Raw genomic sequence first — 57,671 nt, forward strand, 5'->3', positions numbered from 1 at the left:
CGGCTCCAGCGCCGGGTGGTAGCAGACATGGGGTAAGGTCCTGTTGCAGGCATCGAGAAAATCGATCAGGGGGATGTCCGCCGGGCCAACAAGGGCCTGGCCGTCGTAAATTACGGTACATTTTTGCAGGCTCATTTTGCTTCCTCAGACCCATCCTCTACGCCCGTTCCCGTCTGCGGGGAAATGTTCACCTTCCGCGTGTGTACGCAGCGAGTTTTTTTACATGACGTATCGATGATGTTTAAAAATAGCCGCTACAACATGGCGGCCAAAATGTCAGGCGGTCATCGCCTTATCCAGAGATATTTAGGTATTTTCTTATGCCGTTAAAAAAGGCCACGCGTGTGGCCCTGTTCATGATTATTTTTTTGGCGGAACGGGTTTTTTATCGCCGGATTCCGGTGCTTCATGGGGATCGTCTTTTTCAACCTGTAACATTGTTACCTCCTCATTATTTACGCAGATTTTTCACTATAGCCAGGTACGGGAAAAAACAGCCAGGCGGCAGCAGGCAGATTATATTTCCCGCTGCGCTTGTTTTATTTCAGTATGCGCTCTTCAGCATTTAGTCCGATTCAGCTAATAAGCGAATTAATCGACCGAGGGCATAATTAGTGGCCTCTTTGATATTCGCTTCGCTGTCGCCGGTAAACTGTTTCACCCGGGTATGCACGCTGTTGTCGGCTAGCTGCCAGGCAAACCAGATCGTGCCCGCTGGCGTGCCATCTTCGCCACCGTCCGGCCCGGCGTAGCCGCTGACCGCAATGCCGATATGCGCCTGCGACTGGCGCACTGCGCCCGCCGCCATCTCGATAACGGCCTGTTCGCTTACCGCCGTGTGCGCGGTAAGGGTTTCGCGACTGACGCCAAGCATGATCATCTTGGCTTCGTCGGTAAAGGTCACAAACCCGCTGCCATAGAACGACGGGGTATTCTCCGCTGCGCACAACGACGAGGCGATCATCCCGCCGGTGCAGGACTCCGCCGTCGCCAGTTGCAGCTTCTTTTCCGTTAACAACCGCCCCAGTTCATTGGCAATAGATAACGAAGGTGTGGTCATCAAATCGCTCTCCAGAGTAAAGGCACAGACGCCGCAGCGCCTGCGCCTGGATCAGACGGTGGCTTTTTCCGCATTCATGCCGGGCACGAGGATCACTTTGCGGCACTCTTCCTGGCGTTTTTCGAAGATTTCATACCCGCGCGCCGCCTCTTCCAGTGGCATGTGGTGGGTAATAATCTCCTCCGGCTTCAGGTGTCCCTGTTCGACAAGCGCCAGCAATTCCGGCAGCCAGGCATGAACATGTGTCTGCCCCATTTTGAAGGTCAGCCCTTTATCGAAAGCGTCGCCGAACATAAAGCCGTGGATAAACCCGGCGTAGACGCCCGGCACACTGACGATGCCGCCACGCCGCACCGCGGCGATACATTGCCGTAGCGCTTTCCCGCTGCTGCCCTCAATTTTGAGCGTACTCAGCACGGTTTCCGTGATGCTGCCTTTCGCTTCAAAGCCCACAGCATCTATCACCGCATCAACGCCCCGGTTACCCGGCGTATTTTCGATAATCCACGCTGCGGGATCGTCGTTTTTATCGAAATTAATCGGGATCGCGCCATAGCGTTGCCGGGCAAACTCCAGCCGGTAATCGTTGTGATCGACGATAAAAATCTGCTCAGCGCCTTTAAAGCGCGCGCAGGCCGCCGTCAGCAACCCCACCGGCCCGGCACCGTAAATGGCCACCCGCGAGCCCGGTTTCACTTCAGCATTGATCACCGCCTGCCAGGCCGTCGGCAGAATATCGGAGAGGAACAGCACCTTCTCATCCGGCAGAATGTCCGGGACTTTAAAAGGCCCGGTGTTGGCTTTCGGCACGCGGACATACTCCGCCTGCCCGCCCGGAACACCGCCGTACAGGCTGCTGTAGCCAAACAGCGCGGCGGGCGGCGTGATACTCTTGCGATTCAGCGCCGCGCCCTGCCCGCTGTTGGTGCTTTCACAGGCCGAATATTGCTGCAACCGACAGAAAAAACAGTCGCCGCAGGCGATCACAAACGGGATCACCACGCGATCGCCCTTGCTGACGTTTTTCACTTCCGGCCCGGCTTCGACAACCTCGCCCATAAATTCGTGGCCGAAGATATCGCCATGATGCGTACCCGGAATTTTGCCGCGGTACAGATGCAAATCGGAGCCACAAATCGCCGTCGCGGTCACGCGCAGAATGATGTCGTCCGGGGCGGCTAACCCCGGATCGTCGACGTTCTCGACTTTGACGCTATGAGGTCCGTGATACGTTAATGCTTTCACAGGCGATTCTCCTGACGTTGATAAAAGAGAGCTGCGCGTTACACGGTTCCTGTACCACCGTCAGAACACCAGACCTGGCCTGACGCATAGCTGTTTTCAGACGAAGCCAGAGTGACATACAGCGGTGCAATCTCTGCTGGCTGGCCTGGACGGCCGAGCGGCGCGGAGGCACCAAATTGCTCGATTTTTTCCTGCGGCTGCCCGCCGCAACACTGCAGCACCGTCCAGTATGGGCCTGGCGCAACGGCGTTCACGCGGATCCCTTTCGGCCCCAGCTGTTTGGCGAGGGATTTGGTAAACGTCGCAATAGCCGCTTTGGTCTGGGCGTAATCAAGCAGTATTTCGCTCGGTTCGTACGCCTGAACGGAGGTGGTATTAATAATTGCCGCCCCGCGCGACATCTTTTTCAGCGCGGCTTTCGTTATCCAGAACATGGCGTAGACGTTGGTTTTGAACGTGGCGTCAAACGCTTCAGTGGTGAGATCTTCTATCGATTCACAGAACTGCTGACGCCCGGCGTTATTCACCAGCAGATCCAGCCCACCTAACGCTTCGCTGGCCTGCTCCACTAATTGCTGGCAGAACGTTTCGTCGCGGATATCGCCAGGGATCGCCACCGCCTTGCGCCCGGCTTCTTTGATCAGGGCAATCACTTCCCGCGCATCGTCCTCTTCCGCTGGCAGATAGTTGATAGCCACATCGGCCCCTTCGCGGGCAAAGGCAATGGCAACAGCGCGACCAATACCGGAATCCCCGCCGGTGATCAGCGCCTTACGGCCATTCAGCCGACCGCTGCCCTGGTAACTTTTTTCACCGTGATCGGGACGCGGCTCCATTTTCCCGGCCAGGCCAGGGAACGGCTGTTTTTGATGTGGAAATGGCGGAACCGGGTAGTTTTCGGTATTAGTCTGATTTGTGGTGTGCTTCGGGTTATTTATGCTATCCATTCGCTTACCTCTCAATGTTTAATTACCACGAACATAAAGGGTAGAACAAAAATAGCGATGAATGAAAATAACGAAGCTGAAAATAATATCTCACCGCTTACGGCACCTAATTTACCGCCTCGCTTTGCAATATTGTGGAATATAGTCTCTGCAGCGTCTATACCCTTTTAAATAGCTAAACGATACAGTGGAGAGATATGGGATATTTGGCGTGGACGGCAGCAACCGGCTGTTTATTATTATTGATGTCACTCTCTTATGGCTGGATAAACCGTGCACCGGTGTCGGTTTTTGGCCTTTATCTTTTGGTGGGTATTGCCTGCGGCCCCTGGGTATTTAATATTCTCAATATTGATATTGCCGCGCACGCCACGCTGACCAGCCGGGTTACGGAAATCGCCATGGCGGCTTCGCTGTTTATTACCGGGCTAAAAATTCGCCTGCCGCTGACGTCACCTTACTGGAAGATGGGGATCAAACTGGCGCTGCCCGGCATGTTGCTCACTATCGGCGGAATGATGCTGGTCGCCCATTTCATGGCCGATCTCTCCTGGCCACTGTCGCTGGCGCTTGCCGCGATCCTCGCCCCGACCGATCCGGTGCTGGCAAGCCTGGTCTCCATCAACGATGCCAGAGATGGCGACCAGCTCCGAATCGCCCTTTCCAGCGAAGCCGGGCTGAATGACGGCACCGCTCTGCCATTTTTGATGCTGGCGCTGATCTGGCATCGGGCAGGCGGCAGTATCAGCACCAATGAGTGGCTTAGCTGGCTGAGCATCGATCTGCTCTGGGCACTGGTGGGCGGGCTGGCTATCGGTTTTTTGCTGGGACGCAGCATCGGGCTTATCGCCACCCGCTCGCGGCATGCTCAGGGCGAAGTGGCACCCAGCGATTTTGTCGCGCTATCGCTGATCTGTCTCAGTTTTTCCCTTGCCATGGCCGTCAGCGCCTCCGGTTTTCTTGCCGCGTTTGCCGCCGGGGTTGGGCTGCGCAGCGCCGAAGTTAGCGTGCAAAAAAAGCATCCGGATCAGAAAGAGGTTGAGCACGACTTACCGGCAGAAATGCAGGTCAATCCCCACGCGCGTCACGCGCTGGCAGAACATAACCCGATCAAATCGGTGGGGCTGGTGATTGGCGATGCGCTCTCCTTTGGCGATACGGTTGAGCGGATATTTGCGGCGGTGCTGGTGATTATTCTGGGCGTCACGCTGGCACAGCACTGGGATATGCCCGCCCTGGTGCTGGCTTTCATGCTGTTCGTCATTATTCGACCGCTGTCGGTGCTGCTGCTGACCTGGCGTTCGGGAGAGTCGCTGTTTCACCGTCTGAGCCTCGGATGGCTGGGGATCCGCGGCATCGGCAGCCTGAATTATATTGCGTATGCGTATATGCACGGGCTGGACAGCGCCCGCGCGGGCGAACTGGCCGATATCGCCATTACGATAGTGACCTTCAGCGTACTGATCCATGGCATATCGGTCACCCCGTTACTGACGCTGCGCCGCAAACGGGAGCAGGATTAAGATATGAACCCGATGCATCTTACATAAGAGAAACTGTATTAAAAACGTCTCGTTAAAACGCAAAAAAGGAGGACAGAATATTATTTTCTGGTGATGTTTTTGATATTAATTGGGATTTATCTGAATTGAAATTACTATCGAATTCCCGGAACCTGCACATACTAAAGAGTTACTTTATGTTCTTTCGCATAATATCAGGAACGACACTCGCCATTCTGTTAGCTTTATCACCTTTATCTCACGCAGTAAATTCAGCACCCACTGTTCAGGAAGGCGACTGGGTCGCCAACGAATTTACCTTTAATAGCGGTGAAAAACTCAACGATCTGCGTATTCATTACTACACGCTCGGCGATCGCAGCAAACCTGCGGTATTACTCCTGCACGGAACGAACCAGCCGATTAAAGCGTTGCTGGCGCCAGGATTTGCCGGTGAGTTATTTGCCCCCGGCGCAGCGCTCGATAGCAGTAAATATTTCATCATCATCCCGGAAAGTATTGGCTCGGGGAAATCCTCCAAACCGTCAGATGGTTTGCGCATGAACTTTCCGCACTACGATTATGACGATATGGTGACCGCACAATATCGCTTAATTAAAGAAGGCCTCGGTATTTCGCATTTGCGCCTGGTGATGGGTTATTCAATGGGCGGTATGCAGACCTGGCTGTGGGGAGAAAAATACCCGACGATGATGGATGCGCTGGTGCCGATGGCCTCGCAGCCTAACGAGCTTTCTGGCCGTAACTGGATGATGCGGCGCATGTTAATTGAGTCGATCAAAGCCGATCCGGCCTGGGCGCAGGGCAATTACCAGCAGCAACCGCCTGCGCTGAAGACCGCCAATATTATGTTCAGTATTGCCACCACCGGCGGCACGCTGAATTACCAGCATAAAGCGCCAACCCGCGCCCTGGCCGATAAACTGGTGGATGAGCGTCTGGCCGCACCGGTCACTGCGGATGCCAACGACTTTATTTATATCTGGGGCTCCTCGGCGAACTATAACGCTTTACCAGCGTTAAACCGTATTACCGCGCCGATGCTGATCATTAACTCCGCCGATGACGAGCGTAATCCGGTAGAAACCGGGATCCTCAGTGGCGAACTCCACAAAATAAAACAGGCTGAGCTTTTTCTTATTCCGGCCAGCGTGGAAACCAGCGGCCACGGCACCATGATGTCGGCAAAATTTTACCGCGACAAACTGCGCGCTTTTTTGGCCGCCACACCTCAACGGCAGGATAAAAAGTAATTTCTTTACCCAGGCAGTGACGCACGTTGCTTCCTGATTTTTCGCATAACAACGTTATTTTCACCCCTCTTTTCTTTTTTCATTCATCGGTAACAGGGAAAACGCTATGTTTCGTCGAATAAAGATCCGTACTGCTCTTAGCATGATGATATTTTCACTGACGGCCTTATTACTGTTCGTGGGTATTCTGGGATTGGTGGCGGTACAGTCCGGGAATAAATCCTTTGCCCGCGTCGATACGGAAGTCTTACCCGGTCTGGTTGCCTTAAATGAAAGTTCCGAGCTATTACTGCGTGGTCGTCTGGATTTACGCTTGTATGAATCGCTGGTCGGTAACGGCGAAACCGAGAAAGCCAACGTGGCGCTGGAGCGCGCACGCGGCAAAATTGATAGCGCCAGCGGCAAATGGCAGGAGTACCTGAAATATCCGCAATCGGCTGAAGAGCAAGTTATCGCCAATGAAATGGCCACCACCCGCGCCGCGCTGATGAATGAATTTATCGATCCGGCCTTTGCGGCGCTGAAAGCGGGCAAACTTGACGAATATCGCCAGCGCGCCGGGAAATCAACCGCGCTGTATGCGGCATTTGATAAGGCCTCCAAATCGCTGGTCGCGTTTAAAATTAAAAGCATTGACCACGCCTATGATGACTCCAACAACCGCGTTAAACGCATGGAGTTTGTTCTCTACTTCTCTATTGCCTGTGCGCTGGTACTGGCGGGCCTGGCCTGGTCGGTGATGACCAACCTGATTGTCAAACCGCTCAATAACGTGATAACCGTGTTTGACCGTATTGCCGAGGGCGATTTGCGCGCGCGCATTGATGTTGCCGGGAAAAACGAAATCGCCCAACTCTTCGCCGCCGTACGGCGTATGCGTGATGGTCTGGAGAATATGGTACGCATGGTGCGTAACGGTACGGATGCCATCGGCTCCGGCGTGGAAGAGATTACTTCCGGCAATATCGATCTCTCCAGCCGTACCGAGCAACAGGCCGCCTCGCTGGATGAAACCGCCTCCAGCATGGAGCAGATTATGGCGACGGTAAAAAATAACGAAGACAACACGCGTAAAGCGAACGAACTGTCGCAAAAAGCCTCGAACACCGCTTCGCGTGGCGCAACCGTGGTTTCGGAAGTGGTTTCTACCATGAATGCTATCGAAAAAAGCTCTGCGCAAATTGGCGATATTGTCGGAGTGATTGATGGAATTGCCTTCCAGACCAACCTGCTGGCGCTGAACGCCGCCGTTGAAGCAGCCCGTGCCGGGGAAGCCGGACGCGGCTTCGCGGTGGTGGCATCGGAAGTGCGCGTGCTGGCGCAGCGCAGCGCCACGGCAGCAAAAGAGATTGGCACGATGATCAGTGATTCACTTAGCCGCATCGAACAGGGGTCCGGGCTGGTGAAAGAAGCTGGCGCGACAATGAACGAAGTGATGGTCGATGTGAAAAAAGTGGTCGAGATCATGGATGACGTGATGCTGGCTTCCGGCGAGCAGACGCGCGGTATTTCACAGATGAATATCGCCATTCATCAGATGGACGGCGTTACTCAGCAGAACGCCTCGCTGGTTTCCGAAGTCGCGACCGCGGCCAGTTCCCTGCAACAGCAGGTGGTGAATTTGCAGCAGTCTGTCACACGCTTCCTGGTCGATGACGCATCGCAGCAGTCAGGAAATGGCCGCCACGCCGGACCGCAGGGAATGGCGCTGGCTAACGCCAATTAAGGAAGTTTGCACGACAACATCCACGCTACGGCGTGGATGTTTTTCTCCCCGTCACCGCCCCCGCGCAAAAAACACAGCCCTCTTCCGCCAACAATCAGCGCGCCGCCGGACCGCTTTTTGCTTGACCTTGCCCCGGTGCCTGCCCGTACTATCAGCGCCATATATCATCAAAATTAATGGTTGGCGTACACATGGAACAGGTTGAACACGGTGATAATGCGTTGCTGCTAAGCGAGTGGCAGGATTTGCTGAACCAGACTTCGCCGCAGGTTCACGGCATTTTGACTGCACTCAGTGATGAGGAAATCCGTCATCTGGTGACCGCTTTTTATGACTACATGCTTTCACATCCTGAAAGTGAACTGTTTTTAAATACCGATCAGGTCAGCTCGCGGCTCAGCCACAGTATGTTCCACTGGTTGCGCAGCGTGCTCGGCAGCGCCAGTGAAGATCTGCCGCAACTGTTAGAGAATCAGCGGGCAATTGGCATTGTACATGCGCGCATTGGCTTACCGCTGGATCTGGTGGCGCGCGGCGCGCGCAAGCTCAAGAATGAGCTTTATCATCTGCTTCAGGCCAAAGCGACCATTCCCGCCTCGCTGCTCAGCGATACCCTCTGTTTCAGTAGCCTGGCGATGGATACAGCCATCGAAGCGATGACGGTCTCCTGGTCGCCGGGCTATCAAAACTCCATGCAGGCGCAGGAGCAGTATCGCCTGTTATCCATTTATGACGACGTGAACGTTGAGCGCGAACGACAGATTAACGCGCTGACCAGCTGGGAAAATCAGTTTATCTACAATATCGCTACTGGCTTACCGGCGGCGGACATTATCACCTTGTCGGCGTCGGAATTCGGTATGTGGCTGGCGCATAAGGGCCGTTATTTGCTGGGTAATCAGGAGATGCTGGCCAGCATTGATGAGCTGATTAAACAGGCGGACGATCGGCTGGTACGGATGCGGGCCAGCGAAGAGGTACTGACTGCGGAGTCGCGCCTGAGCCTGTTACAGGCCATCCGGCAGCTTACCGGGCAGATCCATCGTCTCCTTGCGGCGATGTTTGACGCACTGGTGGAGCTGGAGAACGGCAAAGATCCGCTGACGCAACTGTTTAACCGCCGCTTTATTCCGACCATTATGCGGCGGGAAATTTCGCTGGCGCTAAATGTGCGTAAACCGTTTGTGCTGGCGATGATCGACATTGATTATTTCAAGAAAATCAATGACAGCTTTGGCCACAATGCGGGCGATATTACGCTGAAAAGCGTGGCGACGGTGATTTTTGACCACTTCCGCAGCAGCGATTATGTGTTCCGCTATGGCGGCGAGGAGTTTATGGTGCTGCTGGTGGAATCGGATCTGTCGCAGGCGCGCATTATGCTGGAAACCTTACGCGCAAAAATCGCCGGGCTGGCGATTGAAGTCGCACCCGGTAAACCCATTTCCGTCACCGTCAGCATCGGCCTTGCGGAATTTGATTATCATCCGGATTACAAACGGTTAATTGAGAAAGCGGACCGCGCGCTGTACGCGGCTAAAAGCCACGGGCGCAACCGGCTGGAAACGAGCCGGAACTGAGTATCACCCGTTCCGGCTCTTTGACTTAACGGTAAACAATACCGCCATCAATCAGAATTGACTGCCCGGTGACATAATCGGAATCCGGGCCAGCCAGATAAGAGACCAGGCTTGCGACATCATCCGGTGTTTCGGCGCGGCCAAGCGCGATACCGCCAACGTATTTGTTCCAGGTTTCGCCAATCGCGGCACCGGTGATTTCTGAGAAGCGTTTATCGATTTCTGTCCACATGCCCGTGCCGACAATCCCCGGGCAATAAGCATTTACCGTGATCCCACGGCTGGCGTACTCTTTCGCCGCCGTTTGCGTCAGCGCACGCACAGCAAATTTCGTTGCGGAGTAGATGCCGAGCAGGGCAAAGCCATCATGCCCGGCAATAGAACAGGCATTGATAATTTTCCCTTTCTGTTTGCGGTCGATAAATTTTTTCGCCGCCGCCTGGATGCCCCACAGCGTTCCCTGCACGTTGATCCGCATAATGCGATCGACCTCTTCCGGCGTCACATCGGCCAGTGCCTGCACCTGCGCGATACCGGCGTTGTTGACGATAATATCGAAGCCGCCAAGCTGGCTTTCCGCCTGGTTGACGGCCTCATACACCTGCTCGCGATCGGCGATATCAGCCACGAAAGTGGCAACCTGACGTCCCAGTGCTTTTACCTCTGCGGCAACCGCGTCCAGCCCTTCGCGTTTAACATCAACCAGCATCAGCGACGCTCCATCCTTTGCCAGACGCAAAGCAATACCCCGGCCAATTCCCTGACCCGCGCCGGTGACCAGAGCAACTTTATTTTCGATAGCCATAATCTCTACTTACCTCATCCTGATTAACAGTTATTCTGCCCGCTGGCGCACAGTCTTTTGGGCAAAACAGCCTGACTATGCACCGACGGTGGATGGTGATTTACTCTATAGACACGAACAGAGATGGCCTACCCCCTCTGATGGGGGGGAAAGCACAGGGCGAGAGAGTGGCGACATGGCGTTTTTATCCTCAATCAGGGATGTACCCGCAGTGCAGACGCACGATGAACCGTTCCGTTTCGCCCGCGCGTTACCGCTGATCCTCACCAAGCTCACGCCGCCGCGCTCGCCGGGCGCGTTAGTACACCGTGACCGGCTGTTACAGCAGCTTGACGGCGCCGCATCCCGTAACCTGACGCTGGTGTGCGCCGCCGCCGGGTTTGGCAAAACGACGCTGCTGGCGCAGTGGTATCATCACCGCCAACAACAGGGCGACAGCATCGCCTGGCTGAGCCTTGAAGAGGATGACAACTCGCCGCTGCTGTTTATGCGTTACTTGCAGGAGGCGTTACGCCCGCTCAGCCAGCAGGAAAAAAATCCATCATCGGCATTGTCCAGCGGCGAACTTGCGGGTGATTTTGCTCTCTTCTGCGCCACGCTGATTAACCTGTTGCACACGCACCCGCGCCCGCTGTACCTCATTCTTGATGATTACCAGAATATTCAACACCCGGAGATCCATGCCGGGATAAGCTGGCTGTTGGCGCATGCGCCCGCCTGCCTGCATCTGGTTTTAGGCAGCCGGAGTCCGCCGCCATGGGCGCTCAGCCGCCTGCAAATCGAGGATCAACTGCTGGAGATCGATGATGACGCGCTGCGCTTCACCCACGATGAAGCCCACAGCTGGTTTTCCGCGACCACCGCGGCACCGGTAAAAAAAGAGAGGCTTCACCGGTTAATTTCGGTCACTGAAGGCTGGATTGCGGGCATGAAAATGGCCGCCCTTGCCCCGCACGGTCGCACCGATAACGAGGGGAGCCTGCGGGCCAGTTCCCGATCGGTTTCGCGCTATCTGGATGAGGTCGTCTTCGCCCCGCTACCGGCTGATGTGTTTGATTTTCTGCTGCGAACGTCCCTGCTCAATCGTCTCCATCCGGCATTGTGCGATGCCGTAACTGGTCTGCATAACGGCGAGGAGATGCTCGCCTGGATAGCCGGGCGCAACCTGTTTCTCTCCACGCTCGACGACGAAGGATTCTGGTTTCGTTACCACCCGCTGATGCGCGATGCATTATTAACGCGTTTACAGCGTCATGGGCAGGAAGCCGTGAGTTTGCTGCATGAACGAGCCAGCACCTGGTTTGCCGCCCAACAGCTGTGGGCTGAAGCCATCCGCCATACGCTCGCCGCCGGTAAACCGATGACCAGCCATGCCGTTGCCGGGGCGCAATCGCTGGCTGAAGAGGGCGATATCGATACCATGGTGCGCTGGATGCGCTATCTGCCTGCGGACGTGACGCCCGCGCGTATCGAACTGCAAATCAACCTCGCATGGGCGCTGGCGCACTATTTCCGGTTTGACGATGCGCGTCAACTGCTGGATGAGCTCGACGCGCTGGCGGCAAAAAACCCGGAACTGGCCCGCCCTGCCCGCATCAAACTACGCGTGGTGCGGGCGATTTGCGAAGCCTTCGCCGAAAATATTGCTGCCAGTCTCGCCATTGTGGAGCCGCTGTTGCAGGCGGTGCCCTGCGGCGATATCTGGGTAGATGGCCTGGTGTGCAATATTCTCAGCTACGGCTACCTTGTCGCCTCACGCCCGCAGCAGGCGCTGGCTGTTCATCAGCGTATCGCCATTGCGCAAGCGCCGCTGCGCAACCTGTTTGTGGAGGTTTATCGCGCTTTCGTGATGGCGCAAGCCTGCCTGCGCCAGGGGGATTTAACACAGGCTGAACAGCTGGCTTCCCGCGCGCTGAGTCATGCGGAACAGCATACCGGCGCAAATTCCAGCAGCAGCGCAACGCTGGCACCGGTGCTGGCAGAAATCGCCTGGGAACAGGGAAGCGATGAGCGTATCGAAGCGCTGTTGACCCTGCGGCTGCAAACCATTGATGACGTCTGCCCGCCGGACGGTCTGAGCAGTTGCTACCGTGTACTGGCACATCAAGCGCAGCAAAACAATCAGCCCCACGAAGCGCAGGCGCTGTTACAGCATGCTGAACAGCTGGCTGAGCGACGCGGCTGGTTGCGCATCCGCGCTTTTTTGCTCGCTGAGCGGCTGGCGCTTTACCTGTTGGCGGGTCAACACGATGCCGCCGACAGTGCGCTGGCGCAGTTGCTGCAGATTCGCGCGGCGGATCCTCATCAACAAACGCTTATCGACAGGTACAGCGCCATCAGCCAGTGCCGGATGCAGATGGCGCGCGGCGAACCGCTGATAGCAGCAAGGTTACTGCACGCGCAGGTAGATGCGCTTGAGGAGTGCGGCGAATGGCTTAGCGCTGTGCGCTTGCGCTTGCTGGAAGCCATTGCCCTGTTCCGCGGCGGAGAAATCGCGCAGGCGGCTACGGTGGGCTTACCGGCACTGCAAAGCGCGGTGGGGAAAAATCTGCGTCGCAGCCTGCAAGACCTCGGCCCGGATCTTGCGCTGTGGCTGGCTCACTTGAATAAGCAGCCCGCGCGGGATGTTGTCATCCATACGCTGCTTAGCCAGTTGAGCGCGATGCTGCCCGCCTCCGCAACCGCAAGCCTGCGGTTAACGGAGCGCGAACAGCAAACGTTGTGCTTAATTGCCGACGGCCATTCCAACAAACAGATCGCCCGCTCGCTGGGGATTTCTGTGGAAACCGTCAAATGGCACCTGAAACAACTATATGAAAAGTTGCAGGTGAAGGGGCGCATTCAGGCGGTCAATCAGGCGCGTAAACAACAACTGTTACGCTGACTACTGGCGAAGGGCTTCCAGCAACGCCTGATTAAAACGCGTCGGTTCTTCCATCTGCGGCGCGTGGCCCAGCCCGGCAAACTCAATCAGCTTCGCGCCGGGAATCGCTTTCGCCGCTGCTTTACCGAGCTGTGCATAGTGGCCCAGCTTCGCTTTCACCGCCGGTGGCGCAATGTCGCTGCCAATTGCCGTGGTATCTGCCGTGCCGATCATTAATGTGGTTGGCGTTTGCAGATCCTTAAACTCGTAGAACACCGGCTGGGTAAAGATCATGTCGTAGATCAGCGCCGAGTTCCATGCCACCCGCTCATGCCCCGGCCCTTTATTCAGCCCTGCCAGCATCGTTACCCAGCGCTCGTATTCCGCTTTCCAGCGCCCGACGTAGTAAGTTTTCAGTTCATATTCGCGGATACTCGCCGCCGAGAGTTTCAGCTCCCGCTGGTACCATTGGTCCACCGTGCGATACGGCACGCCGAGCGCTTTCCAGTCTTCCAGACCGATCGGGTTCACCAGCACCAGTTGTTCAACGGCTTGCGGATACATCAGCGCATAGCGCGTCGCCAGCATTCCCCCGGTAGAATGGCCAACGATCACCGCACGGGAAATACCCAGTCTTTGCAGTAAAGCGTGGGTATTGTCGGCTAATTGCTGAAAAGTGTACTGATAATGCGCGGGTTTGCTGGAGGTGCAAAAGCCGATCTGATCCGGCGCGATAACCCGGTAACCCTGCTGGCTCAACGCCGCAATCGTGCTCTCCCAGGTAGCGCCGCAGAAATTTTTGCCATGCAGCAGCACCACCGCCCTGCCGTTGCTTTTGCCGACCGGCGCAACTTCCATATAGCCCATTTGCAGGTTCTCGCCCTGTGAGGTAAAAGCGAACGTTTGCTTAGGATACGGATAGGCAAAACCTTCCAGTTGCGCGCCGTACGACGGCGTGTCGTCCGCGCTGGCATACCCGGTATACAGCGCCGCGAGCAGCATCAGCGGCAGACATTTTTTCATTCCAGATGGCATGAGGGTTCCTCCTTGAATAGAGCGCAAAAAGAAAGCATAGCCTGCTTTCGCCCGGCGTGGGCAAATGCGCCCGGCTACGCTGCGTTGCTCTCCAGCCGCTGACGATGCCGCAGGCCGGGGAACATCTTCATCCATAGCGCCACCACCAACAGCGTGCCGATACCGCCCAACGCCGCAGCGGGCACCGCGCCGAGCCACGCGGCGAGCATCCCGGATTCAAATTCGCCAAGCTGGTTCGAGGTGTTGATAAAGATCGAGTTAACCGCATTGACCCGCCCGCGCATCTCATCCGGGGTATCCAGTTGCACCAGCGAACCGCGGATCACCATACTCACCATATCGCAGCCGCCGAGGGCGAACAGCGCCAGCAGCGACAGCCACATCAGGTTTGAAAACGCAAACACCAGCGTCGCCACGCCAAACCCGGCGACGCTCAAAAACATGATCATGCCGATGTTGCGCGTAAGCGTTCGGTGGCTGAGCCAGAAGCCCACCAGCAGCGCCCCGACCGCAGGCGCACTGCGCAGCAAACCCAGCCCCAGCGGCCCGGTATGCAGGACATCGTGAGCGAAAATGGGCAGCAGCGCCGTCGCCCCGCCCAATAACACGGCAAACAGATCGAGGGAGATCACGCCCAGCACATCCGGGCGGTTGCGGATAAAATTCACCCCGGCGAACAGCGATGAAAGCGTGGCCGGGGTACGTTTCGGCTGCGCCTGTTCATAGCGCAGCGTGCTCACCAAAAGAAGCGACACCAGATATAGCCCCGCCGTGGCGGTATACACCACATCCGCGCCTGCCGCATAGAGAAAGCCGCCCAGCGCCGGGCCGACAATCTGCGCGGCCTGGCCGGAAACCGCATTGGCGGCGGTGGCGCGGGGTAAAATCGAGGCCGGAACCAGCGCCGGTAGCATCGAAATCATCGACGGTGATTCGACGGTTTTGGCGCAGGAGATAATAAAAATCAGCAGCAGGATCACCCAGACGCTGGCGTCGCCTTGCCACGTCAGCCAGGCCAGCGCCGCAATCGCCAGCCATTCGCAAATCTGCCCGATCAGCACCACGCGGCGCCGGTCAAACTGATCGGCGATATGCCCGGCAGGCAGCGCCAGCGTAACCGAAGGAACAAACTGCACCAGGCCAATCATCCCCAGCCAGAAGGCGCTTTGCGTCTGGGAATAGATCTGCCAGCCGACAATGATGGACAACATCTGGAAACCAAAGCTGGAACTGGTTCGCGCCAGCCAGAACGCCACAAACGAACGGTGCTGCAATAAACGACCATCACTGCCGGGTAATACGGGTGCCATAGTTTATCTCATCTTATCCCCGCCATATTTCAAGTTGCATGTGCGTTGGCTTTCCTGTTCGGTGCATCCCTGAGCCTCCTCCCTTTTGGGGCCAGCGCTAGCGCTGTTCAATACGAAAAGCGTTTTGTCCTGCAACTCGAATTATTTTGGGTACTGTATTAATGCCCTGCCGCGGGTGGCGCGCCAGACGCGCCGGAACGCACAAACGGCGGGCGGGCAAACCAAATTAACACCATCAGCACCATGAACCCCCAGCCCAGTAGCCAGAAATAGTCGATGGTTGACATCATATAGGCCTGCTGCTCAATGGTGTTATCCACGGCCGCCAGGTGCTGCTGCGTCACACCGCCCATCTTATTCAGATAGTCCATTGCCGCCGGGTTATAGGTGGTGACACTCTCGGTGAGGTTAGCATGGTGATAAACCTCACGCCGCGACCAAATCCAGGTGGTGAGCGACGAGGCGAAGGAACCGCCGAGCACGCGGAAAAAGGTCGCCAGCCCGGAGCCTTCCGCCACTTCAACGCCGCTCAAATTCGACAGCACAATGGTGGTGATTGGCATAAAGAAAAAGGCCACGCCGATGCCCATAAACATCTGCACTTCGGCAATGGTGCGAAAATCGACGCTGGTATTGAACTGTGCGCGAAGCAAACACGATATGCCCATCGTCAGGAATGACAGTGTGGCGAGGAATCGCAGATCCACTTTGTGCGCATAGCGGCCGATAAATGGCGTCAGCAACAACGGTAAAAAACCCATTGGCGCTGCGGCCAGCCCGGCCCAGATGGCGGTATAGCCCATCTGGGTTTGCAGCCACTGCGGCAGAATAATGTTGATGGCAAAAAACGCCGCATAGCCAAGCGTCAGCGTTGCCGTACCGATGGCGAAGTTACGATCCTTAAACAGCCGCAGGTTCACAATCGGGTGGCTTTCCCCCAGTTCCCAAATCACAAACGAGACCAGCGCAATCGCGGAGATAACCGACATGACGATGATTTCCGGCGCGTTGAACCAGTCAAGATCGTTGCCTTTGTCGAGCACCACCTGCAACAGCCCAACGCCGAGAACCAGCAACGCAATGCCAATGTAATCAATCGGCGCGGCGGTGGTGTTCTCTTCCCTCGTGCGGAGCTGGCTCCAGACGGTAATAGCGGCGAAAATGCCGATCGGCACGTTGATGTAAAAAATCCACGGCCACGAGTAGTTATCGGTTATCCAGCCACCGGTGATCGGGCCGACAATCGGTGCCACGACGGTCACCATCGACAGCAGCGCCAGCGCCATACTGCGTTTGCTGGTCGGGAAAATGACCAGCAATAGCGTCTGACACATCGGGAACATCGGCCCGGCGAAAAAGCCCTGCAGGGCGCGGAAAATAATCAGCTCGGTCATGCTGTGGGCAAAGCCGCAGAGGAACGAGGTCAAAGTAAAGAGCGCCACCGAACCGACAAACAGCTTAAGCTGGCCGAAGCGTCGGGTGAACCACCCGGTCAGCGGCAGCGCAATCGCGTTGCACACCGCAAACGAGGTGATCACCCAGGTGCCCTGATCCGAACTGACGCCGAGGTTACCGGCGATGGTCGGCAGCGCCACGTTGGCGATGGTGGTATCCAGCACTTGCATAAACGTTGCCAGCGACAGCGCAATCGTCGCCAGCAGCAGGCTGGGAGGCGTAAACGCCGACTTATCTTGCATAACGTCTCTCTTAGCGGGCGCTGGATGCTACCGCCTGGCTGTTGTCATGAAGAATTTTCGCCACCAGTTGATCGGCATTTTGCAGCGCGTTCTGGTACACGTCGGTGGTAAAGCGCGGCACGGCAACGGTTTGCTGTGGCAACAGATGACCATCCGTATCACGGATATCCACGCGGGCAAACATCGACAGCCCCACGCGCAGCGGGTGTTTCTGCATATCGTGCGGATCGAGCGTGATGCGCACCGGCAGACGCTGGACAATTTTGATCCAGTTACCGCTGGCGTTCTGCGCGGGCAACAGCGAGAAGGCGCTGCCAGTCCCAATGCCAAGGCTCTCAATCACACCGTGGTATTCAACGTTATCGCCATAGAGATCGGCGGTCAGCGTCACTTTCTGCCCCAGCCGCATCGTCTCCATCTGGCTCTCTTTAAAGTTGGCATCCACCCAGACCTGATCCAGCGGCACAATCGACATCAACGTGGTGCCGGAATCAACCCGCATGCCAAGCTGCACCGCGCGTTTGGCAACAAAACCGCTCACCGGCGCGACAATGGTGCTACGGGCATTATCGAGGTAGCGCTGGCGCAGCGTGGCGACCGCACTTTTGATTTCCGGGTGGCTGTCGACCACCGTGTCATCGACCATCGCCAGATTGGTGGTTAACGCCTGTTGCGCTGCCGCCAAATCGCTTTTCGCGGTGGTCACCGCATCGCGATAATGCGCCAGATCTTCAGCGGCAACCGCTCCGCTGGCGAAGATCTTTTGCCGACGCGCATAGTCATTTTGCGCGGTTTGCAGCGCCACCTGTTTCGCTTCGACCTGTGCGCGATAGTTATCGGCGGTGCTGTAAAGCCCGCGCACCTGGCGCACGGTGCTGGCAAGGTTGGCTTCCGCCTGTTGCAGGGCGATTTCCGTATCGCTCGGATCGAGCAGCACCAGCGGTTGCCCTTTTTCTACGTAATCGCCTTCATCAACGGCAACTTGCGTGACGGTACCGGCGATTTGTGGCGTCAGCGTCACCAGGTTGGCGTTGACATAGGCATCGTCGGTCGTTTCGTAATAGCGGGCATACAAAAAGTACCAGGCCAGACATCCTGCGGCGATCGCCAGCAGAATGAGAAACAAAATAGCGAAGTTGCGCTTACGTTTGCCCGGCGCGCGTTCGGCTTGTGCAGATGAAGTTTGCATCGTAAATACCTTGTTGGACAGCTTAGCGATGTGGGCGAGTTGCCTCGTCCGGCAACATTTTTATCAGTAAATCGACCAGCAACCGGGACTCTTCGGCTGTCAGGCGGCAGGTCAGCGAACGGAGAATCGAAGCCAGCGCCTCATTCTGGAAACGTTCGCAGATCTGCTGCCCTTTTTCGGTCAGGGCCAGGATCACCTGGCGTTTATCCTCCGGATTAGTGTTGCGCACGATCAGATCGCGTTTCACCATTCGTTCCAGCATGCGGCTCATTGCCCCGGCATCCATCAGCAAGTTTTTGCTCACTTCAACCGGGCTGTTAAAACCTTTGTAGATACTGATCAGCACCTTGAACTGAGCGGCAGTGATATCTGTCGACGAAAAATACTGACTAATGAGCTGGTCTTTAAACTGGTTCGCCAGATGAATCAGTAAAGCAAGATGCAGTTTGGGAATGGGGGTCTCAGTCGTGTTCGTCATGATATTTGCCTGGTCAGTAATTACAAATGAAACTACTGACCAGGCAACTAACTGTCAATGGATTGTCAAGATAAGCGCACATTTTGTCAGTCCGTCGGCGACGGACAACCTGCTGTGCCTAGGTTTTCACACTCATACCTCTGACATCGGCCAGGCAGTATCAAGCGTAATAACGGTTCAATTGCCAGGATGATTATTTCAACCTGTAATTGGAACGTTTATTTAAAGTTTTTCGCTGAATTACATATATTATGTTTCTCCATAAGCGAAATTAAAAACACTGCCAATCGCTCAATTTGTGATAATGTAATCCGCATGCTACAAACAATAATAAGCTTCCGTCTCGCTGCATAAAAACATCTCAAATATTATTCAGGAAATGTATTTCTTGAATATTCCCATTCACTCTTAATTAAGAGCATAAATATAGCGGCAAACTACAACCTGAAGTAACTTATAAACGTATGTTTGAGCACAGCACCAGTGACAGCTTAATTGCATGGCCAATTAAGTTATACGTCATTATTTGGAGGACAACATGAGCAACACTCAACACAAATTAGATAAAGCCCGTCCACCACGGGTACAAATAACCTATGATGTCGAGATTGGTGATGCCCAGACGGCAAAAGAATTACCTTTAGTTCTTGGCGTTATGGGGGATTTTACCAATACCGAAACTGAACTGCGCGATCGTAAATTCCTGCACGTTGATAAAGATAATTTCAATGAAATCATGTCATCGATGAAACCGGTCGCTGAATTTTTAGTCGATAGCGCATTGCCCGATCAGGAAGGGAAAATGGCCGTATCATTAACCTTCCAGAATATGGATGACTTTTCGCCAGATAATATTGTTCAACAAGTAGAACCGCTGCGCAAATTGATGGAACTGCGTGAACAATTATCAGACTTACGCAATCGCGCCGCCAGTAATGAACGTTTAAAAACACAGCTGGCAGAAATAGCAATGCAGCAGAACAAACAAACAGAGCAGACAGATAACCCGGCAGAGGAATAAAAATGGATAGTGAACTGGCTGTAGGCACTGTTGCTGAAACATCATTCAGTGATGATTTTCTCAATCAGGTAATCGATAATACAAAAGCAATTCGTCGTGAATCAGATCGCGACCGGATGAAAACACAGCTTAATAATTTTCTCGCCGAAGTAACGGCAGGAACAGTAATTGTCTCAAGCGATCTGATTGGCAGTATCGAACAGCGTATTTCAGCCATTGATGAACTGCTTTCCAGTCAGGTAAGTTTAATTATTCATGCCCCTGAATTTCAGAAAAAAGAGTCTTCATGGCGCGGCCTGCATAAACTGGTGCAGACCAGCGTAACGGAAAATACGCAAGTCCGGGTTCTGCAATGTACTAAACAAGAATTGATAAAAGATTTTAAATCAGCCAGCGATTTCGATCAGTCAATGTTGTTTAAATGCGTCTATGAAAGCGAATACGGTACTTTTGGCGGTACGCCATTTTCGTCCTTTATTGGCGATTTCGAATTTGATAACACGCCACAAGATATTAATTTGCTGGAACAGATTTCCCACGTCGCGGCAGCAGCCCACGCCCCTTTCCTGAGCGCTATTGCGCCGGGCATGCTGTCGATGCAGGATTTTTCCGAGCTGCCTCGCCCACGGGATATGGCGAAATTGTTTGAGACCACGGATTATGCGCGCTGGCGTTCATTCCGCCAGAACGATGATAGCCGTTATATTGGCCTCACCTTACCCCGCGTGCTGGGTCGCATGCCCTACGGCAGTAAAACCATCCCGGCGGAAACCTTTTGCTTCGAAGAACAGATCAATGAAAACGAAAGCGGCAGCGATTATCTGTGGATGAATTCCGCCTGGGAGCTGGCAGGCAAGATCGTTGAATCCTTTGAAGAGTATGGCTGGTGCGCCTCCATTCGCGGCGTCGAAGGGGGTGGACTGGTGCAATCATTGCCGGCGTATAACTACACCTCAATCAGCGGTGAAAGGACCATGCAATGCCCTACGCAGGTCGCTATTTCAGATCGCCGGGAAAAAGAGCTTTCCGATCTCGGTTTTATTCCGCTGGTGCATTGCAAAGGAACCGACTACGCGGCGTTTTTCGCCGTTCAGTCAGCCAACAAACCGCGTTTATATAACTCCGACCAGGCGAATGCGAATGCGCGCCTGTCGAGCCAGTTGCCCTATATTCTGGCCACGTCGCGGTTTGCTCATTATTTGAAATCCATCGTTCGCGATAAGGTCGGCAGCTTTATGTCGCGCAGCGAGTGCGAAGAGTATTTACAGAAGTGGATTATGCAATATGTCGTGGCCTCCGATAACGCAGGCCCGGAAACGAAAGCACGCTATCCCCTCCGCGAAGCCCAAATAGACGTTGTTGAAGTTCCTGGTTTCCCCGGGACTTATCGCGCAATTGCATGGTTAAAACCTCATTTTCAACTTGAGGGTTTGAGTATGTCTTTACGCCTTGTAGCCGATTTACCGTCTGCTGCCGGTGCGTAAATTTATTTTTTCATCGTTTCATTATTAATAAAGGATTAGATATGGCTAAACTCCAGGACTGTCAATTCATCGAAATTAAAATTGACAACAAACCCGTTAAAGGCGCATCGACGGAAGCGGCTTATAAAGACTGGATCGAAGGGTATGCTCCGATGGGTATCATCACGTATTCCGGCCCTGACGGTACCTATTTTGATTCAACTCACGTTTCCTTATTAGTGACGAAGGAAAGCAGTAACTTTTTTGAGCAGTATTTAAAACGCGGCTATAAAAATATTACTATCACGGTCGTACATCGTGGCTCCGACGAATACTCAGCGAACTATGAAATTCAGCGTATCACTTACACTGACTGTAAGATTCAGAGTCTTCGTTACGAAATGCGTGACAAGTTATTTATGGATATTACTTTCACCTTTGAAGGCGAAGTTGATCTCACCATTAACGTGCCGAATGCTGCAGAATCCGGCCTGGATAAAATTGGGCCGATCAAATACGACATCCCGACAAAAGCGCTTAAATAACAGCGTCTACCGGCTACCGCAGGTGGCCGGTTTTTTTCCAGGAAGCGCAATGATGATATATTCATTACTCTTAACGCTCAGTGATAATCACCCTCTTCGTGAAGAAGATGATTATCAGTGCGAAGCGCTTTCGCATCACCAATTGCTGGCAGAGTTAAACATGTGTTTAAGCTCCCGCGCGCGCTATCCCGGTATCGAGGAGATTCCTCTTATTAATACTTCGGTATTGAATTTTGGTATCAATGAGTCATTCCAGAAAACTAACGAACTGACTCCCCGGCGTAATATTATGGAGCAGCGACTGCAAACCACCATTGCCCGTTACGAGCCACGCCTGACGCAGGTTTCCATCATCAGCACCCAAGTCAACCCGGAACATATTAAATTCGAATTACAGGCAAATTATTTAAATAAGCCGTTAACCATCAGGCTTATCTGGAATGACGATACGGGAGTATTTTATTTCGATGAATAGTTTACTTTCTTATTATCAGAAAGAACTGAACTTCTTAAAAAAACATGGCCGAGTTTTCGCTGAACGCTTTCCTAAAATAGCTCGTCGGCTTGGCATGATCGAGGGGGAATCCGCCGATCCGCATGTCAGCCGGTTGATTGAATCTTTTGCCTTATTAACGTCGCGCATTCATCAGCGGCTGGATGAAGATATGCCAGAAGTGGTCGAGGCGCTCATTGCTTCGCTGGCTCCCCAGTTCCTGCGTCCGCTGCCCTCAACCTGCATTGTGATGATGGAACCCGATCCCGCGCGCAGCGGCATCAGCGGCAAAAATATTCTTGCGCCGGGAACCGCGCTGTTTACTCGCAACACTGCCCCGCTGCCCTGCCAGTTTCAAACCATCTACCCGGTAACGCTACTGCCGCTCAGCATCGAGACGGCAAGTCTGCATTTTGACAGCGATATCCTGAACTGGAAGTTACGCTTGCAGTTTCGCGTCTGGCCGGGCGGCGCGATCGGTGCCGAAAAGATCCGCCTCTATCTGCACGGCCAGGACAATGCGGTCAACCTGCTTTATACGGTGCTTTGTTCTGAGCTTCAGAGTCTTGGCCTGTCGCAGGGGGATAACAGCATAGCGCTGTCCGCCACGGCGATCTCCCCCGTGGGTTTTGAGGTGGAAGATGCCCTGCTTACGCGCGATCCCCGCATTGCGCCGATCCATATCCTGTTGCTGGATTACTTCTATTTTCCGCAGAAATTCTCTTTTATTGACCTGCAATTGCCGGAAGATTTTACCGCCAGCGGTAATGAAAGTTTTGAAATTCAGGCCGTTATCAGGCGCAACCGCTTGACGAAAAAACTGGAAAAAATGGCGGATATTGTCGATGCCAGTTTTTTCCGCCTGTTCTGTTCTCCCGCCGTTAATTTGTTTACGCAGCGAGCAGAGCCACTCACGCTCAACGACGCCACCGTCGAGCATCCGGTCATTCCGGACAACCGCTATCCGGGGCTGATTAGCGTCTGGTCAATCGATACCGTTACCGTGCAGCGTAAAACCGAAGGGCGCATTGATCACTGGCCGGTACGTTCACTGCTTGAAAGCCACCTGCACATGGACAAGACGGACAACGCCGGGCTGCGCTGGCAGAGCACTCACCGGGAAGTGCATGGCCCACGCGGCGTGGAGCCAACCTGTTTTATTGCTTTCAGTAAAAGCCAGCCTGGTGCGGCTTCGCCGGATGCCGAGGTGGTGACCATTACCATGCGCTGTAGCAACCATACGTTGCCGCATCAGTTGTCGTATGGTCATCCTGACGGTGATTTTGATGCCGACGCCGCAGTTGCCGCGCTGAAGACGATTGCGCTGACCCATCCGACACGCCCGCTTAATCCCCCGGAAAAGAGCGCGCAACACTGGCGCTTTCTGGCACAACTCTCTCTCAATCATCAGTTGCTGACCGGCGAACGCGGCGCACAACAGCTGGCAGAGATGCTGTCGCTGTATAACCGCGACGTGCAGCCGGGGAAAACGCCGTTATTCATGTTGATACAGTCGCTGGAGTGCCAGCCGGTTACTCGTCGGCTGGTAAAAAACGATCCGCACTCGCTGGCACGCGGCATCAATGTGCTGCTGACGTTTCGCCATCAGGCGCTGAATGAACCTGATTATTACCTGTTCTGCGCCCTGCTGGATCGCCTGCTGGCGCTGTATGCCCCGGTCAACAGTTTTATCCGGCTCGCCACCTGTATTGAGCAGGAAGCAGAAACGCTGCACCAGTGGCCGGTGCGCGCCGGGAGGCTGTCATGGCTTTGATCCCGCTTATCAGCAAATTCAATTTTTATCAGCAAATTCGCCTGCTGCTTCGCATGCTGCGGGATGGCGAAAAAACCGATGAAACGTTACTGGATGAAGCGCTGCATCTGACGTCAACCCTTTCGCTGAATGCGCCGGAGGGTGACGTGGAGTCGCTATCCCAGGCAGCGCCCGGTGAGCCACTTACGGTGACGGCGTTTCACCACGGTCTGACCGGTGCAATGGGCGCGCTGCCTTCGGTGTATACCGAGTGGCTGATTGAGCGCCAGTACCGTTACAGCGACGGCAGCGCCAAAGCATTTTTCGATCTCTTTGGCCACCGGCTCTACTGCCTGGATTATCTCGCCTGGCAAAAAAACCATTTATACGCGCTCGCTGAATCTACAGGTTCCTCGCCGCTCAATATGGCCATCCTTGCGCTTACCGGCCTGACGAATGAAGCGCCCTTCCAGGCGATGGTGAACCACGCCGCGTTATTTGCCGCCCCCGTGCGTTCAATGGTCAACCTGGAGCGCTGGCTGAGTCAGCTGTTTGCTGTCCCGGCGCAGGTGATCCCGTTTACCGGCGGCTGGCGCAGCGTGAGCGATGAGGAGCGCTGCCAGCTCGGCAATCCTCAACACAGGCTGGAAACCGCGCCAATGCTGGGCGCCGTACGTCGGGAGGTGCATGCGCATTTTGATGTCTTGCTCGGCCCGATGTCTGCGGAGTCTTCCCGCCGTTTTATTCCGCAGGGCGCAGCCTGGCAGGATCTCTGGGCGCGTATCCGCGATTACGTCGGCCCGGTAATGGACTTCTCCGTTTCCTTACTGATCAGCCGTTCCTCTCCTGGTTCCAGCCCGCTGGGAATGCGCGCTTTAGGGGTGGATTTTTGTCTTGGCAGCAGCGCGGGGACGTATCTGCATAAAGTGCAGAAGCCTGCCCCGGCCTTTTAAACAGGATTATTGGTATGTCGATTATTGAAAAAAGCAAAGAGCAACAACACCATTTTATCGGCTGGAACGGCGATCTCGCCGGTTCGCTGCTGCTCGTCTCACTTCGCGGGCAGGAATCACTCTCCTCGCCGTATCAATACGAACTGCGTTCGCTGACAAAAATGAAGGAGGCAGATCTGGCTCGCTGGCATGGCGAAGCGGTCTCCTGCCGCATCGGTGACGGCAGTCAGTCGCTGCCGCAGCGCCATCTGCACGGTGTCGTGACCCGCATTCGTTATGCGCAGCGCACCGGGGATGAGGCGGAATGTATTTTCACGCTCGAACCGACACTCTCGCTGCTGCACATGGGGCGCATGATGCGCATCTGGCAAAACACCAGCGTGCCGGATCTGGTCAGTACTCTGCTCAAAAGTTACGGCATCAACGATGTCGAGGTGCAGTTGCATGGCACGTACCCGAAGCGAGAGTACTGCGTGCAGTATCGTGAGTCGGCATTGCGTTTTATCGAGCGAATTTTGCAGGAAGAAGGGATCTACTACTTTTTCCGCCACAGCGCAGCGGCTCATACCTTAGTGCTGGCCGATCATCCCGCCAGCCACGCCACCATTGGCGGAGAGAAACTCGCCTGGCACCATCAGGGTGAAATCATCACCGGCGGCACTATCGATAGCTGGGAAGCCAGCGTGGCGTTGCTGCCTGCAAGCGTGGCGATTCAGGGCTTCAATATGCCGCAAACCGCCGCGATTGATGATCTGAAAAGCGCCCGCAGTGCTGATAAATCCATCTCATCAGTGACGTTCACCGATATCACGCCGCAGGGCGATCGCGAATTGATCACCCGCCAGGCCCAAACGGTGATGGCGGCGAAAGAAGCCAATATTCGCCACTTTGCCGCGACGGCGAATGCGCACTGGTTGAGTTGCGGCGAAATTTTCACGCTGAGCGGCCATCCTTCCGGTGACAAGGCATACAACATTCAGCGTCTGGATCTGGAAGCGGTTAATAACTTCGACGACAACAGCAGCGTCTGCTTTTGCCAGTTGCAGGCGATAAGTAACGATCAACCCTGGGTACCAGCCGATAGCCATCCACTGCCGGAGATCCCTGGCGTTCTGACGGCAACCGTCGTTGGACCTGCTTCAGAAGAGATCCACGCCGATGAATATGGCCGCATCAAGATCCAGTTTCCGTGGGACAAAGAAAACCCCAATGACGATACCTGCTCCTGCTGGGTGCAGGTGGTCCAGCCGTGGAGCGGTGCGAAGTTCGGCGCGCAATTTCTTCCGCGCGTCGGCTGTGAAGTGTTGGTCAGCTTTGTGCAGGGACATCCCGATTTCCCGGTGGTTATCGGCACGGTGCATAACGGTCAGAATAAGCCGCCATTCGCCCTTCCCGCCGGGAAAAACGAGAGCGGTTTTATGTCACGCAGCACGCCCAAAGGCAGCGTCGATGAGGGCCATCGCCTGAGTTTCAACGATAAAAAAGGCGAAGAGTTGCTGACCATCATTGCGCAAAAGGATCTCGCGCTGACGGTAAAAAATGATGCCACCAGCACCATCGCCGCCAACCGCAGCACCGAGTTGACCAAAGGCAACGATCTGTTGGTGCTGAAAGAAGGCGATATGAGCGTCACGCTGGAAAAAGGCAACTGGCAACAGCGCGTGACGGGCAATGCCAGCGCAGAGGTAAAGGACGGCAATTACACGCTCAGCGTTACCGGCAATGCCACCACTGAAGTGAAAGACGGCGAGTACAAGCTCAACGTCACCGGCAATACCACCACCGAAGTGAAAGACGGCGAGTACAAACTCAGCGTTGCCGGTAATACCACCACCGAAGTGAAAGACGGTAACTACAAGCTCAGCGTGGCGGGCAATAACACCACCGAGCTGAAGAGCGGCAATTACATGCTCAGCGTGAGCGGCGGCAGCGGCGGTATCAAAACGGATAAAGCGCTGACGTTCGAATCCACACAAGGCATCGAACTGAAAGTGGGCAGCAACAAAATCAGCCTTTCGCCCAGCGGCATTACGATTAACGGCACCCTGCTCACCCTTGAAGCGAAAGCTACGGCAGAGCTTAAAGGCGCAATGACCACGGTGTCCGGCAGCGGGATGACGCAGGTTTCAGGCGGCATTATTAACATCGGCTAAGGAGAACACCATGGCATCCGTTGAATTATCCCACCACCAACAACTTGCCTGCGGCAACTGGGAAGAAGCCCTGCAACAGTGGCGCCAGCAGTATGACTTCAAAACGGTCGTCAGCCAATTGACCGCCCTGCTTCGGCGCTTTGCCAGCACGGATGCGCTGCCGCTGCTGGATGATATCGCCCGCTACGGCCGTCAACCCGACGAAACACTGCGCTGGCGCATCTTTGAACAGGCGAAGGAGCTGGGTTTTAACACGCCAGTTGGTGCCCTTGCTTTGTCGCTGTTCTGGTCGCAGGGAAGTATGAGCCCGCCGGATCTCGAACCGGTTTATCCCGATCCGCAACTGAGCCAGCAAATCCTGAATTGTGCGCTGGTGATGTCGGCCTGTCAGCTCTCTGAGTCTCCGACGGAGGGCGTACGCCTGCTGTTTTCCCACATTGCTGACGGGGGTCTGTGATGGCTCAACCTGCGGCCCGTGTCTCTGATATGCATACCTGCCCGATGGTGACACCCGGCGTTCCGCCAATCCCGCATGTCGGCGGCCCCATCATGCCGCCAGGCGTCCCTACGGTGCTGATTGGCGGTCTCCCCGCCGCGACCGTCGGCTCAATGGCGACCTGCGTCGGGCCTGTCGACAGCATCGTAATGGGCAGTTTCAAAGTGCTGATCGGCAAAAAACCGGCCGCACGCATGGGAGATAGCTGCGCACATGGCGGCGTGATTGTCGCCGGATGTCCCAAAGTTCTGATCGGATAAGCGAACATGACCCTTGTTGCCGATATTGCGCCGCTGTTAGCGCCAATCAGCCCGGAAAATCCTGCCGGGGAAAATCTGGAATATGAACTGCTGTTTGACACCATCCGCAGCGCGCGTGAAAGCGATCCGGACTACTTGCCCGAAGGCGACTGGTCGGTGAGCGAACCCCGCAAAGCGGACTGGAATAAAGTGCGGATGCTGAGTGAAAAAGCCCTCATGGAGCAGAGCAAAGATCTGCAACTGGCGTGCTGGCTCGTGGAGTCGCGCTGCCATTTGCAGGGGCTTGCCGGGCTGTGCTCAGGCATCGATTTTCTTTGCGCCTTCCTGCAACAGTTCTGGTTTCAGTGCTGGCCTTCGCTTGAGGAAGATGGCGTTTTAGCGCGCCGTAGCCGACTGTCGCGCCTCGATCGCGACATCAGTATGCAGCTTTTTCGCCAGCCGTTACTGGCCCAGGAGATAACCTCGCTGGCGACATGGCGGGAGATTCAGGCATTCGAACAAAAAATCACCGCTCACCCGGAAAGCCGCGAGGAGTTGATAGCGCAGAAAGGCGATCTGTCGATGAGCAGTTTCGATCGGCTGGCGACGCAATTTTCTGCCCATGACATCAGCCAGCAGCTTGCGCTTACGGAACAACTGACCGCTGCGCTGCGGCAATGCGAGGCATGTTATGCCTCGTTGAGTGAGGATCAGGAAGGCGATGTCTTTGTTCTGATCCGCCAGACGTTAGCGGAAGTGACCGACTATCTGCAACGCCTGGCGCAACGGGCAATGCCGTTGGCTACCGACGCTCCAGTTGACAGCGCAGAAGGCGCACCGCTCGCCACGACGTCGCCCTTCGCCACCTCACAGATGATGAACCGCGAGCTGGCCATCAGCCAGATGCTGGCTATCGGTGCCTGGTTTCGCCAGACCGAACCCTCAAGCCCGGTGCCCTTTCTGATGGATCGCGCCGCCCGCTGGGCAAACATGACGCTGACCGAATGGCTGGAAGAGATGCTTACCGACGATACCAGCCTGCATGCCATTCATAATGTATTAACAGGACAGAGCCAATAATGCCGGGAAAACATACCTTTATCATTGCTTTTTGCGCTGCGCTGCTCAGCGGGTGCGCAGAGGAAAACACGGCTCCCGCCACGAAACAGCAGGCCATTGACCAGGTTGCCGCGCCCTTTGCCCAGGGCGCCATCACGCTGGCTATTCAAACCGACCCGGATTTGAATGCGGTGCATGGTATTGCCAATAGCTGCACGTTACTGGTTATCCAGGCGCAACAAGCCAATACACTAAGCAAACTGCTCTCTAACCCTTTCGCGTTAAAGAACCTGTTCAGCGCCGCGGGCGCGCAGGATGAGATCTTAAAAGTTGACCGTTACGCCGCCATGCCGGGACAGCACACGACGCTGCATATCGATCGCAGCGAGAATACCCGTTACCTCGCGGTGGTTGCCGGTTATTACCCGTTCCCGCAAAAGCAGCATATGGCGCTCATCCGTATTCCCGTCGCCACTGAAAGCTCCGGCTGGTGGACGCCGCGCTGGCAGGCGCAACTGGCTCTGCTAACGCTTACCCTGCATCTCGGTAGCAACAGCATGACGCAGTTTACCGGCGCTGAACGCGAGCCGCTGCGCCTGCAAAATGCGGCGCCCGCACCGGCACCATCCCCTGCCAGCCAAGGAAGCTGATATGTATCCGGAACTTCAGCAAATTTACTGGTATTCGGGTGTTTATCTACAGCCGCAACATTTGCAATCTGTCGATCTGCATCATCACTACATGCTGTCGCGCCATCGCCAACTGGCGCAGCCGTGGAACGTTGGGCTGATTGAGTTGGTGTTTAACCCGGAAACGCTGGTTGATTTCACGCTAAAAATTGAACGCCTGAAGGCGCTGTTACCTTCCGGGGATTATCTGGAGTTTCCCGGCAACTGTAGCCTGCAACCGCGCCAGTTTCGCCAGGCATGGAAACAGCTGGAGAAACCGTTAACCCTGTGGCTGGCGCTGCGCCGTTTCGACCCAGGCCACGTGAATGTTGGCGAGTCGCCAAACAGCCGCTGGTTTAAAGCGCCGGAAGAAGGCGTGATGAAAGATGTCTACTTCGACGGACCGGAGTGCAGCGTCTCACGCATTCTTTATAACGTACAGATCCTCACCGACAGCGAGAAAGAGGCGGTGGTGGATTGTGAATTTATTTCCCTTCTGCGGCTGCGCTATGACACCGATCGGGTGATCCCTGACGCCAGTTTTTGTCCTCCGCTGGTCAGCCTTGGCAGCACACCGGTACTGAAAAATCTGCTGGACGGTCTGTATGCCGAGCTGGCAAACCGCGCCTATAAACTCGAAGAGTACAAACGCCCGGAACAGAGCAATACCGCCCAGCGCGGCGATATGACGCAACTATTAGTGATGCGCTCGCTGAACCGGACGCTGCCGTTGCTGCACCACTACTGTCGCACGCCGGGCATGCATCCGTGGCCCGTCTACGGTCTGCTGGCGCAACTGATTGGTGAACTCTCCTGTTTCAGCGATCGCTGTTCATTTAATGGTGAATGGGCCGGTGAGACGATGCGCCTGTTGCCGTATGACCACGATGACCTTTATGCCTGTTTCGCCAGCGCGAAAACCCTTCTGCTGTCACTGCTGAATAACCTGGCGCTGGAAGATAACGTCTGGATCACCTTCATACCAACCAGCCAGCGCATCTTTATCGGCGATTTATCGTCACTCACCGGACAACAGGGCGACAGCGTGTTGCTGCGGCTGCGTTCAGAGCAGCAACTTCCCGGCACAACCGAGAGCAGCAGTTTCAAAGTGGCGCCGGGCTCGGCGATCGGCAAGCTGATTCAACATGCGCTACCGGGGATTGCCGCTACGGCGCTGAACCCTGCGCCGCGTGGCGTGCCGCAGAGCAAAAACGCGGTCTATTACCAACTGAACCAGCAGGACGATCTGTGGAAGAAGATCGGCCAGGAGCAGAGCCTGGCCTTTTACTGGGATGACGCGCCCGACGATCTACAAGTCCAGGCCGTCTTTATGGGGGTGTCATGAGCGAGCTTCTTGATGGCTATCTGCCAGTCTTCAGGCTGGTACTGGAGATGATTGCAGAACCAACATCGTTTACCGATTACGCCGAAGCGCGGCAAGAGTGTCTTGTCCGGCTGGAGCAGGCGATGCAGCGAGCCTGCCAACAGGATGCCAGCGAAGAGGAGAAAGCGGCCGCGCAGTTTGCGGTTATCGCCTGGATCGATGAAACGGTGCTCTGTTCATCCTTGCCGTGGCGTGAGCGCTGGCAGAGTGAATTATTGCAGCGTAAGTATCTGAATATCACCGTCGCCGGAGAGCGCTTTTTTACCTGTCTGGCGCAGCTTGAGCCTGCCTGGCATCAGGCGAGAAAGGTCTTTCTTTTCTGTCTGCAAAATGGTTTTCACGGTCAGTACAGCACGCCCGAGGATGACGAGCCATTGCAGGAGATCATTACAGAGCAGCGTGCGCTGTGTCTGCCGGCATCATGGTTAAGCTGGCCAAACGACAGCGCGATCACGCCCGCGACATGCGGACAAACCGTCGCTACACCGCTGTATAAACACCTGCTACTGCGAGCAACCGTGACCCTGTTGCTGCTGTACGGTTTTTTACTTTTGCTTCTTTATCACTACACAAACTGACCCCCTATGTTTAAGAAATTAGCCTGTTTTACTGGCTGGCTGGCGGTACTGTGCCTGTCGCTGATATTCAGTTTTATGCTCGGCCTGTGGCAAGGATGGAGCACCCCGGGGATCCTGTTGCTATGGCTGCTGGTGATGGTGCTTACCGCGCTGTTGTGGCACTCGCTTCCCGAGATATTGCTGCTTGTCAGAGGGAAAAAAGGCCGCCGCTGGTTCACCAAATACCGCTTATCGCGCCGGGAATATGTGCTGTTTAATCACTGGAAAGCGGGTGCCTCGGTCATCAAACGCATTCAACGTCGGCGTACGCATCTTCCGTGGTATTTGCTGGTCGGCGAACGTGGTGGCAAAAGTACGCTGCTTGCCAGCGCAGGGCTGCCCCGTTTTTATGGTGATAACGCCGACGGCACAACCGCCCCGACCCGCACGCTGCAGTGGTGGTTTTTTCGCGATCTGTGCGTGCTCGATCTGTCGAGCAATTTTTTAAACGGTGCTGCCACCTTCCGCCAGGCCTGGAGCAAACTTGCCCGCTGGTGCACGCGCATTCCCGCGCCTGGCGGCATCATTATTGCGTTGCCGATGAGCCAGTTAATGCGTGGCGATCTCAGCCAATTGCATGCGCTGGCCCGCCAGCAACGTAGCCTTGTCGAACCGCTGGTCAGGCACTATGGCGAACGTTTACCCCTCTATGTTTTAGTCACCCAGTGCGATAAGTTCCCCGGTTTTAGTTTGTGGCAGCATCAGCTCTCTGACGCCCAACGCCAGCAGGCATTGGGTTACACATGGAGCGTGCCGCCGCATATTGATGGCCAGGACGACACCACGCTGCAACCGCTATTCGCGCGTCTGCACGAAGGGTTTTCTCTCGTGCGTCTGAGTATGGCGCGCCCGGCCACGCTCAGCGCGCCTGAGTACAATACCCTGTTGGATTTCCCGGAAGCCTTCGCCCGTCTGGAACCCGCCCTGCGCTACACGCTGGCCGCCCTGTGCGAAGCCAACGCCTATTTCAGCCCGGCCACGCTGAAGAGCATCTGGTTTTGTTCCGCCGAACCGCAGGTGGAAAATCAGGGTCGCCGCACCAGCTATTTCATCCAGGATCTGCTGACCCGCCACCTTCCGGCATTGAGTTTAAAAAGAAGCGGACTGCGTTGGTATCAGCGTTCATTCGGCAAAACCTGCTGCTACGCCGCAATCGGTATCTGCGCCCTCTGGCTGGCGATAAGCGCCAGCATGAGCGCCATGCGCTTGCGATCCGGGCTGGCAGAATTAGCGCCGGATAAGCTGGCGGCGTTTGTTGCCGCAGACGAGCAACATGCAACGCTGGCGCTGCCCTGGCTGCCGTTTATGCCTTTATTCAACCAGCAACAACGCGAGGCTGAAACGTTGCTTGCCCGCATTCCAGTGACGGCGCGCCCTGCCCGGCAGACGCTGGAAGCGTATCAGCAACGCGCCCTTAGCGCGTCGCCCGCACAACAGCGACACGACATTCTGCAACTGGCGGCGGCGGTCACGCGCTGGCGACAAATGCAGCATGGCACGCCGCTGGATACGCTCGCCGAAGCCGCGCCGATTAGCGACGAGCTGACGCAAAATGTCTATCCGTCGGCATTATCGCCGCTGACCCGGCTGGCGCTGGAGCGTTATTACATTCAGCGTCCCTATGGCGAACGCTGGTTGCAGAACGCACAACGGGTGCTGGAAAATCTGGTCAATCACGATCTGTCGTTACGCTGGTTACAGGCTCCGGACGCCGCATTTCCGCCGCTGCACGCAGCAACATTCTGGCCAGCATTACCCGATTCACTTGTTCTTGACGGGAAATGGACACAGGCCGGTGAAGCCACCGTTAATCAATGGATGGCAGAGATTGAAGCCGCTGCCGATCGTACTGAACCGATTTTTCAGCCATTGCGTGAAAGCTGGCAGGAGGCGAGGCAGCAGGCATGGCGTCAGTATCTGATCGACGTGACGGCGCACCTTTCACCGGATGAAACCGGCACGGCGTCGCGCCGCCAGTTGATTGCTATCAGCCAGAATCAAAGCCCGGCGATGCGCTTTGCCGCCCGCATCGTTGACGAGCTTGAGGCCATTACGCCGGAACACGCGCAGCCCTGGCTGACCACGCTGCGTGACGTTCAGACGCTCGCCCGTGCGGGCGATGGCGCCGCGCTGCTGCAACGCACCGAGCGGCTCAACAAACAACTGCGCCTGTCCCTTGCTGCCTGGTTTCAGGGCAAAACTCAAACGGCCGCGGCTGCGACAGCGCAATCTGCCCAACAGGCATGGCTCGACTGGCAAAAGTCCCGTAACAGCGCCGTTAATGCGGCCGTAGCACAGGAAAAACCCGGCGATACGTTAACGCGTGGGCTTTTTACCCCCGGGCAACAAAAACCGGACACCAACCCGCTGGGCACTCTCCTGCCGGCACTTGCCACGTTGCAGGAACGCGTCTCGCCCGATGAGATCGATGCGGATGTGGCGGCGGTGTGGCGGCTGTATCAGGATGATTCCCGCGCGCTACTGGCGAACGCGATGGCCAGCAGCGCGTGTTGGTTGAATGCGCAATGGAAAAGCAGCGTGATCTGGCCGCTGGGGAAAAATGCCGAAAAACGCAGCTACGAAGAGCAACAAGAGCTTAGCCAGCAACTGGTGGGCAATTTTCTGCGCGGCCCGGCGAAGCCCATGCTGTCGGTGGACAATAATGGTCTCCGCGCCGCCGGTTTTGCCAGCATGACGTTGCCATTCACGGCGGAATTTAGCCAGTTTCTCCGTAACGCCTTCCCTGCGGATATTCTTCAGGATCTGCCGCAACGCACCACCACCAAAATCCAGGATCAGAAAGCAACGTTGCAGGCCAAAGTCGCGGCGCTTGAGTTGCAACAAAGCAAACTCGAAAAACAGGTTGTGAAAACAACGGTCACCAGCCTGCCAGCAACCATCGCCGAAGGCGCGCAGGTTATCCCAACCGGAACACAGCTATTACTGAACTGCCAGAAAGGCGACCAGCTGCTCAGCAGTATGAATTTTGCCGACAAAGCCGATTTCACCTGGCAGCCGGGACAGTGCCACGGCGTCACGCTAAGCGTTATGTTCCCTGATTTTGTCGCCGTTGATCAGATTAATGGCGACGACGCCTGGCCGTGGTTTGTCAGCCTGTTCTCTTCAGGAGAAACGCTGATCGACAGCCATGATTTCGGTGACAGCGCAGAGTTGCTTAAGCGATTAGGCATCAAACAGATCCTCGTTCGTTTTGCCATGTCCAACACCCGCCCCCTTGAGGAGGCGTGGCAAAGCTGGAAAACGAACGCCGATGAAATCAGTTCCCTCACCCAACAAATCAGCGATCTCAACGAGCAGTCAGCGTATCCGCAACCTGACGAGTTAGCGGCGCACGCGCTTTCTGGTTTGCCCGACGAAATCACACAGTGTCAGTAACACCATTGAAGGTACTTTTATGAGCCATCATTTAAAACCAATAATTAATAAGCTTTCCGCTGAGGGACGAGCGGTACTTGACACCGCCGTCAGCCATGCGGTTTCTCTGCAACATACAGAAGTGACGCCAGAACATTTACTGATGGCAATACTGCGCCAGCAAAGCCCATTGATTGAGCAACTGGGATTACAGAGCGGGCTGCCAGTCAGCCGGTTGTTTGAGGTATTACAGCAGGAGCTTCAGCGCCAGCGGCCGCAACAAAACGCCGCGCCCCACTTTTCCCTCGCGCTGACCGAGTGGTTTATTGCGGGCTGGTTATTAGCAAGTAGCCACTGGGGACAAACCCAACTGACGCCCGCCGCTCTGCTGGGTGCGTTATTTGATGACGGCAATGCGTTACGGTTTGCCACCCCGGTGGAAAAAGCACTGCAATGCGACCGCCCCAAAGCGCTGGCGTTGCTGCAAAGCATCTATGCGCCCGCGCCTGCTCGCGACGAACAGCCAGCGGCCAGCACGTCTGCGCTGCAAAAATACACGCGCAATCTCAGTGAACTGGCACGTAAAGGCGAACTGGATCCAGTTCTGGGCCGCGAATCCGAGCTGCGCCAGATGGTGGATATTCTGTTACGCCGCCGCCAGAACAACCCAATTCTTACCGGCGAGCCAGGTGTCGGGAAAACGGCGCTTGCCGAAGCGCTGGCGATGCGCATTGTCGCAGGCACCTTTCCACAGATGCTGGAATCGACAGAGATTTTGACGCTGGATTTGGGCTTATTGCAGGCCGGAGCGAGCGTGAAAGGTGAGTTTGAAAACCGGCTTCAGCAGTTACTGAAGGAGGTCGCCCGCGCACCCACGCCAATTATTTTATTTATTGATGAAGCGCACACGCTGATTGGCGCAGGGGGATCCGCCGGACAAAGCGATGCGGCTAACTTACTTAAACCCGCGCTGGCGCGCGGCGAGTTGCGAATTATTGCCGCCACAACCTGGGCGGAATATAAAAAATACTTCGAGAAAGATGCCGCGCTGGCGCGCCGCTTTCAGCTCATTAAAGTGGCGGAGCCGGATACAGATAAGGCAACGACGATGTTACGCGCGATGGCACCGGCCATGTCCCGACATCACGGGATCCCCATCCTCGAAAGCGCCATCCATGCCGCTATCTCCCTCTCCAGCCGTTACATTGCCGAACGCCAGCTTCCCGACAAATCGGTGAGTTTACTGGATACCGCCTGCGCCCGCGTGGCGATATCACAAACTCAGGAACCGAAAGAGATTGAGGCGATCTGCGTGCAACTGCGCGCCATTGAATGCGAGATAGCAGCACTGAAACGAGAAAACAGTGCGCCTGAGCGGCGGGAAAAACTTCGTCAGCAGGCCACGAACTTGCAGAGCGCTCTCGATTCATTGCGCCAGGAATGGGATCGGCAAACGCTGTTGGTACAACAGTTACAGCAGAGCCAGGATGCCGAAGAAATTACGCGGATGCGTGAAGCGCTGGCTGCATGTCACCAACAGCATGCAATGGTGTTTGAGTGCGTGGATGCCGCCTGCGTGGCGGACGTGGTTGCAGACTGGACCGGTATCCCGCTCGGACACATGCTGGAACAGGAGCACCAGCAACTGGACACCCTGTGCGAACGGCTTGAACAGCGGATTATTGGGCAAAGACATGCCCTCAAGCATATCACTCAACAAATTCGTATCAGCCGTGCCGGGCTTGCCGATCCGCAAAAACCCACCGGCGTTTACATGCTGGCCGGTCCCTCCGGAATCGGCAAAACCGAAACGTCGCTGGCGCTGGCAGAACTGCTGTATGGCGGGGAAAAGAGCATGGTGACCATTAATATGTCCGAGTACCAGGAAGCGCACTCCGTTTCCGGGCTGAAAGGTTCACCGCCAGGCTATGTGGGTTACGGTCAGGGTGGCGTCCTTACCGAAGCCGTCCGCCGTAATCCCTACTGTGTAGTACTGCTGGATGAAGTGGAAAAAGCGCATCCGGACGTCATGGAGCTGTTCTATCAAATTTTCGATAAGGGCATCATCGAAGATGCAGAAGGACAGATGATTAACTTCCGTAACACACTGATTATTATGACGTCGAATCTGGCCAGCGCGGCGCTGATTAGTGCCTGGGAAAAAGGCAAAACGTCGCCGGAGGCGTTGTGCAATATTATTCGCCCTGAGTTTGAGCGCGTTTTCAGCCCGGCGTTGATGGGACGCATGACGCTGATCCCTTACCTGCCCTTGCAGCCGCAGGAACTGGCACAGATCATCGAGTTGAAGCTTCAGCACCTGTGCCGCCGTTATCAAACCGCGACAGAAAGCGATTCACGCCCCGGCTGGACAAATAAAGTGGTTAACTGGGTGGCAAAACGCTGTCAGGTGCAGCAAAGTGGCGCGCGCGATATTGACCAGATATTGACGTCACATTTATTACCGGTTCTGGCTAACCATGCGTTAACCCCAGCGGCAAAAAATGAAGTGAAAATTGATATCCTCAAAGATCAGCTGGTGTTGAAAGTATAAAGACTAAAGTTAAATTTATTTCGCCCTGTAATGAGAGTCCAGCGTCAGGATCGTTTCGCTGAGGTTTTGTCGCTGGCTTTTGATTTATGGTTTATACTGATTCCATTCAGCAACTTTGCGTAACAACTTCATATAATAAAACATAAAAATCGTGAATGGATTGGAATATTATACATTTAATATTTTATCAAAAATAATTTAATTCTTTCAAACCTGGATAAGAAAAAACAAAAAACCAGACAAGGTATCATCATTAAAAACTCAGAATAATAAACAAATCATTCAACCAAAATAATCCAGAGTTAACATTCATACAATTTATATTATTCATACTGACATTGTGAAAAACACCTTACATAATAATACAAGTAATTGATTTATAGAATATTTATTTACACCAACATATAAATATGTGAGATAAGAATCTTATTAAGAGGAAATATTTTTAAATTTATTGCCCTTACAATGTATGCTTATGCTTGTCGAAAGTGAATTCAATAAATAACCAAAAGGGGAATTAAATGAACTCGCATATATATCGCATTAACAATGAAGTGGACTTTAATATAACTGAACGAACTCTGTGCCGATGCGATATGTACTTGCCACCAGCATTATTGACTAAACCTGCATCTAAATGCCTTGAGCTTTTAATAACAAAAAAGCCCGGGGAGATTGTCACGCATAATGAACTTTATGATTATGCGTGGGAAAAGCGCACCAAGGAGACATCACCCAACACCTTATATCAAACCATATTCCAAATCAGACGTATTATTGCCACGACATTTAACACTAAAGAGCAATTCATTCTGACGCTTCCACGAGAAGGATTTTACTTTAATCCAGCGGTGAAAATCGAACCGCTTGAATATAAAGTAACCCACACAGATAAATACATCTCCAGAAATTTGAAATTTGCGTTACATACAGCAAACCACGAATCTGAAATTCATGCTCAGCTTAACACGCTGCATCAGATTCTGCTGGATGTATGCGACAAGGTTAGCTTTATTGAAAAACTCACCCGCACGGAACATGAAAGCAAGGCGCCCACTGGCTACTTTTTAAAATGAACCGAAGGCCATCTGTGGAGATCGTTTAACTTCTTACTGCAAAAAGGTTATCTATGAAAAACAGGACATAATTCGATCATTAAAAAAATAACAAACGCATCACTTATTCTAAATTAACTACATCTGTCTCACTTTTGAGTTTTTTCGCATGATGTGTACTCCTTTGTCGGTAATGTTGCGGAGCAGATCTCGCATTGCCGGCCAGTTACAGGTCATCACTGCCATTGAATCGTCTCAACGAGGAAAGCGATTTATCCGCAAAGCAGAGTATATTATTGAATCCTTCGGCTTATGCTAGCCTGTTATTACATTATTAAATCTTCCGCTATCAATTCCTGCCTTATGAATAAACCTTAGCACTTAATTAAGACAGATATTATGGCGTTCAATCATAAACATTCATAAACTACAACTACGATTAATAAACATTATTACGAATCAACTGAAAAACGGTGACCTCCGTAAGACACTGTTCATGCTGTGTTTCGCTTTCAGCGATTTACAGCGTTCTTCCTTTAACTCAAATAATTTTCGAGGCGCACATGCGAATATTAGGGAAAAAGATCAAATCCAATATATTTAATGATTCATATTTTGAGCTTGAAAGCTGGAAAAAGGTTTATCGAAAAACACTTTTAATACCGCAAACATCACCCTCAAGAAAAAATGCTCATCGCGACAATTTAGCTTTAATACATACAATCCGTGATATAAAGGATGATAATTCACCATTTTTTAACGGCAGAGCAGAAGATATTATTGCCACATGGGATATAGTGAGCAGTTCGCTTATTCGTATGCAATCGTCCTGCTACGATCGTAGCCAATGGGCCGATGTGGGATTTATCCTTGCTGCTCCACCGCAAAATATCATTGGCACATTTCACAAAGATGTCTGGTTTCCCAACCATGCAGGAAATCAAAGTTGGGAAAATAAAAACTCCTACTCGCTCAGTGACAGATATTTTTTGGGCATCAATAAGAGCTACAATAATGCAAAGGTGAGGAAATATATAAAAAGCGCTATGCCTGACCAAACCTATGCCTCCATGATGAGCCCGGAAAGGCTGATTTCCGAATCTGACGGCGTATATCATAACGAAGTGCTGATTGTGGGTAAAAAAGATATCAATACCTATGCTGATTTTCCTCCCACCGACAGGGTGAAAGTTTGCGGTATCTATTTTTACTATGAAAGAGGCCAAAACCATAAACTTCCGCAGTATCAACAAAACAGAGAATTAATTGAAAAATTAAAACAGCACAACCCCGACCTGCCTGTCATCGAACATTCCGTCTGGGGGGGTGAGCTTTCCGCTTTTTCGTGGTAAAGGCGTTTATCCCACCTTTTCTCCTGGCCAGTGGCGGAGTCTCTCCGCCCTTTTCCCTCTCTTTCTCCCCCCGCCAACAGACGAAGATCTGCTCATCCTCCCCGCTTTTATGGGTACGATCAAACAAGGCACAAAAAACCGGAACAAGCGTAGCGCGATTGCTAAGGTTGATGAGACAGCAATAAATTTATGTGACGTTTGTCGATTTTTTATGCATTAAAAGAAAGGTATTAGCTATCAAATCTGTAGATTTATTCAGGTACCTTTTACTGGAAGCAGTGTATATCGTAACGGCATTACACAAGCAAATGGAGCCAGATATGAGCACGTCAGATGAACAACCCCTCTCTTCAGCCGTCGAGAAATGCCCTTTCCATGATAAAGCCAGCAAGCAGAGCACTGCCGGTGCCACCAGCAACCGCGACTGGTGGCCGAATCAGTTGCGTGTCGATCTGCTGAACCAGCACTCTAACCGCTCCAATCCGCTGGGTGAGTCCTTTAACTACCGCGAAGAGTTTAAAAAACTCGACTACTCCGCACTGAAAGCTGATATCCGTAACGTGTTGACCGATTCACAATCCTGGTGGCCTGCCGACTGGGGCAGTTACATCGGGCTTTTCATTCGTATGGCCTGGCACAGCGCCGGAACGTACCGTACCGTTGATGGCCGTGGCGGTTCCGGACGCGGCCAGCAGCGCTTTGCACCGCTGAACTCCTGGCCAGATAACGTCAGCCTTGATAAAGCGCGCCGCCTGCTGTGGCCGGTAAAACAGAAATATGGCCAGAAAATCTCCTGGGCCGATTTGATCATTCTGGCGGGGAACGTGGCGCTGGAAAATGCCGGTTTCCGCACCTTCGGTTTTGGCGCGGGCCGCGAAGATGTCTGGGAACCGGATTTCGACGTCGACTGGGGTAACGAGAAAGAGTGGCTGAGCCATCGTCATCCGGAAAGCCTGGCGCAGGCAGCGATTGGTGCCACCGAAATGGGGCTGATTTACGTCAACCCGGAAGGCCCGAATGCCAGCGGTGAACCCGTTTCCGCAGCCTCGGCGATTCGCGCCACCTTCGGTAATATGGGGATGAACGATGAAGAGACCGTCGCGCTGATCGCCGGTGGTCATACGCTGGGTAAAACCCACGGTGCCGCAAAACCGGACGACTACGTAGGCCCGGAACCGGAAGCCGCGCCGCTGGAAGCGCAGGGCTTTGGCTGGATGAACAGCTATGGCAGCGGCGCAGGCGCTGATGCAATTACCTCCGGGCTGGAAGTGGCGTGGACACAAACGCCAACCCAGTGGAGCAACTACTTCTTCGAGAACCTGTTCAAATATGAGTGGGTACAGACCCGCAGCCCGGCTGGCGCGATCCAGTTTGAAGCCGTCGATGCGCCGGAAATCATCCCGGACCCGTTTGATCCGGCGAAAAAACGTAAACCCACCATGCTGGTTACCGACCTGACGCTGCGTTTTGATCCGGAATTCGAGAAAATTTCTCGCCGTTTCCTTAACGATCCGCAGGCATTTAACGAAGCCTTTGCCCGCGCATGGTTCAAACTGACGCACCGTGATATGGGGCCAAAATCCCGTTACATCGGACCTGAAGTTCCGCATGAAGATCTGATTTGGCAGGATCCGCTGCCGGCGGCCACTTATCATCCTGACGGCGCAGATATCGCCAACCTAAAAGCGGATATCGCCGCATCAGGCCTGTCGGTCAGCGATCTGGTTTCGGTGGCCTGGGCTTCCGCTTCCACCTTCCGTGGCGGCGATAAACGCGGCGGCGCTAACGGCGCACGTCTTGCGCTTGCCCCGCAAAACAGCTGGGAAGTGAATGCCCGTGCGGTGAAAGCCTTACCGGTACTGCAACGCATTCAGCAGGCGTCGGAAAAAGCCTCGCTGGCCGATATCATTGTGCTGGCCGGTGTGGTTGGCGTTGAGCAGGCGGCAGCATCGGCAGGTGTACAGGTGAATGTGCCGTTTACACCGGGACGTGTTGATGCACGTCAGGATCAAACGGATGTCGACTCCTTCAATCTGATGGAGCCGCTGGCCGATGGTTTCCGTAACTACCGCCGCGTGTGGGATGGTGTGAGCACCGAAACCCTGCTGATTGATAAAGCACAGCAACTGACGCTGACCGCCCCAGAACTGACAGCGCTTGTTGGCGGGCTGCGTGTTCTGGGTGCTAACTACGACGACAGCAAACACGGCGTCTTTACCGATCGCGTCGGGGTGCTGAGCACCGACTTCTTCGTTAACCTGCTGGATATGCGCACCGCGTGGAAAGCAACCGATGAAAAAGCGGAACTGTTTGAAGGCCGCGATCGTCAGAGCGGAGAAGTACGCTACACGGCGACACGCGCCGATCTGGTCTTCGGCTCCAACTCGGTACTGCGCGCATTGGCAGAAGTCTACGCCAGCAGCGATGCGAAACAGAAATTCGTTATCGATTTCGTTGCCGCGTGGACGAAAGTGATGAATCTGGATCGCTTCGATCTGCAATAAACTGCACTGCGGCAAACAACACACCTGCGGGATCAAACCCGCAGGTTTTTTTATGTCTGTCGCCTATTTAGTGACAGTGTCACATGTGTCTGCAAGCAAAAAAATCCCGACGAGGCTGCCGGGAAACCGTTGATAACGAGTTTTGCTGACCGCGCTCCGCGATCGAAGAGTAACAACTGATGAAGCCAGACACCGCGAGAAGTACGCTTCGGGGCAGGCTTGCGCCATTAAACGGCAGGAATGTAACGCAGAGATGACGGCGGGATTTCAGGAAAAATAAGCACCATGGCGACATCATTATTCCTGTCGCCTGAAAACAGGTCTTCAAAAAATATAGTTTAAAAATCAGTCAGATGCTGAGGCCTCTTCTTGATCGAGCCTGAGCACAAAATGGTTATTATGGCGGGTGATTTTTGCGCCGCTGTCGCCATAATTCGCAGAAAGCATGAAGAAGGCATCGGCATCGACATCAAATGCCAGCTCCACCTCCGTCTGCTTACCAGAGGTAATCATTTGATATGCCTGCTTTAAGTTATACGCTTTTGCAATTGCCATGGATAAATCCTCGCGTGAGATGCGACCGATAAAAATCCTGTACTCTAGTTATAGTAGCGATTTGGAAATTCGTTTGCTTCTCATTAACGGCCTTTCAGATTTGGATCAGGTCAGCCCTTACGCTTAAAATTCTGTTCGCATCTTGACTTATAATGTGGCAAGTGTACTTTTCAGGACATGAAGAGATTCCTGATTATCGTTCCCGATGGCGGCATGTTATTCGAAGCCGCCGGAATTGCCGACATTCTGATGCAGGCCAATCGCCTGCATGCTGATGAAACCCAACAGCCCCGTTACCGGGTGAGCATCGCCACCACGCAGCCGCACCAGGTGATCCACGGCCAGTCTGGCCTGAATCTGCTGGCCGATTTCCGTTTGCCGGAACTGGACCCACGCGAGCCATGGGATACCATCATGATCACCGGACGCGGAACCAATGAAGAAGAAGGCACCGCCGTCGTTGACTGGCTGCGTCTTGCCGCCCCCCATGCCGACAGAGTGGCTTCCATCTGCGGCGGCGCGATGCTGCTGGCAGAAACCGGGTTGCTTGATGGTCGGCGTGCCACCACCCACTGGCGGCTGCTCGAAACCATGCAGTCGCGCTACCCACTGGTCAAAGTCGAAAGCGGCCCGCTCTATATTCAGGATGGGCCGATATGGACTTCCGGCGGTGTCAGCTCCGGCTTTGATCTGACGCTGGCGCTGGTCGAAGAGGATTATGGTTTCACCCTCGCCCGCGACGTCGCGCAGGATCTGGTGATGTATTTGCGCCGCCCCGGCGGCCAGTTACAGTTTAGCCGCTACCATCTGCAACAGGCAGAGAGTATCGGGCCGGTCAGCGAGTTGCAAAGCTGGATCCTGGAAAACCTGACCGGCGATCTCTCGGTCGAAAAGCTTGCCGAACGCGTGGCGATGAGTCCGCGCAATTTCACCCGCGTTTTTACCCGTGAAACCGGCATCCCTCCGGCGCGTTATGTTGCTGAAGCGCGGCTTGCCGCTGCCCGACACCGCCTGGAGCAAACCCGCGAAACGCTGGAGAGCGTGGCCGCCGCCACGGGTTTCGGCAGCAGCATCAACTTACGCCGCATCTTTGAGCGTCAACTGCACCTTACCCCCGGCGAGTATCGCCAGCGCTTCCACTGCCGCAAAATGGCGTAAAGTGATCCTTATCCGTCCTTTACGCCAAAACGCTGCCGCCCTAAAGTGACTTCAGACACGAAAAAGAAGGAGTCAATCATGGTTAAGGTCGGCATTAACGGTTTTGGCAGGATCGGGCGCAATGTACTGCGCGCCGCGCTCGGTAACCCAGAGATTCAGATCGTCGCCATCAACGATCTGACGGACAGCAAAACCCTCGCCCATCTGCTGAAACACGATTCATTGCTCGGCACGTTGCCGGTTCCGGTTGAAGCAGGTGAAGGCCAGTTGTTTGTCGATGGCAACGCGGTGCGCGTTTTCAGTGAACGCGATCCGGCGAACATTCCGTGGCGCGACGTTGGCGTGGAAATTGTGATTGAAGCCACCGGATTCTTTACCGATCGCGAAAAAGCCGCGGTGCATATCAGCCACGGCGGCGCAAAACGGGTGATTATCTCCGCGCCGGGGAAAAATGATGACCTGACTATCGTGCTCGGCGTTAACGACACGCAGTACGATCCGGCGCGCCACTTCGTGGTCAGCAACGGCAGTTGCACCACTAACGGGCTGGCGCCTGCTGCCCAGGTACTGCACCAGAACTTTGGTATTGAACACGGGTTGATGAATACCACCCACGCCTACACCAACAGCCAGGCGCTGCACGACCAGCCGGAAAAAGATCTGCGCGGCGCGCGTGCCGCAGCGCTCTCCATCGTGCCTTACTCAAGCGGCGCGGCGAAAGCGCTCGGCAAAGTGATCCCGGAACTGGACGGACGGCTGACCGGTTATTCGCTACGCGTACCGGTACCGGTGGTGTCGATCGTCGACTTAACGGTAACGCTGAAACGCAATGTGACCGTGGAAGAAGTGAATGACGCTTTCCGTAAAGCCGCCGCAAACGGGCCGCTGAAAGGCATTCTCGGCTACAGCGATGAGCCGCTGGTGTCCAGTGATTATCAGGGCGATCCGCGCTCTTCCATTATCGACGGCCTGTCGACGCTGGTGATTGGCGGCAATCTGGTGAAAATCCTCGCCTGGTACGATAACGAGTGGGGCTTCTCCAACCGGCTGGTGGATCTGACGAAACTGATGGCGCAGCGCGGTTTATAATCCGTCGCCCCCCCAACAAACCACGCTACGGCGTGGTTTTTTATTGCTCGTCGCTGCCGCTCAGCGCGGCGAGCAGCTGTGCGCGGCGCTGCTCAAGGGTGGCGATTTGCGCTTCAATACGACCGAGGCGTTTACGCTGCAGTTCACGGGTTTGCGGGCAAAATGCGGCCCCTTCCGTGCTGCGCATGCATTCCGGAAAGGTGGCGATTTCCGCCAGACTAAACCCGGTAGCAATCAATTGTTGGATCTGACGCACCTGCCCGACCACCTGTGCAGAAAAATACCGATAGCCGTTACAGGCCCGCGTAGAACATAACAGACCATATCGATCATAGTGACGAATAGAGCGCACGCTGACGCCTGTTTGCCGGGCGAGTTCGCCAATCGATAGCATTTTTTCTCCTCGTTTGCTGCTTGACTCTGACACCAGTGTAAAGGTTGAGGATAGCCACGAATCGTTAACCGGAGGAACATTTTATGCTGTTATCGCGTGGTCGTAATCTTGCCTTCATCCTGCTGCTGTTTTGCGCCTCACTGTACGCGCAGGATAAACACTATACCGTTGTCTCGTCAGACGGGGTACCGTTGGCTGTACAGGAAACCGGCGCTGCGGACGGTCAGCCCATCATCTTTATTCATGGGCTTTTAGGCAGCCATCTTAACTGGGAGAAACAGTGGCAGGATCCCGCCCTGCAGCGCTTTCGCCTGATCAGTTTCGACCTGCGCGGCCATGGCTTATCGGGCAAACCGGAGCAAGCAACAGCTTATACGGAAAGCCGTCGCTGGGCGGATGATGTTGCAGCCGTTATCAAAGGCAGCGGCGCAAACAAGCCGCTTCTGGTGGGCTGGTCGCTGGGTGGCGCCGTAAATAGCCACTATCTGGCGGCCTACGGCGATAAACAGATTGCTGGCGTGTTGTATGTCGATGGCGTGGTCGAACTCACACCAGAGCAAATACCGGCTCACCCGCAGGTTTATCAGGATATGGTGTCAGCGGATCTGAAAACCCATCTGGCAGGTGAGCGTGATTTCCTGCGTCTGTGCTTCCATCAGCAACCCGACACCGCCACGTTTGAGCGTCTGCTGGCTAACGCTGCGCTGGCCTCGTGGACAATGCAACGCGCGGTGCCGCAAATGAAAGTGTCACTCGCGCAGGGGCTGGGCAAAGCAAAAGTACCGGTACTGTTTATTTACGGGGAAAAAGATCAACTGGTGAACCCACAAGCTTCACTGGCGCGGGCCAGAAGCGTAAATCCGCACATACGTACGCTGCTGTACGCCGATTCGGGACACGCGCCCTTTTTAGAAGAACCGCAGCGTTTCAACCGGGATCTGGCGGCATTTGCCGACTCACTCCAGTAACAAAACGGGGCATAACGCCCCGTTTTTTTATCGCAACACTATCACAACGACATATCCACCACGATGCGGCCGGTTATTTTCCCGGCGCGCATGCGATCAAAGATGCTGTTGATATTCTCCAGCGGTTCAACGGCAATTTCCGCATGCACTTTATTGCGCCCGGCAAAATCCAGCGCCTCTTGCAGATCTTTGCGCGTTCCCACAATGGAGCCGCGCACGGTGATGCCATCCAGCACCATGTCGAAGATCGAGAGGTCGAATTTGCCCGGCGGCAGCCCATTTAGCACCATCGTCCCGCCACGGCGCATCATGGTGGTTGCCTGTTCAAACGCTTTTGGTGACACCGCCGTGACCAGCACGCCGTGCGCGCCGCCAAACTCGGCGTGGAAGCGCTTGCCGGGATCCTCTTCGCGCCCATTGACGACCACCGATGCGCCGAGCCGACGAGCAAATTCGAGCTTGTCATCGTCAATGTCCACCGCCGCCACATTCATCCCCATCGCCACGGCATACTGGATCGCCAGATGACCCAGACCGCCGATCCCGGAGATCACCACCCATTCACCGGCGCGGGCTTCCGTCATCTTCAGCCCTTTGTAAACCGTTACCCCGGCACAGAGGATTGGCGCAATCGCGTGGAATTCGACGTTATCCGGCAGGATGCCGACATAGTTGGCGTCCGCCAGGCAATATTCGGCAAAAGTACCGTTTACCGAATAACCGGAGTTCTGTTGCCCGTGGCACAAGGTCTCCCAGCCGCTCAGGCAGTGTTCGCAGTGCCCGCAGGCAGAATAAAGCCACGGCACGCCAACCCGATCGCCCTCTTTCACATGCGTCACGCCCGGCCCCACCGCAACCACGTGACCAACGCCTTCGTGGCCGGGAATAAACGGCGGATTCGGTTTCACCGGCCAGTCGCCTTCTGCGGCATGCAAATCGGTATGGCAAACGCCGGTCGCCTCGATCTTGACCAGAATTTTGCCCGGCGCTACCGCAGGCACCATTACCTCTTCAATCACCAGCGGTTGCCCGAATGCTTTAACCACTGCCGCTTTCATCGTTTTCAATTGCATATCATTACCTCATCCTGATGAGATTGATTAATACAGACCCAGTGGCGTTCCGCTGTAGCTGACCAGCAGGTTTTTAATCTGCTGATAATGACTCAGCGCCAGCTTGTGCGTTTCGCGCCCAACGCCCGAATTTTTGTACCCACCAAAAGCCGCATGTGCCGGGTAGAGGTGGTAACAGTTAGTCCACACGCGCCCGGCTTTAATGCCACGCCCCATGCGCCATGCGCGGTTGATATCCAGCGTCCACACCCCGGCGCCAAGACCGAATTCGGTATCGTTGGCAATACGCAGCGCTTCAGCCTCATCTTTGAAAGTGGTGATCCCGAGCACCGGCCCAAAAATTTCTTCCTGGAAACAGCGCATGCCGTTATGGCCTTTAATCAATGTCGGCAGAATGTAGAAGCCGTTTTGCAGGCTATCCCCGTGCTTGATCAGCTCGCCGCCGGTGATGATTTCGCCCCCTTCTTCACGGGCGATATTGATATAGGAAAGGATTTTGTCGTACTGCTCCTGCGAAGCCTGCGCGCCGATCATTGTCTCGGTGTCAAAGGGGTCGCCTTTGCGGATGTTTTCCATACGCGCCAGCACTTTTTCCACGAACTGCGGATAGATGGACTCCTGCACCAACACGCGGGACGGACAGGTACAGACTTCGCCCTGATTGAAGAAGCCAAGCACAACGCCTTCGACGGCTTTATCGATAAATTCAGCATCGCCATTCAGCACATCTTCAAAGTAAATATTGGGGGATTTGCCGCCCAGCTCGACGGTGCTGGGAATAATGTTTTCCGCCGCGCAGGAGAGGATGTGGCGACCTATCGGCGTCGAGCCGGTAAAAGCAATTTTCTCAATGCGTTTGCTGCGCGCCAGCGGTTCGCCCGCTTCCGTACCAAAGCCATGAACCACATTGAGCACGCCTTTTGGCAGCAGATCGCCAATCAGCTCCATCAGCACGCAGATACCGAGCGGCGTTTGCTCTGCGGGTTTCAGCACCACGCAGTTACCCGCCGCCAGCGCAGGCGCCAGTTTCCAGGCCGCCATTAAAATCGGGAAGTTCCACGGAATGATCTGCCCGACCACACCGAGCGGTTCATAGATATGATAAGCCACCGTATTGCTGTCGATTTCCGCGGCTGTGCCTTCCTGCGCCCGGATGCAACCGGCAAAGTAGCGGAAGTGATCAACCGCCAGCGGAATATCCGCCCCCATCGTTTCGCGGATAGGTTTCCCGTTGTCCCATGTTTCTGTTAACGCCAGCACTTCCAGATTGGCTTCAATGCGGTCTGCAATCGCCAGCAGCACATTCGAACGTTCCTGCACGCTGGTTTTTCCCCAGGCGTCGGCGGCAGCATGCGCTGCATCCAGAGCCTTCTCTATATCCACCGCGCCCGAACGCGGGAATTCGGCAATCACCTGTCCGGTTACCGGCGAGGTATTGGTAAACCAGCCGCCCTCTACCGGGTCTACAAATTTTCCGTCGATATAGTTGCCATAACGCTGTTTAAAAGAGACTTTTGCGCCATCAAGGCCAGGGTGAGCGTATTTCATCAGATGTTCCTCTTTTATTATCGGTACAGGTGAGGCGTCTCGCGCCAGGGCGGACAAAGGAACATAAGCACTTCTTATGCCAGATTGCTGCTGACATAAGGGTAAATGGATTTTCTCTTTGAGAAACAATGAATAACAGGCGGGTTTAAAGATTAATCGTACAAAACGGCAAAAAATGATGTGCAAGCGAGTACAGGAATTGTGTCGCACGTCGCTACACACGAGACACTCTTATGCTACACAAATGTAACATCATAATTGCCGGAGAGTAACATGCCGACACGCGTAGACACTTTGCCAACAACCCGTTCCGGTCTGCCTTGCCAGTTGCAGGATTCCTGGCAACGTAGCCTTAACTATGGGCTGACACGGGATGATGACGCCCAGCCCTGGGTGGCTAACGCGATGCTGAAAGATGCGCGTGCGGAAAATGGCTGGGTGAAACACCTGGTTGCTCCTTTACTGGCGCGGCTGCGGCCGGAGCTGAACAAACACCCGTCGATTATGGTGATGTCCGACGCGACCGGGCTGGTGCTGGAAACGCACGGCAACAGCGATTTTCTGCACAAAGCGCAGCGCTATGCGTTGTCGCCCGGCAATCTGTGGGGCGAACATGCGCGCGGCACCAACGCTATCGGCACTGCGCTGGCGCTCCAGCAACATTGTGAAGTGGCTGGCGGCGAACACTATCTGAGCCGTAACGCCGGGTTGTTCTGCTCGGCCGCGCCGGTGTTTCGCCCCGACGGCCAGGTTGCCGGAGTGCTGGATCTCTCCACTCCGGCAATGACGCCGCGCCATGATGCAGCCGCATTGATCCGCCGCACGGTATGCCAGATAGAACACGCCTGGGCCACCAGCGCTCTGGGCGCTAATCGCTGGTTATTAAGCCTGCATCATGATGAAAAAATCCTCGGCACCGCGCAGGAGTTACTGCTGATTTTTGACGATCGCACGCTGCTCGGCGCCAATAAACTGGCGATGGATGCGTTCGCCCTGACCAGCGGTCATTTTGGCGCACTTGAGCTGGATGCGCTATTTCCCGGCCTTGAGCTACGCGCCGGTGAAACAGTGCTGGAAACCGGTAATCATCAACGTTTCTATGCCCGCCAGACGCTGCCAGCCCGCCGTTTTAGCGGACGCGGCAGCGCACAGCAGACAGAACAGCACGGTATCGAAAAAGAGAAAGCGCTGCGCATTGTGAATGCCGGGATTGCGTTGTGCATTACCGGTGAAACCGGCTCTGGCAAAGAGTATCTGGCACGCGAGTTGTACAGCCGCAGCCAGTGGCATGCGGGCAATTTCGTCGCCATCAACTGTGCCGCGTTACCCGAACATCTGATTGAATCAGAGCTGTTCGGCTATGTTCCCGGCGCTTTTACGGGTGCCAGCCCGAAAGGCTATATCGGCAAATGCCGCGAAGCGGATGGCGGCGTGCTGTTTCTTGATGAAATCGGCGATATGCCGCTGGCGCTGCAAACCCGCCTGCTGCGCGTGTTGCAGGAGAAAAAAGTGACGCCGCTGGGTGCCAATAGCAGTTGGGATGTGAATTTTGCTTTGATCTGCGCAACACATCAGGATCTGGCCGCGCGGGTGCAGGCAGGCACGTTTCGCGAGGATCTGCTGTATCGCATTCAGGAGTTTCACCTGCGAATTCCGCCGCTGCGTGAATGGCAGCATAAAGAGGGGTTTATCCAGAAATTGTGGCGCGAACTGGGTGCCGCCAGCCGTGGGCTGACGTTAAGCGATGAGGTGGTGAACACGCTCGCGCACCGGCCGTGGCCGGGCAATGTGCGTCAGTTGTTGAGCCAGCTACGGGTATTAATGGCGCTGGCAGAAGATGGCGATCAGATTAGGATTACCGATCTGCCCGGCGAAATCCACGCCGTGCCAGCGCCGCAACGGCCCAACGACGAACAGAGCGCCATTGCGCAAGCGCAGGGAAATATGAGCCTTGCGGCGAAAAAACTCGGTATTTCGCGCAGCACGCTGTATCGACGGCTGGCAAAATAGTATGGCCAAAATAGCCATACTATTCAGTTAGTTACTCTACCGCCGTCGCCTTGATCCACTCGGCAAATTTGCTCACGCGGGTGAACTGCTCAGCCGGGGCAATTAAGCTACGGGAAACCAGGCCCACGACATAGCGGTTGCCGTTGTAATCGGCATACAGCGGGCCGCCGGAATCACCGCCCGCCGTGCCGCTACCTGCGCAGACATGGAAAGCCGGATCCTGGTTGGTCGCCGGGTAGCCCGCCGGAACGTCGGTACACATCTTATCCGGCAGAGCGACCAGCGTTTTTTTATTCAGCACATTCGGGCGCACGCCATTTGCGTTATCGCCAAAACCCACTGCCGTCAGCGGAATATTGGTCAGTGCAGCAGGCGGATCCTGCTCCGGGTTTAAACCGGCCAGCCTGGCGAAGTTGCTGCTGTTCGCCGCACGGGACAGCTTAATCAGCGCAAGATCGTTTTTCGCCGTACCGCCAAGCGTGGTCGTGTCATAGTCAGGATGAACAATCACTTTCTCGATGGAAACCTGGTCTTTCTTCACCAGCGGGGTGTAGCTTTCCATCCCGACCATGATACTCGCCGTGCTGGTATCAAAATGCGAAACACAGTGCGCCGCCGTAACCGCCCAGCGGGAGTTAACCAGCACGCCGCCGCAGACATGACCCGCTACCGTCGTACCTTTGCTGATGGTAATAAAATCAGGGAATTCACCGGCTATTGCCGTCGATCCGTTGACGATACGCGCAGCAGCCTCGCTGGCGGCAGCCGTTTGCATGGTCGCCATCGGCACGATAAACGCCGCCGCTAATGCAGCGGCAATCAGTTTTGCTTTCACTATTAAATCTCCAGGATAAAAAGCCGCGCCAGCTTCCGTAATTCCATCAGCGCGATCAATTGAAATCATTCAGTGTAAAATGCCTGCTTATTCCCGAATAAAAATAAACAAAGAAAAACACAGTCCGGGGAATATATAAATCAACAATCCTTCTGTAAATACAGACAGTTTTCTTATTTGCGGGAATATTCTCTAGCCAGAATATTTTTAGGCATTGTGCATGATGCACAGCTTAACAGAAAGAGACTTCGGACGTGTGGTTGTCGGCAGGATAAACCGGCATGTAATCAGTGGGATGAAAAGCAAAAAAAAGCCGTACTGACGGGATGAATAACGTCAGTACGGCAAGTTAAAAAATGCAGGTACTAAACTGTGCATATTCTCAAAGAGAAAGAGAAAGACAAAGATAGGCACGGAATGAAATATACTCAGTGACCAGTTCAAAGTAAATAAAGACATTTTTCCTTCTATCCTGGAATATTCCACATAGTTATTCTCAGGACTGTCCACGATAATGTTTATAATTGAGCTGATATTTTTCAAGACGTAATCCCAGCGCGCGCCGTGTCATATTCAGATAGCTGGCTGCGCGCGAGACATTGCCCTGAAATTTCACCAGCGCTTCAGTGATCAGATCGTATTCCACCCGCGCCAGGCGCGCTTCCAGCCCTTCCTGCTCCGTCAGATGGTCAATAATCGGTTGCAGATGAATGGGCAGATGATAACTGTGAATAAACCCCTCATCCGCCAGCAATACCGCCCGTTCCATCACATTTTCCAGCTCGCGCACATTGCCCGGCCACGTATAGTTGAGCAGCATATTCAACGCCGGGGTAGCGATGGTCGGCACGTCTACGCCCTGCTCGCTGGCAAAGCGGGCGTTAAAATGATCGGCAAGGATCAAAATGTCGCTGCCCCTTTCGCGCAACGGCGGAATGGTGACGGGAAAGACATTTAAGCGATAGTAGAGATCCTCACGAAAAGTGCCCTGCTCCACCATTTCACTCAAATCCCGGTGCGTTGCCGCAAGAATGCGCACATTGACGCTCAGGGTTTCATTGCTGCCTACCCGCTCGAAACTGCGCTCCTGAATCACCCGCAACAATTTGGATTGCGCAGATAACGATAACTCCCCCACTTCATCAAGAAACAACGTCCCGCCATCCGCTTCTTCAAACCGCCCGGCGCGCCGGGAGATGGCACCGGTAAATGCGCCCTTTTCGTGGCCGAATAGTTCGCTTTCAATCACACTCTCCGGCAGCGACGCGCAGTTAAAACGGATAAATGGCCCGCCCGCGCAGTGGCTGTTCTGGTGAATGGCGGTGGCAACACGTTCTTTACCGACGCCGCTTTCACCGAGGATCAACACGGTAGTGCGCGCATGGCTGACTTTCTCAATCAGCCGGTAAACCTGCTGCATGGTGCGGGAGTTGCCAATAATATTGGCCGGTTTGAATTTTTCTCCGCCGTGCAGCGCCGTGTGCGTCTGCACTATTTTCTGCTGCGCGCGCTCAAGCAGATGCAGCTCCACGGCCTGCGCAATAATGGCGGCAATCACCCGTAACACTTCAAGATCGAGAAAACGGAGCTGCGCGTTGTGATAAACCCGCTCAATGCCGATGGTGCCCATCACTTTCAGCCCGCGAATAATTGGCACGCAGATAAAGGAGTGTTGTCCGTCACGCTGGCGATCCCAACTGCCGGTGCGGTTTAAAAACAGCGGATCGTCAGCAATGTGCGGCACGATAATCGGCTGACGTGTTTCAATCACTTTGCCGGTGATCCCCTCGCCCGGCGCATAAACGCCCTTTTCGGCCTCTTCTGGCGACAAACCATAACTTTCATGAATAAAAATTTGATCGCAACTGGCGTCATACAAGGTGATCATCGCCCGTTGCACCTGTAAATGTTTTTGCATCAACTCCAGCACCAGCTTTAGCGTGCTGGCTAAACTGCCACCTGCGCTGACCACTTTGCTCACTTCAGAGAGCAGCGGCATCAGTTCAGAGCGGCACTCACCCAACCGGCAACTGAATGACAGCGCACCTGTCAGCACCGGCGACAACGTGTTTGTAGCAACGGCGTTTTTTTCATGGCGCATGATGCATCTCCCGGTAACTCCTCCTGAACAGGCCCGCAGGCAAACAGTGCAAAATCAACGCCAGCACAAGATGGTATAATTCACATGCAATCTATTGATTATTCAGGCCAAAAAAAATACACATACCGCCATGACTGCAAAAAGTGTTCCCCGGCGAACACTTTTGTCGCGTTACCGACATCAGGACGCCGTTTTTGTCACCACCACCCGTAGGTTGCCATCGTCCAGCGGCGTGCTGTGATACAGAAGGTGGTAGTCCGCAAGGCGAACAAACCATTTCGGCACATGGTCACACCGCAGTTCCAGCCGCGTGAACTCTGCGCGAGCGAGCAACGGTACCAGCAGCAACTTCGCAGTATGCGTGTCATCAGCTCCGGCCTGTCGCGCGGCGATCAGATCGACATAAAATTCGCCGGGTTCAGCGCCAGAGCGAACAAATGCCTGCGGCGGCAGCGTCACCGCTTCCGGCTCCATGGGCTGCCGCGCAATGGTGTCCAGCGCCGGTTCCGGCGCGCCCGTACACTGCCACAAAGTCAACCCGAGCCCATCGAACCAGGCGCGCGGCGCACCCTGCACCTCGCGCGTGACGAAATGGCGGCAGGCAGGTAGCTGCGCCAGCATCGCCAGCGTCCGTTCACGAAAAGCTTCAAGCGATGTACAGGACGACAAATCGAACGCAATTTGTTGCGCAATCTGCCAGCGTCCGCAATCACGAGAAAACAGTGTCACTGTGCCAGGCGCGGTGAGTGGCGCCACCTGTCCTTGCGGGTCGAGAAAAACCGCAATATTCATCTTTCCTCCGGACTAATAGCCGTGTTGTTTCCCCTTCATCGAAGTAATGTCAATGCGGATAACCTGGGTGGCTTTCAGATTGGCGGCGGGAAAGTGGAACGTTTTATCGCTGAAACGCGCCATCAGGCGGTGCAGCATGGTGACCTTTTCCGTCTCGTCGTCAACAAAATGGGTTTTACCGACGCCTATCACCGTGCGGTGACGCGCCTCAAAGTTGCAGGCCAGGTCATCTTCGATGATGCCGCCGTATTCAGACACCGCAAAGCAGATGTTGGCGTTTTGCCGCATGATGTCGATTTTGCTCCCGGCGCGTGCCGAGTGAAACCACAGCGCCGTGCCATCCCAGACATAAAACACCGGCAGCAGAAATGGCATATCCGCGCTGGCCAGCGCGATATACATCACCCTTCCAGCCTGCAAAATCTCATCCAGCGCCTTAGGTTCAGTCAGTTCACGCTCATCGCGACGCATCTCGCCGTGCGGGTGCATTAGTGTCTGCTGGCTCATGATTTTTCCTCCTGCAGGCGTCGTTGTTCACTGGCAATCAGCGCATCCAGCGACTGGCAAACGCTGAGAATGCGTTCTTTGTCGTGCTCATCCGGTGTCCCGTGGTGATAGTCATCCACCGAGCAGATGCCGAAAATGCTGTCCAGCGACAAAATGCCGTCGCGCAGGGAGTCGCTAAACACGCTCTTTTGCGCGGCGCTCGCCAGCAGACTGCGGTAGTTATGGTTAAAGGGCATATCGCCGTGCAAGGAGCAGAGCGCAATCAGATAGCACTCAACAGCAATGGCCGCGACGTTAAATACCAGGCTGGCGGAACGGTTTTGCGCCGCCAGCAGACTGGCGCGGCGATGGTAACCTTTCGCATAGTCGTAACAGCGGACAAAACGCTGTTCATCGGTCTCAAACAGGAGTTGCGCCATGGTTTTCTCCAGCCGGGGCAAACCCCGGCGTTCAGGTCAGGCATTACCAGACATTGAGGATCCACTCTTTATTTTTCTTGTATTCCATATCGGTAAACAGCGTGTTTGCCATCTGCTCCGCCAGCCAGATAGCACCAGCGTAACCCACCACCGGATGGCGATAGTGCCCGGCGCGGTCGTAGGTGGGAAAGCCCACGCGCACCATCGGAATCTGGTTATCAATGGCGGTAAAACGCCCTTTCGAGTGACCGAGAATCAGATCCAGCTCCAGCTCACCTTCAGTAATGCGTTTTTCCATCTCCCACAGGTCGGCGTTGGTGACAATCTCCATCTTGTACGTCACCTGTTGCTGCAACGCCTGAATGCGCGGGTCATCGGCATAGGTGGCGTTATCATCACCCAGCAACAGCAGCACCGGTTTCATCTCCAGATCGAGGCAAAATTCCGCCAGCCCCACCACCAGATCCGGGTTGCCGTAGATCGCCACCTTTTTATCGGCGAGGAACATATGAACCAGATCGGTCAGCGCATCGAGGGCAATGCCGCGTTCACGCACCAGTGATTCAGGGATAGGTTTACCGGTGAGCGTTTTCAGGTTGTGCAGGAAAGTATCGGTGTTGCGAATACCAATTGGCGTCGGGCCAATCAGCGCCGGGACGTCAAACTTCTCTTCCAGATAACGCGCCGCTTTCGCCCCTTCGTAGCGGTTAAGCGCAATCGTGGCGCTGGCGTTCGCCGTACCGGTAAGATCGGCAATGGTGGTGTTGCCGTGTGAAACGGTATTGCCGGACGGCATCAGCGGCGAGTCAAAGGCTTCGATTTCAAACAGCACCGTGGCATCAATCGACATCTCATCCAGCAGATGTTTTAACGCTGTCACGTCGCCGGGGTTCACCCAGCCGGTGATGAGGTTGATCTTGCCGTTCGGCTCGCTTTTACGGGCGAAATACTTAACGATATCGCGCACCGCCACGTCATAGCCGCTGATCATACTGCCGACAAAACTCGGCGTGTGAATCGGGATCAGATGCACTTCGCGCCCGGCGTATTTCTCTTGCAGCAGGCCATTGTTGAGCTTACGCACCACACCATCGACATCATCACCAATGACCTCTGTCGAACAGGTGGTGATAATCGGGATCACTTTGACATGCGGGTAACGCATCAGCAGCACATCTACCGCCTGTTCCACGCGATCCAGCGCGCCAAATACCGCGCCATCTTCATGCACCGAGGAAGAGGCAATCTCAAAGCTCTCTTTCAGATGCTGGGAGATCAGCAGACGCACGAACATCACGCATCCCTGCCCGCCATGCACAATACCAATACAATCTTTAATGCCGATGCTGACATACTGCGCCCCGGCGGGCTGGCAGGTAAAAATCGGGTTGATTACCCCGGTGCGATCTTTCGCTTTTAATTCACAAGACATGCTCACCCCCTTCAGTAACGCTGGTCGGTCAGTTCGGCATTCAGCGAACCGGTGATGGTCAGATAATCCAGCCGCTGGTGCAGCGCCTCAAGCAATGCGCCGATTTCCGCTGTCTTCATGCTTTGTAGCCAGCTAAAGCGGGTTCGGTACGCATCGGCCAGCACCACGGCGTCGGCCCAGTAACAACGGTCAGCAGGGTTTGCCAGCTCGACCTCCTCGCCACATAACAACTGGCGAGTTTTCCCCAGCACGCCCGCGTTCTGCTTCTCACGATCCCAGGTGCGGGAGTGAAACTGCCACAGACAGTGCTTCATGATGTAATCCACCATCAGCTCTACTTGTTCATCCTGCGTCATACGGCCTCCTGACGGCGGGCGGCATCGGCGGAAAAATCCGGG

The 57,671-nt window shown here is 54.7% G+C and carries 49 protein-coding genes (2 of these 49 only partly in view); 27 read left to right on the plus strand and 22 right to left on the minus strand.

Annotated features, from left to right (window positions below):
• The 4 genes from fdhF to DK872_RS15875 form a co-directional block, all read right to left on the minus strand.
• Positions 1-135: the start of a formate dehydrogenase subunit alpha gene (gene fdhF, locus DK872_RS15860; RefSeq protein ID WP_161518523.1), read on the minus strand. It extends 2,838 nt beyond the left edge of the window; 135 of the gene's 2,973 nt are visible here — the first part of the coding sequence; the start codon lies at positions 133-135; the stop codon falls past the left edge of the window.
• A 430-nt stretch (positions 136-565) separates the two neighbouring features.
• Positions 566-1,060, minus strand: a complete 495-nt coding sequence (locus tag DK872_RS15865; RefSeq protein ID WP_051644036.1) for a 2-oxo-tetronate isomerase — start codon at positions 1,058-1,060, stop codon at positions 566-568.
• A 51-nt stretch (positions 1,061-1,111) separates the two neighbouring features.
• On the minus strand, positions 1,112-2,305 hold the full coding sequence (locus DK872_RS15870) for a zinc-dependent alcohol dehydrogenase (RefSeq protein ID WP_071920921.1): 1,194 nt from the start codon (positions 2,303-2,305) through the stop codon (positions 1,112-1,114).
• Between the two features lie 38 nt (positions 2,306-2,343).
• The gene (locus DK872_RS15875; protein WP_007371773.1) at positions 2,344-3,252 is read right to left on the minus strand and encodes an SDR family oxidoreductase; all 909 of its coding nucleotides are present in this window, start codon (positions 3,250-3,252) and stop codon (positions 2,344-2,346) included.
• 197 nt (positions 3,253-3,449) lie between these two features.
• Here DK872_RS15875 and DK872_RS15880 point away from each other — a divergent pair, with 197 nt between their 5' ends.
• The 4 genes from DK872_RS15880 to DK872_RS15895 all read left to right on the plus strand — a co-directional run bounded on the left by DK872_RS15880 (position 3,450) and on the right by DK872_RS15895 (position 9,334).
• On the plus strand, positions 3,450-4,775 hold the full coding sequence (locus DK872_RS15880) for a sodium:proton antiporter (protein ID WP_161518524.1): 1,326 nt from the start codon (positions 3,450-3,452) through the stop codon (positions 4,773-4,775).
• Positions 4,776-4,951: 176 nt separating this feature from the next.
• On the plus strand, positions 4,952-6,028 hold the full coding sequence (locus DK872_RS15885) for an alpha/beta fold hydrolase (protein ID WP_161518525.1): 1,077 nt from the start codon (positions 4,952-4,954) through the stop codon (positions 6,026-6,028).
• 106 nt (positions 6,029-6,134) lie between these two features.
• The gene (locus tag DK872_RS15890; protein ID WP_071920925.1) at positions 6,135-7,754 is read left to right on the plus strand and encodes a methyl-accepting chemotaxis protein; all 1,620 of its coding nucleotides are present in this window, start codon (positions 6,135-6,137) and stop codon (positions 7,752-7,754) included.
• A gap of 191 nt (positions 7,755-7,945) precedes the next feature.
• Positions 7,946-9,334: a diguanylate cyclase gene (locus DK872_RS15895; protein ID WP_149288710.1), complete on the plus strand. Its 1,389-nt coding sequence runs from the start codon at positions 7,946-7,948 to the stop codon at positions 9,332-9,334.
• A 25-nt stretch (positions 9,335-9,359) separates the two neighbouring features.
• On the opposite strand, the gene DK872_RS15900 is transcribed toward DK872_RS15895, so the two are convergent.
• Positions 9,360-10,139, minus strand: coding sequence for an acetoin reductase (locus tag DK872_RS15900; RefSeq protein ID WP_007371767.1), 780 nt, complete (start codon positions 10,137-10,139; stop codon positions 9,360-9,362).
• Positions 10,140-10,314: 175 nt separating this feature from the next.
• Between DK872_RS15900 and DK872_RS15905 the strand changes: the two genes are divergently transcribed.
• Complete coding sequence (locus DK872_RS15905; RefSeq protein ID WP_161518526.1) at positions 10,315-13,023, plus strand: LuxR C-terminal-related transcriptional regulator; 2,709 nt, start codon at positions 10,315-10,317, stop codon at positions 13,021-13,023.
• Here the strand turns inward: DK872_RS15905 and DK872_RS15910 are convergent, their stop codons facing one another.
• From DK872_RS15910 to DK872_RS15930, 5 genes are all read right to left on the minus strand, one after another.
• Positions 13,024-14,037 carry an alpha/beta fold hydrolase gene (locus tag DK872_RS15910; protein WP_237656206.1) on the minus strand — a complete coding sequence of 338 codons (1,014 nt, stop codon included), beginning with the start codon at positions 14,035-14,037 and terminating at the stop codon, positions 13,024-13,026.
• A 74-nt stretch (positions 14,038-14,111) separates the two neighbouring features.
• Complete coding sequence (locus DK872_RS15915) at positions 14,112-15,347, minus strand: MFS transporter (protein ID WP_161518527.1); 1,236 nt, start codon at positions 15,345-15,347, stop codon at positions 14,112-14,114.
• A 158-nt stretch (positions 15,348-15,505) separates the two neighbouring features.
• On the minus strand, positions 15,506-17,044 hold the full coding sequence (locus DK872_RS15920; protein ID WP_007371763.1) for a DHA2 family efflux MFS transporter permease subunit: 1,539 nt from the start codon (positions 17,042-17,044) through the stop codon (positions 15,506-15,508).
• Between the two features lie 10 nt (positions 17,045-17,054).
• The gene (locus tag DK872_RS15925) at positions 17,055-18,233 is read right to left on the minus strand and encodes an efflux RND transporter periplasmic adaptor subunit (RefSeq protein ID WP_144135228.1); all 1,179 of its coding nucleotides are present in this window, start codon (positions 18,231-18,233) and stop codon (positions 17,055-17,057) included.
• A 22-nt stretch (positions 18,234-18,255) separates the two neighbouring features.
• Entirely contained in the window at positions 18,256-18,711 is a 456-nt protein-coding gene (locus tag DK872_RS15930; RefSeq protein ID WP_007371761.1) for a MarR family transcriptional regulator, read from the minus strand.
• 538 nt (positions 18,712-19,249) lie between these two features.
• Here DK872_RS15930 and tssB point away from each other — a divergent pair.
• From tssB to katG, 18 genes are all read left to right on the plus strand, one after another.
• Positions 19,250-19,732, plus strand: a complete 483-nt coding sequence (gene tssB / locus DK872_RS15935) for a type VI secretion system contractile sheath small subunit (protein WP_007371760.1) — start codon at positions 19,250-19,252, stop codon at positions 19,730-19,732.
• Between the two features lie 2 nt (positions 19,733-19,734).
• Positions 19,735-21,216: a type VI secretion system contractile sheath large subunit gene (tssC, locus tag DK872_RS15940; RefSeq protein WP_007371759.1), complete on the plus strand. Its 1,482-nt coding sequence runs from the start codon at positions 19,735-19,737 to the stop codon at positions 21,214-21,216.
• Between the two features lie 41 nt (positions 21,217-21,257).
• Positions 21,258-21,740 carry a hypothetical protein gene (locus tag DK872_RS15945; RefSeq protein ID WP_007371758.1) on the plus strand — a complete coding sequence of 161 codons (483 nt, stop codon included), beginning with the start codon at positions 21,258-21,260 and terminating at the stop codon, positions 21,738-21,740.
• 49 nt (positions 21,741-21,789) lie between these two features.
• Entirely contained in the window at positions 21,790-22,215 is a 426-nt protein-coding gene (locus tag DK872_RS15950) for a GPW/gp25 family protein (protein ID WP_079517805.1), read from the plus strand.
• Positions 22,208-24,007, plus strand: a complete 1,800-nt coding sequence (tssF, locus tag DK872_RS15955; protein ID WP_071920929.1) for a type VI secretion system baseplate subunit TssF — start codon at positions 22,208-22,210, stop codon at positions 24,005-24,007. Before DK872_RS15950 ends, tssF begins: the two co-directional genes overlap by 8 nt.
• Positions 23,998-24,939 (plus strand): type VI secretion system baseplate subunit TssG, encoded by a 942-nt coding sequence (gene tssG / locus DK872_RS15960; protein WP_035888589.1) that lies wholly within the window; start codon positions 23,998-24,000, stop codon positions 24,937-24,939. Before tssF ends, tssG begins: the two co-directional genes overlap by 10 nt.
• Positions 24,940-24,953: 14 nt before the next feature.
• Positions 24,954-27,092, plus strand: coding sequence for a type VI secretion system Vgr family protein (locus DK872_RS15965; protein ID WP_035888591.1), 2,139 nt, complete (start codon positions 24,954-24,956; stop codon positions 27,090-27,092).
• 10 nt (positions 27,093-27,102) lie between these two features.
• Positions 27,103-27,549, plus strand: coding sequence for a hypothetical protein (locus DK872_RS15970; RefSeq protein WP_007371753.1), 447 nt, complete (start codon positions 27,103-27,105; stop codon positions 27,547-27,549).
• Complete coding sequence (locus DK872_RS15975) at positions 27,549-27,848, plus strand: PAAR domain-containing protein (protein ID WP_035888596.1); 300 nt, start codon at positions 27,549-27,551, stop codon at positions 27,846-27,848. Before DK872_RS15970 ends, DK872_RS15975 begins: the two co-directional genes overlap by 1 nt.
• 6 nt (positions 27,849-27,854) lie before the next feature.
• On the plus strand, positions 27,855-28,907 hold the full coding sequence (gene tssA, locus DK872_RS15980; RefSeq protein ID WP_161518528.1) for a type VI secretion system protein TssA: 1,053 nt from the start codon (positions 27,855-27,857) through the stop codon (positions 28,905-28,907).
• Complete coding sequence (gene tssJ / locus DK872_RS15985) at positions 28,907-29,536, plus strand: type VI secretion system lipoprotein TssJ (RefSeq protein ID WP_161518529.1); 630 nt, start codon at positions 28,907-28,909, stop codon at positions 29,534-29,536. The genes tssA and tssJ overlap by 1 nt, the downstream gene beginning before the upstream one ends.
• 1 nt (position 29,537) lies before the next feature.
• Positions 29,538-30,899: a type VI secretion system baseplate subunit TssK gene (tssK, locus tag DK872_RS15990; protein ID WP_107146674.1), complete on the plus strand. Its 1,362-nt coding sequence runs from the start codon at positions 29,538-29,540 to the stop codon at positions 30,897-30,899.
• Positions 30,896-31,516, plus strand: coding sequence for a DotU family type IV/VI secretion system protein (locus DK872_RS15995; protein ID WP_007371748.1), 621 nt, complete (start codon positions 30,896-30,898; stop codon positions 31,514-31,516). The genes tssK and DK872_RS15995 overlap by 4 nt, the downstream gene beginning before the upstream one ends.
• Positions 31,517-31,522: 6 nt before the next feature.
• Positions 31,523-34,951, plus strand: a complete 3,429-nt coding sequence (locus DK872_RS16000; protein ID WP_161518530.1) for a type VI secretion protein IcmF/TssM N-terminal domain-containing protein — start codon at positions 31,523-31,525, stop codon at positions 34,949-34,951.
• Between the two features lie 19 nt (positions 34,952-34,970).
• On the plus strand, positions 34,971-37,481 hold the full coding sequence (gene tssH, locus DK872_RS16005) for a type VI secretion system ATPase TssH (protein ID WP_161518531.1): 2,511 nt from the start codon (positions 34,971-34,973) through the stop codon (positions 37,479-37,481).
• Positions 37,482-38,002: 521 nt separating this feature from the next.
• Positions 38,003-38,557, plus strand: coding sequence for a winged helix-turn-helix domain-containing protein (locus DK872_RS16010; RefSeq protein ID WP_007371745.1), 555 nt, complete (start codon positions 38,003-38,005; stop codon positions 38,555-38,557).
• 542 nt (positions 38,558-39,099) lie between these two features.
• Entirely contained in the window at positions 39,100-39,888 is a 789-nt protein-coding gene (locus tag DK872_RS16015) for a hypothetical protein (protein WP_007371744.1), read from the plus strand.
• Between the two features lie 320 nt (positions 39,889-40,208).
• Entirely contained in the window at positions 40,209-42,392 is a 2,184-nt protein-coding gene (gene katG / locus DK872_RS16020) for a catalase/peroxidase HPI (protein WP_035888614.1), read from the plus strand.
• Between the two features lie 345 nt (positions 42,393-42,737).
• On the opposite strand, the gene DK872_RS27345 is transcribed toward katG, so the two are convergent.
• Positions 42,738-42,947 carry a hypothetical protein gene (locus DK872_RS27345; RefSeq protein ID WP_007371742.1) on the minus strand — a complete coding sequence of 70 codons (210 nt, stop codon included), beginning with the start codon at positions 42,945-42,947 and terminating at the stop codon, positions 42,738-42,740.
• Between the two features lie 177 nt (positions 42,948-43,124).
• Between DK872_RS27345 and DK872_RS16025 the strand changes: the two genes are divergently transcribed.
• Positions 43,125-44,105 (plus strand): GlxA family transcriptional regulator, encoded by a 981-nt coding sequence (locus DK872_RS16025; protein WP_090396681.1) that lies wholly within the window; start codon positions 43,125-43,127, stop codon positions 44,103-44,105.
• A gap of 78 nt (positions 44,106-44,183) precedes the next feature.
• Positions 44,184-45,194, plus strand: a complete 1,011-nt coding sequence (gene gap, locus DK872_RS16030; RefSeq protein ID WP_035888616.1) for a type I glyceraldehyde-3-phosphate dehydrogenase — start codon at positions 44,184-44,186, stop codon at positions 45,192-45,194.
• A 40-nt stretch (positions 45,195-45,234) separates the two neighbouring features.
• Here gap and DK872_RS16035 read toward each other — a convergent pair whose 3' ends face one another.
• Entirely contained in the window at positions 45,235-45,588 is a 354-nt protein-coding gene (locus DK872_RS16035) for a MerR family transcriptional regulator (protein ID WP_007371738.1), read from the minus strand.
• 83 nt (positions 45,589-45,671) lie between these two features.
• Between DK872_RS16035 and DK872_RS16040 the strand changes: the two genes are divergently transcribed.
• Positions 45,672-46,556 carry an alpha/beta fold hydrolase gene (locus DK872_RS16040; protein WP_035888618.1) on the plus strand — a complete coding sequence of 295 codons (885 nt, stop codon included), beginning with the start codon at positions 45,672-45,674 and terminating at the stop codon, positions 46,554-46,556.
• 41 nt (positions 46,557-46,597) lie between these two features.
• On the opposite strand, the gene adhP is transcribed toward DK872_RS16040, so the two are convergent.
• Positions 46,598-47,629, minus strand: a complete 1,032-nt coding sequence (gene adhP / locus DK872_RS16045) for an alcohol dehydrogenase AdhP (protein ID WP_035888619.1) — start codon at positions 47,627-47,629, stop codon at positions 46,598-46,600.
• A gap of 27 nt (positions 47,630-47,656) precedes the next feature.
• Positions 47,657-49,177: an aldehyde dehydrogenase family protein gene (locus DK872_RS16050; RefSeq protein WP_161518532.1), complete on the minus strand. Its 1,521-nt coding sequence runs from the start codon at positions 49,175-49,177 to the stop codon at positions 47,657-47,659.
• Positions 49,178-49,450: 273 nt separating this feature from the next.
• Between DK872_RS16050 and DK872_RS16055 the strand changes: the two genes are divergently transcribed.
• Complete coding sequence (locus DK872_RS16055; RefSeq protein WP_161518533.1) at positions 49,451-51,187, plus strand: sigma-54-dependent Fis family transcriptional regulator; 1,737 nt, start codon at positions 49,451-49,453, stop codon at positions 51,185-51,187.
• A 31-nt stretch (positions 51,188-51,218) separates the two neighbouring features.
• Here the strand turns inward: DK872_RS16055 and DK872_RS16060 are convergent, their stop codons facing one another.
• From DK872_RS16060 to anfD, 8 genes are all read right to left on the minus strand, one after another.
• Complete coding sequence (locus tag DK872_RS16060; protein WP_158262945.1) at positions 51,219-52,022, minus strand: trypsin-like serine protease; 804 nt, start codon at positions 52,020-52,022, stop codon at positions 51,219-51,221.
• Between the two features lie 496 nt (positions 52,023-52,518).
• Entirely contained in the window at positions 52,519-54,123 is a 1,605-nt protein-coding gene (locus DK872_RS28020) for a sigma-54-dependent Fis family transcriptional regulator (RefSeq protein WP_081850759.1), read from the minus strand.
• A gap of 180 nt (positions 54,124-54,303) precedes the next feature.
• Entirely contained in the window at positions 54,304-54,915 is a 612-nt protein-coding gene (locus DK872_RS16070; protein WP_007371731.1) for a Fe-only nitrogenase accessory AnfO family protein, read from the minus strand.
• Positions 54,916-54,927: 12 nt separating this feature from the next.
• Positions 54,928-55,422: a pyridoxamine 5'-phosphate oxidase family protein gene (locus DK872_RS16075; RefSeq protein WP_161518534.1), complete on the minus strand. Its 495-nt coding sequence runs from the start codon at positions 55,420-55,422 to the stop codon at positions 54,928-54,930.
• Positions 55,419-55,841 carry a hypothetical protein gene (locus DK872_RS16080; RefSeq protein ID WP_035888623.1) on the minus strand — a complete coding sequence of 141 codons (423 nt, stop codon included), beginning with the start codon at positions 55,839-55,841 and terminating at the stop codon, positions 55,419-55,421. Before DK872_RS16080 ends, DK872_RS16075 begins: the two co-directional genes overlap by 4 nt.
• Positions 55,842-55,884: 43 nt before the next feature.
• Complete coding sequence (gene anfK / locus DK872_RS16085; protein WP_007371728.1) at positions 55,885-57,273, minus strand: Fe-only nitrogenase subunit beta; 1,389 nt, start codon at positions 57,271-57,273, stop codon at positions 55,885-55,887.
• Positions 57,274-57,284: 11 nt separating this feature from the next.
• Positions 57,285-57,629, minus strand: coding sequence for a Fe-only nitrogenase subunit delta (gene anfG / locus DK872_RS16090; RefSeq protein WP_007371727.1), 345 nt, complete (start codon positions 57,627-57,629; stop codon positions 57,285-57,287).
• Positions 57,626-57,671, minus strand: the 3' end of a protein-coding gene (gene anfD / locus DK872_RS16095) for a nitrogenase iron-iron protein, alpha chain (protein ID WP_007371726.1). 1,526 nt of this gene lie beyond the right edge of the window; the window shows 46 of its 1,572 coding nt (coding positions 1,527-1,572); the start codon falls outside the window, past its right edge — the gene reads right to left on this strand; the stop codon is at positions 57,626-57,628. The genes anfG and anfD overlap by 4 nt, the downstream gene beginning before the upstream one ends.

This window comes from Kosakonia sp. MH5 (assembly GCF_009935945.1).
Lineage (GTDB): Bacteria > Pseudomonadota > Gammaproteobacteria > Enterobacterales > Enterobacteriaceae > Kosakonia > Kosakonia radicincitans.

Coding starts and splice junctions, on each gene's coding strand:
- DK872_RS15865 (WP_051644036.1), bottom strand. CDS start 1,060: ATGACCACACCTTCGTTATCTATTGCCAATGAACTGGGGCGGTTGTTA.
- DK872_RS15875 (WP_007371773.1), bottom strand. CDS start 3,252: ATGGATAGCATAAATAACCCGAAGCACACCACAAATCAGACTAATACC.
- DK872_RS15880 (WP_161518524.1), top strand. CDS start 3,450: ATGGGATATTTGGCGTGGACGGCAGCAACCGGCTGTTTATTATTATTG.
- DK872_RS15885 (WP_161518525.1), top strand. CDS start 4,952: ATGTTCTTTCGCATAATATCAGGAACGACACTCGCCATTCTGTTAGCT.
- DK872_RS15890 (WP_071920925.1), top strand. CDS start 6,135: ATGTTTCGTCGAATAAAGATCCGTACTGCTCTTAGCATGATGATATTT.
- DK872_RS15895 (WP_149288710.1), top strand. CDS start 7,946: ATGGAACAGGTTGAACACGGTGATAATGCGTTGCTGCTAAGCGAGTGG.
- DK872_RS15900 (WP_007371767.1), bottom strand. CDS start 10,139: ATGGCTATCGAAAATAAAGTTGCTCTGGTCACCGGCGCGGGTCAGGGA.
- DK872_RS15905 (WP_161518526.1), top strand. CDS start 10,315: ATGGCGTTTTTATCCTCAATCAGGGATGTACCCGCAGTGCAGACGCAC.
- DK872_RS15910 (WP_237656206.1), bottom strand. CDS start 14,037: ATGCCATCTGGAATGAAAAAATGTCTGCCGCTGATGCTGCTCGCGGCG.
- DK872_RS15915 (WP_161518527.1), bottom strand. CDS start 15,347: ATGGCACCCGTATTACCCGGCAGTGATGGTCGTTTATTGCAGCACCGT.
- DK872_RS15920 (WP_007371763.1), bottom strand. CDS start 17,044: ATGCAAGATAAGTCGGCGTTTACGCCTCCCAGCCTGCTGCTGGCGACG.
- DK872_RS15925 (WP_144135228.1), bottom strand. CDS start 18,233: ATGCAAACTTCATCTGCACAAGCCGAACGCGCGCCGGGCAAACGTAAG.
- DK872_RS15930 (WP_007371761.1), bottom strand. CDS start 18,711: ATGACGAACACGACTGAGACCCCCATTCCCAAACTGCATCTTGCTTTA.
- tssB (WP_007371760.1), top strand. CDS start 19,250: ATGAGCAACACTCAACACAAATTAGATAAAGCCCGTCCACCACGGGTA.
- tssC (WP_007371759.1), top strand. CDS start 19,735: ATGGATAGTGAACTGGCTGTAGGCACTGTTGCTGAAACATCATTCAGT.
- DK872_RS15945 (WP_007371758.1), top strand. CDS start 21,258: ATGGCTAAACTCCAGGACTGTCAATTCATCGAAATTAAAATTGACAAC.
- DK872_RS15950 (WP_079517805.1), top strand. CDS start 21,790: ATGATGATATATTCATTACTCTTAACGCTCAGTGATAATCACCCTCTT.
- tssF (WP_071920929.1), top strand. CDS start 22,208: ATGAATAGTTTACTTTCTTATTATCAGAAAGAACTGAACTTCTTAAAA.
- tssG (WP_035888589.1), top strand. CDS start 23,998: ATGGCTTTGATCCCGCTTATCAGCAAATTCAATTTTTATCAGCAAATT.
- DK872_RS15965 (WP_035888591.1), top strand. CDS start 24,954: ATGTCGATTATTGAAAAAAGCAAAGAGCAACAACACCATTTTATCGGC.
- DK872_RS15970 (WP_007371753.1), top strand. CDS start 27,103: ATGGCATCCGTTGAATTATCCCACCACCAACAACTTGCCTGCGGCAAC.
- DK872_RS15975 (WP_035888596.1), top strand. CDS start 27,549: ATGGCTCAACCTGCGGCCCGTGTCTCTGATATGCATACCTGCCCGATG.
- tssA (WP_161518528.1), top strand. CDS start 27,855: ATGACCCTTGTTGCCGATATTGCGCCGCTGTTAGCGCCAATCAGCCCG.
- tssJ (WP_161518529.1), top strand. CDS start 28,907: ATGCCGGGAAAACATACCTTTATCATTGCTTTTTGCGCTGCGCTGCTC.
- tssK (WP_107146674.1), top strand. CDS start 29,538: ATGTATCCGGAACTTCAGCAAATTTACTGGTATTCGGGTGTTTATCTA.
- DK872_RS15995 (WP_007371748.1), top strand. CDS start 30,896: ATGAGCGAGCTTCTTGATGGCTATCTGCCAGTCTTCAGGCTGGTACTG.
- DK872_RS16000 (WP_161518530.1), top strand. CDS start 31,523: ATGTTTAAGAAATTAGCCTGTTTTACTGGCTGGCTGGCGGTACTGTGC.
- tssH (WP_161518531.1), top strand. CDS start 34,971: ATGAGCCATCATTTAAAACCAATAATTAATAAGCTTTCCGCTGAGGGA.
- DK872_RS16010 (WP_007371745.1), top strand. CDS start 38,003: ATGAACTCGCATATATATCGCATTAACAATGAAGTGGACTTTAATATA.
- DK872_RS16015 (WP_007371744.1), top strand. CDS start 39,100: ATGCGAATATTAGGGAAAAAGATCAAATCCAATATATTTAATGATTCA.
- katG (WP_035888614.1), top strand. CDS start 40,209: ATGAGCACGTCAGATGAACAACCCCTCTCTTCAGCCGTCGAGAAATGC.
- DK872_RS27345 (WP_007371742.1), bottom strand. CDS start 42,947: ATGGCAATTGCAAAAGCGTATAACTTAAAGCAGGCATATCAAATGATT.
- DK872_RS16025 (WP_090396681.1), top strand. CDS start 43,125: ATGAAGAGATTCCTGATTATCGTTCCCGATGGCGGCATGTTATTCGAA.
- gap (WP_035888616.1), top strand. CDS start 44,184: ATGGTTAAGGTCGGCATTAACGGTTTTGGCAGGATCGGGCGCAATGTA.
- DK872_RS16035 (WP_007371738.1), bottom strand. CDS start 45,588: ATGCTATCGATTGGCGAACTCGCCCGGCAAACAGGCGTCAGCGTGCGC.
- DK872_RS16040 (WP_035888618.1), top strand. CDS start 45,672: ATGCTGTTATCGCGTGGTCGTAATCTTGCCTTCATCCTGCTGCTGTTT.
- adhP (WP_035888619.1), bottom strand. CDS start 47,629: ATGCAATTGAAAACGATGAAAGCGGCAGTGGTTAAAGCATTCGGGCAA.
- DK872_RS16050 (WP_161518532.1), bottom strand. CDS start 49,177: ATGAAATACGCTCACCCTGGCCTTGATGGCGCAAAAGTCTCTTTTAAA.
- DK872_RS16055 (WP_161518533.1), top strand. CDS start 49,451: ATGCCGACACGCGTAGACACTTTGCCAACAACCCGTTCCGGTCTGCCT.
- DK872_RS28020 (WP_081850759.1), bottom strand. CDS start 54,123: ATGCGCCATGAAAAAAACGCCGTTGCTACAAACACGTTGTCGCCGGTG.
- DK872_RS16070 (WP_007371731.1), bottom strand. CDS start 54,915: ATGAATATTGCGGTTTTTCTCGACCCGCAAGGACAGGTGGCGCCACTC.
- DK872_RS16075 (WP_161518534.1), bottom strand. CDS start 55,422: ATGAGCCAGCAGACACTAATGCACCCGCACGGCGAGATGCGTCGCGAT.
- DK872_RS16080 (WP_035888623.1), bottom strand. CDS start 55,841: ATGGCGCAACTCCTGTTTGAGACCGATGAACAGCGTTTTGTCCGCTGT.
- anfK (WP_007371728.1), bottom strand. CDS start 57,273: ATGTCTTGTGAATTAAAAGCGAAAGATCGCACCGGGGTAATCAACCCG.
- anfG (WP_007371727.1), bottom strand. CDS start 57,629: ATGACGCAGGATGAACAAGTAGAGCTGATGGTGGATTACATCATGAAG.